This is a genomic window from Sulfurovum sp. AR (genome assembly GCF_000296775.1).
Taxonomy (GTDB): domain Bacteria; phylum Campylobacterota; class Campylobacteria; order Campylobacterales; family Sulfurovaceae; genus Sulfurovum; species Sulfurovum xiamenensis.
On sequence record NZ_AJLE01000002.1, the window covers coordinates 114,429 to 171,016 of the forward strand.

At 37.1% G+C, this 56,588-nt stretch carries 68 protein-coding genes (2 of these 68 cut by a window edge); 37 read left to right on the top strand and 31 right to left on the bottom strand.

Annotation, left to right across the window (positions count from 1 at the left end):
- Positions 1-294 carry the start of a GyrI-like domain-containing protein gene (locus SULAR_RS02165; RefSeq protein ID WP_008242545.1) on the bottom strand. 570 nt of this gene lie to the left of the window's left edge, so the window shows 294 of its 864 coding nt (coding positions 1-294); the start codon lies at positions 292-294; its stop codon lies off the left edge, out of view.
- Between the two features lie 138 nt (positions 295-432).
- Here SULAR_RS02165 and SULAR_RS02170 point away from each other — a divergent pair, with 138 nt between their 5' ends.
- From SULAR_RS02170 to SULAR_RS11090, 5 genes are all read left to right on the top strand, one after another.
- Positions 433-1,542: a PLP-dependent aminotransferase family protein gene (locus tag SULAR_RS02170; RefSeq protein WP_008242546.1), complete on the top strand. Its 1,110-nt coding sequence runs from the start codon at positions 433-435 to the stop codon at positions 1,540-1,542.
- Between the two features lie 89 nt (positions 1,543-1,631).
- A complete protein-coding gene (locus SULAR_RS02175) occupies positions 1,632-2,075 on the top strand; it encodes a GNAT family N-acetyltransferase (RefSeq protein WP_008242547.1) in 444 nt (147 codons plus the stop codon).
- Positions 2,076-2,548: 473 nt separating this feature from the next.
- A complete protein-coding gene (locus SULAR_RS02180; protein WP_008242548.1) occupies positions 2,549-2,938 on the top strand; it encodes a tautomerase family protein in 390 nt (129 codons plus the stop codon).
- Position 2,939: 1 nt separating this feature from the next.
- Positions 2,940-3,623, top strand: coding sequence for an SAM-dependent methyltransferase (locus tag SULAR_RS02185; RefSeq protein ID WP_008242549.1), 684 nt, complete (start codon positions 2,940-2,942; stop codon positions 3,621-3,623).
- A gap of 259 nt (positions 3,624-3,882) precedes the next feature.
- Positions 3,883-4,026 carry a hypothetical protein gene (locus tag SULAR_RS11090; protein ID WP_155993683.1) on the top strand — a complete coding sequence of 48 codons (144 nt, stop codon included), beginning with the start codon at positions 3,883-3,885 and terminating at the stop codon, positions 4,024-4,026.
- 187 nt (positions 4,027-4,213) lie between these two features.
- Here the strand turns inward: SULAR_RS11090 and metE are convergent, their stop codons facing one another.
- Positions 4,214-6,493 carry a 5-methyltetrahydropteroyltriglutamate--homocysteine S-methyltransferase gene (gene metE / locus SULAR_RS02190; RefSeq protein WP_008242550.1) on the bottom strand — a complete coding sequence of 760 codons (2,280 nt, stop codon included), beginning with the start codon at positions 6,491-6,493 and terminating at the stop codon, positions 4,214-4,216.
- Positions 6,494-6,547: 54 nt separating this feature from the next.
- Positions 6,548-6,889 carry a hypothetical protein gene (locus tag SULAR_RS11095; protein WP_155993686.1) on the bottom strand — a complete coding sequence of 114 codons (342 nt, stop codon included), beginning with the start codon at positions 6,887-6,889 and terminating at the stop codon, positions 6,548-6,550.
- Positions 6,890-7,136: 247 nt separating this feature from the next.
- Between SULAR_RS11095 and SULAR_RS11275 the strand changes: the two genes are divergently transcribed.
- Genes SULAR_RS11275 through SULAR_RS10820 form a run of 3 tightly spaced genes read left to right on the top strand, consistent with a single transcriptional unit; the run spans position 7,137 to position 8,085 of the window.
- Positions 7,137-7,355, top strand: a complete 219-nt coding sequence (locus SULAR_RS11275) for a hypothetical protein (RefSeq protein WP_202947437.1) — start codon at positions 7,137-7,139, stop codon at positions 7,353-7,355.
- A complete protein-coding gene (locus SULAR_RS11280; RefSeq protein WP_202947438.1) occupies positions 7,349-7,558 on the top strand; it encodes a T6SS immunity protein Tdi1 domain-containing protein in 210 nt (69 codons plus the stop codon). The genes SULAR_RS11275 and SULAR_RS11280 overlap by 7 nt, the downstream gene beginning before the upstream one ends.
- 50 nt (positions 7,559-7,608) lie before the next feature.
- A complete protein-coding gene (locus SULAR_RS10820) occupies positions 7,609-8,085 on the top strand; it encodes an ankyrin repeat domain-containing protein (protein ID WP_008242551.1) in 477 nt (158 codons plus the stop codon).
- Here the strand turns inward: SULAR_RS10820 and SULAR_RS02205 are convergent.
- Together SULAR_RS02205 and SULAR_RS02210 are read right to left on the bottom strand one after the other, a co-directional pair.
- On the bottom strand, positions 8,078-8,668 hold the full coding sequence (locus tag SULAR_RS02205; RefSeq protein WP_008242552.1) for a site-specific integrase: 591 nt from the start codon (positions 8,666-8,668) through the stop codon (positions 8,078-8,080). The genes SULAR_RS10820 and SULAR_RS02205 overlap by 8 nt on opposite strands.
- A 131-nt stretch (positions 8,669-8,799) precedes the next feature.
- Complete coding sequence (locus SULAR_RS02210; protein ID WP_008242553.1) at positions 8,800-9,234, bottom strand: Imm44 family immunity protein; 435 nt, start codon at positions 9,232-9,234, stop codon at positions 8,800-8,802.
- A gap of 167 nt (positions 9,235-9,401) precedes the next feature.
- On the opposite strand from SULAR_RS02210, the gene SULAR_RS02215 reads away from it, so the two are divergent.
- Complete coding sequence (locus SULAR_RS02215) at positions 9,402-9,974, top strand: hypothetical protein (RefSeq protein ID WP_008242554.1); 573 nt, start codon at positions 9,402-9,404, stop codon at positions 9,972-9,974.
- Between the two features lie 102 nt (positions 9,975-10,076).
- Here SULAR_RS02215 and SULAR_RS02220 read toward each other — a convergent pair whose 3' ends face one another.
- Positions 10,077-10,370 (bottom strand): hypothetical protein, encoded by a 294-nt coding sequence (locus tag SULAR_RS02220; protein ID WP_008242555.1) that lies wholly within the window; start codon positions 10,368-10,370, stop codon positions 10,077-10,079.
- A gap of 323 nt (positions 10,371-10,693) precedes the next feature.
- Here SULAR_RS02220 and SULAR_RS02225 point away from each other — a divergent pair, with 323 nt between their 5' ends.
- The 3 genes from SULAR_RS02225 to SULAR_RS02235 all read left to right on the top strand — a co-directional run bounded on the left by SULAR_RS02225 (position 10,694) and on the right by SULAR_RS02235 (position 12,544).
- The gene (locus tag SULAR_RS02225; protein ID WP_188084875.1) at positions 10,694-11,527 is read left to right on the top strand and encodes a hypothetical protein; all 834 of its coding nucleotides are present in this window, start codon (positions 10,694-10,696) and stop codon (positions 11,525-11,527) included.
- Positions 11,528-11,795: 268 nt separating this feature from the next.
- Positions 11,796-12,227, top strand: a complete 432-nt coding sequence (locus tag SULAR_RS02230; protein ID WP_008242566.1) for a hypothetical protein — start codon at positions 11,796-11,798, stop codon at positions 12,225-12,227.
- 23 nt (positions 12,228-12,250) lie between these two features.
- Positions 12,251-12,544, top strand: coding sequence for a hypothetical protein (locus tag SULAR_RS02235; RefSeq protein ID WP_008242568.1), 294 nt, complete (start codon positions 12,251-12,253; stop codon positions 12,542-12,544).
- Positions 12,545-12,912: 368 nt separating this feature from the next.
- Here SULAR_RS02235 and SULAR_RS02240 read toward each other — a convergent pair whose 3' ends face one another.
- The 4 genes from SULAR_RS02240 to ntrB all read right to left on the bottom strand — a co-directional run bounded on the left by SULAR_RS02240 (position 12,913) and on the right by ntrB (position 15,470).
- Entirely contained in the window at positions 12,913-13,173 is a 261-nt protein-coding gene (locus SULAR_RS02240) for a hypothetical protein (protein WP_008242570.1), read from the bottom strand.
- Positions 13,174-13,341: 168 nt separating this feature from the next.
- Entirely contained in the window at positions 13,342-13,734 is a 393-nt protein-coding gene (locus SULAR_RS02245) for an SMI1/KNR4 family protein (RefSeq protein WP_369791777.1), read from the bottom strand.
- Between the two features lie 129 nt (positions 13,735-13,863).
- Positions 13,864-14,655 (bottom strand): ABC transporter ATP-binding protein, encoded by a 792-nt coding sequence (locus SULAR_RS02250; RefSeq protein ID WP_008242574.1) that lies wholly within the window; start codon positions 14,653-14,655, stop codon positions 13,864-13,866.
- Positions 14,652-15,470 carry a nitrate ABC transporter permease gene (ntrB, locus tag SULAR_RS02255; protein WP_008242575.1) on the bottom strand — a complete coding sequence of 273 codons (819 nt, stop codon included), beginning with the start codon at positions 15,468-15,470 and terminating at the stop codon, positions 14,652-14,654. Before ntrB ends, SULAR_RS02250 begins: the two co-directional genes overlap by 4 nt.
- A 484-nt stretch (positions 15,471-15,954) precedes the next feature.
- Between ntrB and SULAR_RS02260 the strand changes: the two genes are divergently transcribed.
- A complete protein-coding gene (locus tag SULAR_RS02260) occupies positions 15,955-16,662 on the top strand; it encodes an ABC transporter permease (protein WP_008242577.1) in 708 nt (235 codons plus the stop codon).
- A 10-nt stretch (positions 16,663-16,672) separates the two neighbouring features.
- Here the strand turns inward: SULAR_RS02260 and SULAR_RS02265 are convergent, their stop codons facing one another.
- A complete protein-coding gene (locus SULAR_RS02265; protein ID WP_008242579.1) occupies positions 16,673-17,701 on the bottom strand; it encodes a M14 family metallopeptidase in 1,029 nt (342 codons plus the stop codon).
- Positions 17,702-19,123, bottom strand: a complete 1,422-nt coding sequence (locus SULAR_RS02270; RefSeq protein ID WP_008242581.1) for a hypothetical protein — start codon at positions 19,121-19,123, stop codon at positions 17,702-17,704. It lies immediately after the preceding gene.
- A gap of 433 nt (positions 19,124-19,556) precedes the next feature.
- On the opposite strand from SULAR_RS02270, the gene SULAR_RS02275 reads away from it, so the two are divergent.
- From SULAR_RS02275 to SULAR_RS02290, 4 genes are all read left to right on the top strand, one after another.
- Positions 19,557-20,051, top strand: a complete 495-nt coding sequence (locus SULAR_RS02275; protein WP_008242583.1) for a hypothetical protein — start codon at positions 19,557-19,559, stop codon at positions 20,049-20,051.
- Between the two features lie 54 nt (positions 20,052-20,105).
- Positions 20,106-21,116, top strand: a complete 1,011-nt coding sequence (locus tag SULAR_RS02280; RefSeq protein WP_008242585.1) for an EAL domain-containing protein — start codon at positions 20,106-20,108, stop codon at positions 21,114-21,116.
- Positions 21,109-21,861 carry a diguanylate cyclase domain-containing protein gene (locus tag SULAR_RS02285; protein WP_008242587.1) on the top strand — a complete coding sequence of 251 codons (753 nt, stop codon included), beginning with the start codon at positions 21,109-21,111 and terminating at the stop codon, positions 21,859-21,861. The genes SULAR_RS02280 and SULAR_RS02285 overlap by 8 nt, the downstream gene beginning before the upstream one ends.
- Positions 21,862-22,081: 220 nt before the next feature.
- Positions 22,082-22,510 carry a globin domain-containing protein gene (locus SULAR_RS02290; RefSeq protein ID WP_008242588.1) on the top strand — a complete coding sequence of 143 codons (429 nt, stop codon included), beginning with the start codon at positions 22,082-22,084 and terminating at the stop codon, positions 22,508-22,510.
- A 113-nt stretch (positions 22,511-22,623) separates the two neighbouring features.
- Here SULAR_RS02290 and SULAR_RS02295 read toward each other — a convergent pair whose 3' ends face one another.
- The gene (locus tag SULAR_RS02295; RefSeq protein WP_008242590.1) at positions 22,624-23,367 is read right to left on the bottom strand and encodes a DUF4395 domain-containing protein; all 744 of its coding nucleotides are present in this window, start codon (positions 23,365-23,367) and stop codon (positions 22,624-22,626) included.
- A gap of 46 nt (positions 23,368-23,413) precedes the next feature.
- A complete protein-coding gene (locus SULAR_RS02300; protein WP_008242591.1) occupies positions 23,414-24,676 on the bottom strand; it encodes an arsenic transporter in 1,263 nt (420 codons plus the stop codon).
- 117 nt (positions 24,677-24,793) lie between these two features.
- Here SULAR_RS02300 and SULAR_RS02305 point away from each other — a divergent pair, with 117 nt between their 5' ends.
- The 9 genes from SULAR_RS02305 (at position 24,794) to SULAR_RS10825 (ending at position 32,085) form a co-directional block, all read left to right on the top strand.
- Positions 24,794-25,117, top strand: a complete 324-nt coding sequence (locus tag SULAR_RS02305) for a metalloregulator ArsR/SmtB family transcription factor (protein ID WP_008242592.1) — start codon at positions 24,794-24,796, stop codon at positions 25,115-25,117.
- Positions 25,114-25,518 (top strand): arsenate reductase ArsC, encoded by a 405-nt coding sequence (locus tag SULAR_RS02310; RefSeq protein ID WP_008242593.1) that lies wholly within the window; start codon positions 25,114-25,116, stop codon positions 25,516-25,518. The genes SULAR_RS02305 and SULAR_RS02310 overlap by 4 nt, the downstream gene beginning before the upstream one ends.
- A complete protein-coding gene (locus SULAR_RS02315) occupies positions 25,519-26,463 on the top strand; it encodes a permease (protein ID WP_008242594.1) in 945 nt (314 codons plus the stop codon).
- A gap of 105 nt (positions 26,464-26,568) precedes the next feature.
- Complete coding sequence (locus SULAR_RS02320) at positions 26,569-26,802, top strand: thioredoxin family protein (RefSeq protein WP_008242595.1); 234 nt, start codon at positions 26,569-26,571, stop codon at positions 26,800-26,802.
- Positions 26,803-26,804: 2 nt separating this feature from the next.
- Positions 26,805-27,506, top strand: coding sequence for a cytochrome c biogenesis CcdA family protein (locus tag SULAR_RS02325; RefSeq protein WP_008242598.1), 702 nt, complete (start codon positions 26,805-26,807; stop codon positions 27,504-27,506).
- Positions 27,507-27,514: 8 nt separating this feature from the next.
- The gene (locus tag SULAR_RS02330; protein ID WP_008242601.1) at positions 27,515-27,895 is read left to right on the top strand and encodes a thioredoxin family protein; all 381 of its coding nucleotides are present in this window, start codon (positions 27,515-27,517) and stop codon (positions 27,893-27,895) included.
- Between the two features lie 160 nt (positions 27,896-28,055).
- Positions 28,056-29,138, top strand: coding sequence for an SO_0444 family Cu/Zn efflux transporter (locus tag SULAR_RS02335; RefSeq protein ID WP_008242602.1), 1,083 nt, complete (start codon positions 28,056-28,058; stop codon positions 29,136-29,138).
- Between the two features lie 81 nt (positions 29,139-29,219).
- On the top strand, positions 29,220-30,110 hold the full coding sequence (locus SULAR_RS02340; RefSeq protein WP_008242603.1) for a nitrate ABC transporter substrate-binding proteins: 891 nt from the start codon (positions 29,220-29,222) through the stop codon (positions 30,108-30,110).
- Positions 30,100-32,085 (top strand): bifunctional diguanylate cyclase/phosphodiesterase, encoded by a 1,986-nt coding sequence (locus tag SULAR_RS10825; protein WP_008242604.1) that lies wholly within the window; start codon positions 30,100-30,102, stop codon positions 32,083-32,085. Before SULAR_RS02340 ends, SULAR_RS10825 begins: the two co-directional genes overlap by 11 nt.
- A gap of 26 nt (positions 32,086-32,111) precedes the next feature.
- Here the strand turns inward: SULAR_RS10825 and SULAR_RS02350 are convergent, their stop codons facing one another.
- From SULAR_RS02350 to SULAR_RS02365, 4 genes are read right to left on the bottom strand one after another with little or no spacing between them, the layout of a single operon-like run.
- Positions 32,112-32,297, bottom strand: a complete 186-nt coding sequence (locus tag SULAR_RS02350) for a hypothetical protein (protein ID WP_008242605.1) — start codon at positions 32,295-32,297, stop codon at positions 32,112-32,114.
- A 1-nt stretch (position 32,298) separates the two neighbouring features.
- Positions 32,299-33,099: a metal ABC transporter permease gene (locus tag SULAR_RS02355; protein WP_008242606.1), complete on the bottom strand. Its 801-nt coding sequence runs from the start codon at positions 33,097-33,099 to the stop codon at positions 32,299-32,301.
- The gene (locus tag SULAR_RS02360; protein WP_008242608.1) at positions 33,096-33,884 is read right to left on the bottom strand and encodes a metal ABC transporter ATP-binding protein; all 789 of its coding nucleotides are present in this window, start codon (positions 33,882-33,884) and stop codon (positions 33,096-33,098) included. Before SULAR_RS02360 ends, SULAR_RS02355 begins: the two co-directional genes overlap by 4 nt.
- Position 33,885: 1 nt before the next feature.
- A complete protein-coding gene (locus SULAR_RS02365) occupies positions 33,886-34,746 on the bottom strand; it encodes a metal ABC transporter solute-binding protein, Zn/Mn family (protein ID WP_037999882.1) in 861 nt (286 codons plus the stop codon).
- 118 nt (positions 34,747-34,864) lie between these two features.
- Between SULAR_RS02365 and SULAR_RS02370 the strand changes: the two genes are divergently transcribed.
- Positions 34,865-35,356: a hypothetical protein gene (locus SULAR_RS02370; protein WP_008242612.1), complete on the top strand. Its 492-nt coding sequence runs from the start codon at positions 34,865-34,867 to the stop codon at positions 35,354-35,356.
- A gap of 47 nt (positions 35,357-35,403) precedes the next feature.
- On the opposite strand, the gene SULAR_RS02375 is transcribed toward SULAR_RS02370, so the two are convergent.
- Together SULAR_RS02375 and SULAR_RS02380 are read right to left on the bottom strand one after the other, a co-directional pair.
- Positions 35,404-36,471 carry a dipeptide epimerase gene (locus SULAR_RS02375; RefSeq protein ID WP_037999883.1) on the bottom strand — a complete coding sequence of 356 codons (1,068 nt, stop codon included), beginning with the start codon at positions 36,469-36,471 and terminating at the stop codon, positions 35,404-35,406.
- A 64-nt stretch (positions 36,472-36,535) separates the two neighbouring features.
- Positions 36,536-37,702 (bottom strand): DUF819 domain-containing protein, encoded by a 1,167-nt coding sequence (locus SULAR_RS02380; RefSeq protein ID WP_008242617.1) that lies wholly within the window; start codon positions 37,700-37,702, stop codon positions 36,536-36,538.
- 260 nt (positions 37,703-37,962) lie between these two features.
- Between SULAR_RS02380 and SULAR_RS02385 the strand changes: the two genes are divergently transcribed.
- The 5 genes from SULAR_RS02385 to SULAR_RS02405 all read left to right on the top strand — a co-directional run bounded on the left by SULAR_RS02385 (position 37,963) and on the right by SULAR_RS02405 (position 42,131).
- Entirely contained in the window at positions 37,963-38,520 is a 558-nt protein-coding gene (locus SULAR_RS02385; protein ID WP_008242618.1) for a hypothetical protein, read from the top strand.
- 33 nt (positions 38,521-38,553) lie between these two features.
- Positions 38,554-39,021 (top strand): hypothetical protein, encoded by a 468-nt coding sequence (locus SULAR_RS02390; protein ID WP_008242619.1) that lies wholly within the window; start codon positions 38,554-38,556, stop codon positions 39,019-39,021.
- Positions 39,022-39,372: 351 nt separating this feature from the next.
- Positions 39,373-39,693, top strand: coding sequence for a hypothetical protein (locus SULAR_RS02395; protein ID WP_008242620.1), 321 nt, complete (start codon positions 39,373-39,375; stop codon positions 39,691-39,693).
- Between the two features lie 230 nt (positions 39,694-39,923).
- The gene (locus tag SULAR_RS02400; RefSeq protein ID WP_008242621.1) at positions 39,924-40,574 is read left to right on the top strand and encodes an Hsp20/alpha crystallin family protein; all 651 of its coding nucleotides are present in this window, start codon (positions 39,924-39,926) and stop codon (positions 40,572-40,574) included.
- 207 nt (positions 40,575-40,781) lie between these two features.
- The gene (locus tag SULAR_RS02405) at positions 40,782-42,131 is read left to right on the top strand and encodes a phospholipase D-like domain-containing protein (protein ID WP_255344704.1); all 1,350 of its coding nucleotides are present in this window, start codon (positions 40,782-40,784) and stop codon (positions 42,129-42,131) included.
- 5 nt (positions 42,132-42,136) lie between these two features.
- Here the strand turns inward: SULAR_RS02405 and SULAR_RS02410 are convergent, their stop codons facing one another.
- The 6 genes from SULAR_RS02410 to SULAR_RS02435 all read right to left on the bottom strand — a co-directional run bounded on the left by SULAR_RS02410 (position 42,137) and on the right by SULAR_RS02435 (position 48,584).
- Entirely contained in the window at positions 42,137-43,435 is a 1,299-nt protein-coding gene (locus SULAR_RS02410) for a DEAD/DEAH box helicase (RefSeq protein WP_008242625.1), read from the bottom strand.
- 106 nt (positions 43,436-43,541) lie between these two features.
- Positions 43,542-43,736 carry a lipopolysaccharide assembly protein LapA domain-containing protein gene (locus tag SULAR_RS02415; RefSeq protein ID WP_008242627.1) on the bottom strand — a complete coding sequence of 65 codons (195 nt, stop codon included), beginning with the start codon at positions 43,734-43,736 and terminating at the stop codon, positions 43,542-43,544.
- A 174-nt stretch (positions 43,737-43,910) separates the two neighbouring features.
- Positions 43,911-44,768: an RluA family pseudouridine synthase gene (locus tag SULAR_RS02420; RefSeq protein WP_008242629.1), complete on the bottom strand. Its 858-nt coding sequence runs from the start codon at positions 44,766-44,768 to the stop codon at positions 43,911-43,913.
- Between the two features lie 85 nt (positions 44,769-44,853).
- Positions 44,854-45,342, bottom strand: a complete 489-nt coding sequence (locus SULAR_RS02425; RefSeq protein ID WP_008242630.1) for a GNAT family N-acetyltransferase — start codon at positions 45,340-45,342, stop codon at positions 44,854-44,856.
- A 50-nt stretch (positions 45,343-45,392) separates the two neighbouring features.
- On the bottom strand, positions 45,393-48,209 hold the full coding sequence (locus SULAR_RS11000; protein WP_008242632.1) for a helicase-related protein: 2,817 nt from the start codon (positions 48,207-48,209) through the stop codon (positions 45,393-45,395).
- Between the two features lie 57 nt (positions 48,210-48,266).
- Complete coding sequence (locus SULAR_RS02435; protein ID WP_238536352.1) at positions 48,267-48,584, bottom strand: hypothetical protein; 318 nt, start codon at positions 48,582-48,584, stop codon at positions 48,267-48,269.
- A 183-nt stretch (positions 48,585-48,767) separates the two neighbouring features.
- Between SULAR_RS02435 and SULAR_RS02440 the strand changes: the two genes are divergently transcribed.
- Positions 48,768-49,241 carry a DUF2202 domain-containing protein gene (locus SULAR_RS02440; protein ID WP_008242637.1) on the top strand — a complete coding sequence of 158 codons (474 nt, stop codon included), beginning with the start codon at positions 48,768-48,770 and terminating at the stop codon, positions 49,239-49,241.
- A 39-nt stretch (positions 49,242-49,280) separates the two neighbouring features.
- Here the strand turns inward: SULAR_RS02440 and SULAR_RS02445 are convergent, their stop codons facing one another.
- Entirely contained in the window at positions 49,281-50,195 is a 915-nt protein-coding gene (locus SULAR_RS02445) for a cation diffusion facilitator family transporter (RefSeq protein WP_008242639.1), read from the bottom strand.
- An 8-nt stretch (positions 50,196-50,203) separates the two neighbouring features.
- Positions 50,204-50,578, bottom strand: coding sequence for an ankyrin repeat domain-containing protein (locus tag SULAR_RS02450; protein WP_008242643.1), 375 nt, complete (start codon positions 50,576-50,578; stop codon positions 50,204-50,206).
- 283 nt (positions 50,579-50,861) lie between these two features.
- Between SULAR_RS02450 and SULAR_RS02455 the strand changes: the two genes are divergently transcribed.
- The 3 genes from SULAR_RS02455 to SULAR_RS02465 are packed head-to-tail and all read left to right on the top strand — an operon-like array spanning position 50,862 to position 52,675.
- Positions 50,862-52,151 (top strand): DEAD/DEAH box helicase, encoded by a 1,290-nt coding sequence (locus SULAR_RS02455; protein ID WP_008242645.1) that lies wholly within the window; start codon positions 50,862-50,864, stop codon positions 52,149-52,151.
- Positions 52,152-52,163: 12 nt separating this feature from the next.
- On the top strand, positions 52,164-52,481 hold the full coding sequence (locus tag SULAR_RS02460; RefSeq protein WP_008242646.1) for a DUF6172 family protein: 318 nt from the start codon (positions 52,164-52,166) through the stop codon (positions 52,479-52,481).
- 50 nt (positions 52,482-52,531) lie between these two features.
- The gene (locus SULAR_RS02465; RefSeq protein ID WP_008242647.1) at positions 52,532-52,675 is read left to right on the top strand and encodes a hypothetical protein; all 144 of its coding nucleotides are present in this window, start codon (positions 52,532-52,534) and stop codon (positions 52,673-52,675) included.
- 54 nt (positions 52,676-52,729) lie between these two features.
- On the opposite strand, the gene SULAR_RS02470 is transcribed toward SULAR_RS02465, so the two are convergent.
- Both SULAR_RS02470 and SULAR_RS02475 read right to left on the bottom strand, forming a co-directional pair.
- On the bottom strand, positions 52,730-54,397 hold the full coding sequence (locus SULAR_RS02470; RefSeq protein ID WP_008242656.1) for a multiheme c-type cytochrome: 1,668 nt from the start codon (positions 54,395-54,397) through the stop codon (positions 52,730-52,732).
- A 245-nt stretch (positions 54,398-54,642) separates the two neighbouring features.
- Complete coding sequence (locus SULAR_RS02475; protein ID WP_008242658.1) at positions 54,643-55,785, bottom strand: type IV pilus twitching motility protein PilT; 1,143 nt, start codon at positions 55,783-55,785, stop codon at positions 54,643-54,645.
- Between the two features lie 137 nt (positions 55,786-55,922).
- On the opposite strand from SULAR_RS02475, the gene SULAR_RS02480 reads away from it, so the two are divergent.
- The gene (locus SULAR_RS02480) at positions 55,923-56,348 is read left to right on the top strand and encodes a hypothetical protein (protein WP_008242660.1); all 426 of its coding nucleotides are present in this window, start codon (positions 55,923-55,925) and stop codon (positions 56,346-56,348) included.
- An 11-nt stretch (positions 56,349-56,359) separates the two neighbouring features.
- Here the strand turns inward: SULAR_RS02480 and SULAR_RS02485 are convergent, their stop codons facing one another.
- Positions 56,360-56,588 carry the 3' portion of an aldo/keto reductase gene (locus SULAR_RS02485; protein ID WP_008242662.1) on the bottom strand. It continues 797 nt past the right edge of the window, so only the last 229 of its 1,026 coding nucleotides appear in the window; its start codon lies off the right edge, out of view; its stop codon occupies positions 56,360-56,362.

Genomic DNA, 56,588 nt, shown 5'->3' on the forward strand with positions numbered 1-56,588 from the left:
AAATCGTTCCTTGAAAGCTCGGATAAAAGAGGTTTGGGAGGAGTATCCGCACTGGTTGGCAATATCCGTAATAGTTGAATGTGGATTGGTGAGGAGAAGGTTAGCTGCCTTTTGAAGCCGTATAGATTTAACGGTTTCATAGATATTCATACCCATCTGCTCTTTAAAGATACGATGAAGGTGGAATTTACTGACACTATGCATTGCTGCCAGTTCATCGATATTGATATCGGTTTCGATATGCTGGTAGATATAGGACATCAACTTGTTAGCTATATGTGAATGTAACTGCATTGTATTCTTCTTCATGATACTATTATAGCATTTTTAGATAACTTTATGAGCACAAATAGATATTTATATTGACACTTTTTGTGAAGACTTTATTTTCATGAAGAGATACAATGTTCAAAATATTCTTAAGGTACAACAATGAAACGCTCATTTATACGAGAAATACTGGAACATACGACGAATCAAACGATCTCTTTTGCAGGCGGTTTACCGAATGAATCACTCTTTCCTTATCAAGCACTGCGTGAATCAGGATATAGGGCATTAAGTGAACCTGCGTCTCTTCAGTACACAACATCACAGGGCTATCAGCCTCTTAGAGAAAAGATTGCCGAACAATATGCAAAGCAAGGATTTCCTACTAAAAGCGAGGAGATCATGATAACATCCGGTTCTCAACAGGCACTGGACATCATTACTCGCTTTTATCATAGCCATGAGATTACCATCGAGGCTCCCTCTTATTTGGGTGCAATGAATGTATTTAGTATGAATAAACTCAAGCAATCCTCAGTCAAGTTGGAATATGACGGTATAGATATTGAGGGTTTTGCACAAAATATTCAACAGAGCAAACTAGCGTATCTGATACCGGATTTTCAAAATCCAACGGGTCTCACTTACTCAGAAGAGAAGCGGAGACTAGTTGCCGATCATATAGAAGATGTGAATGGTGTCCTAATCGAGGACAGTCCCTATAGCCAACTGTTTTTTGAGCGTAGTTATCCATCTATAAGTTCTATGGTTCCGAAGCATAGTTTTCATCTTGGATCATTTTCCAAGGTATTGGCACCGGCATTACGTATAGGATGGATACGTGCTAGTGAAGCATTGCTGAAACCATTGATCCCTTACAAAGAAGCGATGGATCTGCATACCAACAGTATTGCCCAGCGTATTATAGATGATTATCTTAGTGATATAGAAAACTATCAAACACATCTAGAGACGATTCGTTCCTCTTATGGAGAAAAAATGGAATTTTTTGCTAAAGCATTAGATGAGTTTTTACCGATGTTTGAGTATAGAAAACCTAAAGGAGGAATGTTCATATACGGTTCTTTAGATGGCATAAGTACATCAAATTTAGTTCAAAAGTGTTTGCAAAAAAACGTTGTATTCGTTCCGGGGAGAGAATTTTATCTTAATGGGAGTATTGATAATGAGATACGATTCAATTTCACTAATAGCACCAAGAATGAAATTGTGAAAGGACTTCGGCTCGTAAATTCAACCATCCATAAGTGAAGCAATATTTTTATCCATTTTCTTACTGCTTTGGACATATCGGTAGTTTGGTGATTTGTATTATGATTTTTAAAAAAAGGAAGGCGAAAATGCAGTGGTTCTTTGATGAGGAATATGTGAATTTTGAAATACTGAGCAATCTCTATAAGATTGCTCCGCTTGGGGATAAGAGTCCGGAAGATTTGAAAACAGCTTTTACTAACAGCAACTATAAATGTTTTGTTTATGAAGAAGAACTTCTTATCGGTGCCGGTAGGGCCTTGGCCGATGGTGTCGATACATCCTATATTGGAGACGTAGCAGTACACCCCGATTTTAAAGGACAGGGACTTGGCAGTGCAATCGTCCGTAAGCTAGTAGAGTTTAGTGAGGGGCATAACAAGATTATTCTTTACTCTTCACTGGGAAAGGAAGCATTTTATGCTAAGCTTGGATTTGAAAAAATGAATACTGGAATGGCGATTTTCAGGAATCAAGATCAGGCAAGAAAATGGGGATTAGTAAGTACCAATGAAATAAGCTGCAGCCTTTAGTATCCATCAAAAGTAGATAGAAAACCTCATAAAGTTATATATTTTATAAGGTATAGAACAAGTGTATTATCCGAAATTTTTATATCTGTTTGATCTTCTCAAATAACTGGCATAAAGATACCGATAATGCATAATCATGACAGGAGAGATTTAACTGGTTTCCAAACAGCTTTCCTAAAGGCAATTGCTATTACACTTTTATCACTAAAACTTGTAAGGAGCAAAAAATGAAAACATTTAACCACTTTCAATCTACACTAATGCTTCTTAGAAGATGGCGCTAGCCTGTTTTCTCCTTATTTAGCTGATACACTTATTTATCATTGATTTTAATTTATTGTTGTTTCTTATATATCATACAATGTATTACTCTCTATTTTTAAAGTGCTTTGCCTGGTAAGGTAATCACCATAAGAGGGTTATGTTTGTGAGGGATAGGAGACTTTTTGATTGTTTATATAAAAGGATGTCTTATGGCACAAGTAAAAATATATGGGATAGATACCCATTTAGACCTAATAAAAGAGCAATTATCTGATGTGATTCATGACTGCGTAGTGGAAGCGCTACAGTTTCCAGAAGATAAAAAGTTTCATCGTTTTTTTCCGATGAAAAAAGAGAATATGTTCTACCCTGAGAATAGAAGTCAGGCCTATACTATTATAGAGATCATGATGATGGAAGGCAGAACAGTACAGACAAAAAAAAGGCTCATCCAGCTTCTATTTGAACGGATACGAAAAGAACTTCGTATTCAAGCCATAGACATAGAAATCGTTATGCAAGAAGCGCCGGCATATCAATTCGGATTCAGGGGTATGGCTGGAGATGAAATGTTACTTGATTACAAGGTGGTGATATAAAATGAAACTTGAAAATATTGTCCCATGGGGACGAAACCTAGCAGAATATCAAGCCATATTCCTGCTCACAAACGAGGAGCTGAAAAGTAAGGTATTGGGATGTGGTGACGGCCCTGCAAGTTTTAACGCGGAGGTAACGAAGTTAGGTGGAAACATTATCTCCATTGACCCTACATACCAATTCAGTCAAAAGCAGATTGTTTCACGAATTGATGAAGTGGCCACAGAAGTGATGACTCAGGTGAGAAATAAAGAGAAGGACTTTGTATGGAAAAATATCAAAGACCCCAACGAGCTTTATGCCATACGTATGGATGCAATGCAGTATTTTCTCAAGGATTATGATAAGGGAAAAGAGGAAGGACGCTACCAGTTTCAAGCACTTCCAAAACTCTCTTTCGAGGATGAGTATTTTGACCTAGCCTTGAGTTCACACTTTCTGTTCTTATACAGTGACCATTTAGATGAAACGTTTCATAGAGAAGCTCTCTTTGAAATGTTGCGTGTAGCAAAAGAAGTAAGAGTATTCCCTATCATTACCTTGGAAGGTAAACGTTCTGTTCATATCGACAGCATTATCCATACACTTAATAAGAGAGGATATGGTGTTCAGATCATTGCAACAGAATATGAATTTCAAAAAGGTGGGAATGAGATGTTAAAGATAACAAAGAAGAGTAAGTGAATATTTAATTAAAAATGGTGATTTTCTATTCTATGTTTGTCCAAATATATTGGGACCATGTAAGGTATGCACCAAAAATGATGGTCCTTATTTTGATGAAATTTAACACTTAATTAGAGCCTTATAAAGTTATATATTTTATAAGGTTTTCTCTTCACACTAGTTTCACACTTCTATTTTATACTTCATCTGAATTTGGATAAAGCGTTTCTGATTTGAATATCAGATAAGCATTACAAAAAAATTAAAAGGATTTATAATGAAAAAATTAACAGCAATCTTACTTCTAACAATCGGTTTAGCTTCAAGCGCTATGGCACATCATCCTGCACCAGTAGATCAAGCTGGCTCAGGAATACCAGATAATTCTGGACACTGGGATGCATTTCTTGGTGGTCTCTAGTTCATTATATTAATATATTTTGGATAAAAAAAGCAAGGCGTATCCTAAGTTTGGGATATGCCTTTTTTTATTTCTTCGATCAAAACACCAATTTTTAAACTAATTTTTTTTGTTGCACCAGAACCTCATATAGTTATATATTTTATAAGGTTTTGAGAACAAGACATATTGTCTTGTCCTATATTTATCACACTAATTCGCTTCTAACGATTTGAACCGCTTTAACCATATTACTTAGGCTAGGTTTTACTTCTTCCCACTTTCGTGTTTTTAGTCCACAGTCTGGATTGATCCAAAGCTGCTCTTTTGGAAGAACTTCAAGTAGTAGTTTGATCTGTTGTACGATTTCTTCAACACTAGGTACTCTTGGAGAGTGGATATCATATACACCTGGTCCAACTTCTTGCTTGTAGCCGACTTGTTTAAAGATTTTAAGCAGTTCATTGCCGCTTCTGGCTGTCTCTATCGAAATGACATCAGCATCCATCGCTTCAATGGTTTTGATGATATCATTGAATTCACTATAACACATATGTGTATGTATCTGTGTTTCTTCTTTTGCAGTGCTTACGGCAATTTTGAAGTCTCTGACTGCCCACGCTTCATACGTCTTTATATCCGCTTCTCTTAACGGGTATCCCTCTTTAAATGCCGCTTCATCAACTTGTATGATTTGAATGCCTGCATTTTGCAGGTCATCTATCTCATCACTTAAGGCCACAGCGATTTGCTTGGAAACTTCATCTCTTGGTTTATCATCCCTTACAAAAGACCAGTTGAGTATGGTAACGGGACCGGTTAACATTCCTTTCATGATTTTTTCTGTTTTACTTTGGGCATATTTCATCCATTCCACAGTCATGGGTTTTGGTCTGCTGATATCTCCGTAGATAAATGGTGGCTTTACACATCTGCTCCCATAGCTTTGTACCCAGCCATTTTGGCTAAATCCATATCCTTGGAGCTGCTCGCCAAAATATTCAACCATATCATTTCTTTCAGGCTCTCCATGGACTAATATATCAAGACCACACGCTTCCTGAAATGCCACACAGTCATCAATATAGGCTTTCATCTGCTGTTCATAGTCTTCTTTTGAAATGAGCCCGTTCTTAAACGCTTGTCTGGCCTTTCTCACTTCAGGTGTTTGAGGGAATGAACCTATCGTTGTTGTTGCCAGTTCTCTATAGCCTAAAATTTCTTTTTGAATTTTGATCCTTTCTTCATACTGACCGTCTCTGGTAAATTTATTAAAGTTGGCTACTTTGTTTTGTACATTTTTGTCATGTATAACAGTAGAGGTTTTTCTGTGTTTATTGGCTTGAGTATTGTTTTCCAGAACTACCTTTTCATGGTTGTTCAGACTCTCTTCCCCCTCAAAAAATAGTTTGGATATCAAAGAAACTTCATCCAGTTTTTCAACGGCATAGCTCAACCAGTTCTTAATCTCTCTATCCATTTTTTCTTCATACTTCAGTGTAAATGGCGTATGCAAAAGAGAACAAGAAGATGAAACAAACAGTTGTTCTTTTGGTACAACTTTTGCAATGTCCTCCAAAAGCTCTAGCGTACGCTTTATATCATTTTTCCAGATGTTTCTACCATCTACTACGCCTGCAATCAATTTTTTATCACTGTTGGCAATACGCGCTAAAGACTCCTTGTTTTTCTCTCCATACAAAAAGTCCAGTCCAAGCCCCCAGATCGGTGTATTGACCAAAATTCTAGTTGCTTCATTTGAGTGTTCAAAGTAAGTAGTCACAATGATTTTAATCGACTCAGAGATAGTCGAAAGCGCGTCATAGGTAGGTTTGATCAGGCTTAAAACTTTTGGGTCATTATCCTTTACAAAGATAGGTTCATCTATCTGTACGGTAATCTCATCATCAAGTGTAGCGATCTCTTTGAGCAATGATTCATAGATCGGTAACACTTTTGAGTGCAGCATATACGTATCTCCCCTGTCTACCCTTTTTGAGAGCCCCAGGAATGTGATCGGTCCGATAAGGTTAATCTTGGTCTTAATACCTTGTGCCTTTGCCTCTTTATATTCATTGATTATCTTCTCGCTGTTAAGTCGGTACTCATCTTCAAGGCTGAGTTCTGGCACGATGTAGTGATAATTGGTATTAAACCATTTGGTCATTTCCATGGCCACACTCTCTTTATTCCCTCTAGCCATAGAGAAATACTGCGTTTCGTTCGCTAGATCGCTGAACCTTTTTGGCATGGCACTCAGCATAATCGCCGTATCCAACATTGTGTCATAGTAACTGAAATCATTCGAACTGATATACTTTATACCCGCCTCTTTTTGATAATTCCAGTGTCTTTTTTTTAGTTCCTTTGCGACATTTTCAACTTCATTGAATGAACATTTCTGTGCCCAAAAACTCTCAAGTATTCTTTTTAATTCTCTTTGTTCTCCAATTCTTGGAAAACCTGTAATATAGCTTTTTTTTGACATTACTCTATCCTTTGGTTATGTGTTATTGTGTATTGATATTAGATGTATTGGAAATTAAAAAGTAATGTAAGGAGGATGTACTCCGGTCCTTCTAAATGCGAACCAGGTCGTATAGTAGGGACATCGCGGAATATAATGATTGATCTTTAAAATGATTCTGGTTCTTAACTTATAAAAGCAGTTACAATGGCAAGACTTTGCATTTGTAATAAGGAATAAGTTTAAGAGCTCGGTTGGAGGATCATTTTCATCCGCTTCCGTTGCTTCTTTTGGAGTCATATTGGCTAAAAGATGGTCGATCTTGATGGTTTGACTTTCAATTTTACGCTGAACAGTATGTGCCAAGATGGATGCTAGTGTAAAATAGCGTTTCCCAAACCCTTTAGGTGACTTCACTTTTGCCCTCAATTTTTTAAATATTTATGAAATCATATCGTAAATACTATATACAAATGATAAAGTAATGCCTCTACACAAATCAAGTAAAAAATATCAATAAAGATCATTATCACACTTACTCTCAAAGAAAATAGTCAATAACCTTATAATCTAACATATTTTATAAGGTTTTGAATCAAAGAATATATTTTTGGTATACTCTAAATATTGGACGAATAAATAAATAGTTGGACGCAATCAAAACATGAACATTGTAGAAGAAATTAAAGAGTCTTGGGGCTGGATAGGCATCAACCCCGTAGAGGTCATTGGAGAGAATGACTTTGGCAACCTGATGATTAAAGATACTGATGGTAAATATTGGCGCTTATGCCCAGAAGATGTTTATTGTGAGATTGTGGCACAGAACCAAGAAGAACTTGATACTTTATCCAAAGATCAAGAGTTTTTAGAAGATTGGTAGATGTAGCACAAGATAAGTTAGGACCACTAGAAGAAGGTAAAAAATATTATTTGGTTATTCCTGGAGCACTCGGTGGTGAATATGGAATTGATAATATAAAAACTGCTCCTCTAATGGAGATTATTAGATATTCTGGAGATGTTGGAAAACAAATTAAAGATCTTCCCGATGGTGCTGAAGTTAAATTAAAAATAATAGACTAATTGTCAATACAGATATGTTTTATTAATAGCTATCTTGTAGAAAGGGATTCATGTCAAAACTTAGTGATAAGCTTATTCAAATTGTTTATACGAAGAACCTAACTGATTTAGATAAGTTCCTCGAAACTGATGAATTGATATCAGGTACAGACAATGATGAACGAACGGCCTTAATGCATGCCATTTTGGACACTGATTATTCTTTTGAAGTGATTAAAGCCCTCATTGCATCTGGAGTAAATATTAATATTAAAGATAAAGAACAATCTTGGACTGCATTGGCTTTTGCAGCACGTGATTGTGGTCAGAATATATGTAAGGTTTTACTTGATGCTGGTGCGGATATAGATGCAGTGGATACCTTTGGAAATACTCCTCTGTTCCGAGCTGTTATGGCAGGGAAAGAGGATAATATTGAACTTCTAGTTTCTTATGGTGCAAATCCAGATGTTGAGAACAATAGTGGTGTGTCTCCTCGTAAACTTAGCGAAACACTTGGTAGACACTATTTCTCATCTACTACCTAACAAGTGAAGACATAACCATCTCATCTGTTGGCTTGACATAATTTAGTGTTGTCTTAAATGAGCTGTGTCCAACAAACCTGGCCATGATTTGTACATTTATACCCTTTGCTGCCATTTCAGTCAGTAATCCCTGCCTAAAGCTATGAGAGGTATAGTTTGGTCCCAAAGTGTCTTTTATGAACTTGTTAACTATGGTTATATAGCTAAGAGTATGCATTGAACTTTTTGGATGACCTGCACGTTGTATTAATTTACATTCTCCATCATCTTCAAATTCAAGATTTAACAGATCATGTTTGAAGCGAGGAGACAAGAATAGTTTTCTTTGGGAATTTGTCTTTTGTGTAAACAGAAACAATTCACCTTTTTCGAGCAATCTTTTTACATCTTTTATTTTAAGTGTTTGAAGCTCATTTAATCTGGCACCTGTGTAATACAAAAAGACAAATGTTCTTAGTAAATTCTTTTTTGTATTTCGTCTTAAATCCTCTCTACCTCTAGTGTAAATCATTAGTTTTTTAAACTCTTTTGAGCTTATGCTTTCTTTTATAGTTTTAATTATAAAACCTCCTATATAGAACATTTTATAAGGTTTTCTATTGAAGGGGATAGATTTATGGCTCGCAAACGTCGCTATAGCGAAAAACGTTATAAAATATGTTAGATTATAAGGTTTTGGTTTTTAAGGAACAGATTGAGCTAGTTAGCCCCCCATTATATCCAGCCATTTGAGTTTGCTACGCTTAATACATCTGCTTTAAGATTTTCTAGTTCATCATAAATTGTATGGGGTAATTTTGGTTTTACTTTTGTAAATTTCTCTTTTAGTAAATCCAAGCTTCTCATTAGCATTTCAAAAATTAACTTCTGTTGCCCTAGAGCATCAGTTGAGTTAAACTCAGCATGATCTATTTTTAATCTGAAGTCCATATCACGTTTTTTCATAGAGTATATAGTTCGTTCTTCAAATGAATCATCCCCCATCATTACAATAATACAGTCCCAACTATCTAAAGGTATTTCATATGAAATATCTTCTATCTTCAAATTAATTTTATCTTTTACAAAGTTACGAGCAAGTCTCAACTGAGTTGATTGATCCTCATTTAAAACTTCACGACTAGTTTCACTACTCATCCATAGTTTCATTTTTTTCCTATCTATTTATTGACAGATTACTTTGTCTTACTATATGCATTCCACTATTAAGAGTATATCAAAATGTTTTGTCTAACTTTTTTGTATCTAGCTATTTTAGAATTTAATATGAAAAAATGTATAGTATTTCTTCGTAAAATAACAGTATAGGAAAATGTATGGCATGGATACCTATGTATATTGTAGAAAAGGATTTGCAAGAGATTTCCAATTGGCTTAACAATGAGCCCGATATAGCTTTAATTGAGTCTATTGGAAAAGGAAAATGGCAAGCAAAAGAGAATTTCAATATCTCAAATGAAGGAAGATATTGCCTATATCATAAGCTAGCTGGCCCTCTACCTCTACTTGCTAAAAATAATGATGAAGAAGACACTCTAATTGAAAACCCTTTTGAGGGATGGACTGAACTTAGGTCAGGATTTGATGATAGTTGTCCCTATTTTGGCCCAGGTCATACAGCCATTTTTGAGTTTAACGTGAAACTAAAAAGTAATAATGGAATCGGGATGTCAACATTTGGATGGATTGGTAATCATTATTCAATTTTAGGAAATTCTGCTCCTGATGTCGCAAAAAAATGGTGGGGAAGGCTTGGAAGATGGGTTCGAAAAGAAGCAACAAAAATACCAAGAAATGATACTTGGGCTAAAGAAAAACCTGAGATATATGCATTCCAAAATGCCTTATACGAAATACAGAATGGAACTGAGAGATCTGAGAATCCATAATAGAAACAAGAAGAACAAATATATTGTTTAAAAACCTTATAAAATATATAACTTTATAAGTTTTCTATACATTAGTGATTAGCCCTAGTTTTCAAAGCTTTGCTAAACATCACTTAGCTCCCCGTATCTTAAATACATAAGATTTTCACCATTATTAATTTTCCAAGGCAGATCACTATTCTTTTCAATTTTTTCTTTTATTTTTGTATTCAAAGGACAGGCAGATGATACCTCTGTTAATACACAATTAGCTGATTCTATATGATCCTCGGTGGCATCATCTGTAAAAACAGCATGGAAATTTAACTGATCTCCATTAAATGAAACATACAAAAATCTAAGGGTGGGTGGAACCTCACCCAATAATGCTATTTGAACTCTTCTTGCAATATCCATTTTAGTCTCAATTATGTTATTTTAGTATTAAGAGTATATCAGAAATATTTAGTTGTTAAAACCTTATAAAATATATAACTTTATGAGGATTTCTCACCTGTTGTATTTCTTGTAATAGCTGGACATTTTTTGTATACTACAAATGCTTCAAAAAGGGGAGAAAGTACATTTAGTTCCTCTAATAACATAGTTAGGAAAACATAATGAGCTCCATGATACATCCAATAAGAGTAATACTTTTAATTGCCATCTTATTCGCCACTCTTTACTCAGACACCTGTAGTCATGATGTGAGATTGAAAGCAAAAAGCATTGGTGGTTCAATGTACGTAAAGTTTAGAATGAGAGATGCCAATAACTATTATAAAATAAAGCAAAAAAAAGCAACGGAACTACGTTATATCACACACATTTTACTTAAAAAAGGTGAGAATGTCCTCTATGATGCATCGACATCTGATAGTGTATTCCCACTGCAAACAATCTCTTTATATGCCGATAATACGAATGAATCAAATACACTGCAAGCCATTATCACCTACAATACAGGTGAGCAGCTCAAATGTTCTAAGCCAATCAATCAAAGTACTCTAGAAAAGCCTAAACTTGTACAAAATCCCTCTAATGTCAAAGAGGATCATAGATCTGTCGATTATCACACTACTCACCCAAATCTTTGGGAAGCAACCAGTTTCGAAGAGGCCATTAAAATACTCTACGGCACTTCTGATGTGATAAAAACAAAGAATAAGGCCTATTCCCCTTGGGATCACGAATCAGACGACCCTAAACTCGCAGTAAGCGGAGATGGTGAATACTTTCATATATCTGCTGTACCTGAAGTAGAATCATTAATGGTTCTAGCCTCTTATAGGGAAAAGGTTGTCCAATACATCATAAGAATTCCGGAAAATAATGGTATCGGCTTTCCCATAACTGTACCAATTAACGAAAAGAATTTTACATCCGATCTGCGCTCGTTTACAACACCAACTAGCCAATTTAAATTTACAGGATATACTAAACCTTCTACAGTTTCCATTGTATATCGTTTACGAAATGGCAAAGTGTATCGGCAGGATTTTTCGACATCTGGAATATCGTTTTGTGAACCGCAAAGAACGTATCTTTATGTTGAACTGAAGAATGCAAATTAAAATATTTATAAATAGTATTTTAAACGTTAACTCACCTTTTAGTTAGAAAACCTTATAAAATATATAACTTTATGAGGTTTCTTCCCCGTCATATTATAAGGTTTTTGTTTTCTAGGCAATTATACAAGCATTTGCTAAGTTCACATGATCACTAATACTTCCCTTAAAGATAATAGGACATTTTTTTTGTATACTACAATGCTTTAATAAAAATAATAGAGAACATTTTGTTCTTCTAATAAATAATCAGGTTACAAAAGGAGCAAAAGTGAAAAAAGAAAAATCGGCTACAAGTATTGTCGTACATCACATACTACATACAACTATTATATTTCCATTCTTTGGATTACTTACGGGGTACTTTGTACTCAAATTTTTAGGTAAATCTCTTGATGTTACAACACTTATGATTCTCAAAGATTTGGTAAGTATTGGTTTCGTCTTTCTTGGTGTGAAATATTCACTTTCGTACATTAACAAGAAATTTACCGTTTCAAACCCTCAACGTAGTTCAAGAATCTCGATAATAGTCTTTGGAGTTTTAGCTGCATGTATGTGGGCACTTAGTATTTTCAATGGTTTCAATATCATCGGAATTGTTTACAATACTGTCTTTTTCGGAATTATTTTTACAATTTTCTTCGTTTTTACAAAAAAATATTTTTCGAACTTGAAAATTCTACAAACAGCCGTAGCCTAATAAGACTCTACACACCAATAAAAATGGAAAATGTTTATGAACAACAAGCTCAAAAAATAAAAGTTCCTGTAGTAGCTTGGATTATTTTTATAATCTCTTTTCTTGGGATAGTTGGGCTCCTATCTTTTTTAGCTGTCATACTTGGATATCTTTCTGTAGATGATCCACATATGAAAGAATACTACGCTTCACTTGGAGTTATTGATCATTTAAAAGTAATAATCAATCCAATTTTAGCCTTTGTAGCCTCATTCATGTTGATACGCAAAAAACTTATTGCGGTAAAACTCTTTTGGGCGTATGCTTTTTTTATATAATAAGCCAAATTTACAATCTTATGAAATCTGGAACAAATATTATGTCATTATCCGAGAGTGGTGGCATTGCTGCTCATGTCCTTGGACTACTTTGGGTTATCTTCCTTGTTTACTATTCTAATAGAATGGCAAAACAAGGTTTACTGAAACCATAACACCAATCATAAACCCACTTGCAGCTTTTTGATTAGTCAGTTTTTTAGTTTGAAAACCTTATAAAATATATAACTTTATAAGGACTTCATCCCTGTTATATTCTATGTTAGATTATAAGGTTTTGGTTTTTAGGATATAAAAAGTTTATAACGTTTGACTTGAGACATAGTTGTACCCACAGGACAACTATGTCGCTGCAAGGTTTTATTATCTTATTTGATTAATGTTAAGATGAGAACAATTGGAACGGCAAGTATTAAATAATATACAAATAATCTATTATCGAAGAGTGGCATATTTTTGATTTCATCTTCAAGTTTGTCATATTCCTCTATAAAACTAGTATCTTCAGATTCAGAACGTAGATGGGCAAGCCGTATCCGCTCCCTCCATTTAACTAAATAATACATAACTCTAGCACCAATATAGATTAATCCAATTAAAATAATAGTTGTAATAATGATTTCAATCAAAGTGTCTTTACCTTGTAGTTGTTTTTTGAGTATAACTATTTATTAAAGGAACAAAGTGTCCTCTTATTGAGTTATTTCAGTATTAAGAGTATATCAAAAATGTCTTGTTCTGAAAACCTTATAAAATATATAACTTTATTGGGTTATCTACTAACTATATTTTATACCTCAATTTAACTCTACACATACCTGTTGATACCAGTCTGAAATATTTTTCCACTTTTCATCAGTAGTGCCATTGTGAGACCAAAACACAACTTCTCCCGACTTGTTTAGACAATAGTAGTCACCATTGTCTTCCACAATAGGGAGCAAGTCTCTTGATAATCCCATTTTACTCCAAGCAGTATCCGAAATTTCATAAATATCTAAATGACATGAACCAGACAAAATTACTGCTGGTTCAAAACAAGCATTAGCAACATCACTTCCAGATTTTAAAAATTCAATGTAATCTGGATGAAATTTATAATTTAATTTCTCTTGGGCTTCTTGTATTTCCTGATCAGTTGGAACTCTGAATGGATTTTCCATATGTGTCCTTTTTCGAGAATAATTCATTTAATTAAAGAAAGAAAATGTCTTGATTATTATGAAATTAAATATTAAGAGTATACCAAAAATATATTCTTCTCAAAACCTTATAAAATATATAACTTTATAAGGTTTTCTTTCTATGAGTTGATAATGTTATTCGTCTTCTTTGGCAAATTTTTCATAAAAAAATGCCACAATGGCTTCTCTGCATCTGATATACTCAGGATCATGTTGAAGTTCAACTCTGTTTCTTGGACGCTCCAGATTTACTTCGAGTATCTCTCCGATAGTCGCTGCAGGGCCATTGGTCATCATGACAACTCTATCACTGAGCAGTACGGCTTCATCTATGTCATGTGTCATGATGATCATGGTTGTATTCACAGTTTGCTGTATATGCATTAAAAGTTCTTGCAGCGTTGTTCTTGTTAACGAGTCAATCGCTGCAAAAGGTTCATCCATCAGTAAAACATCGGGTTCGATAGAAAGCGCTCTTGCGATATCTGCACGCTGGTTCATACCTTCGGAGATATCACAGGGAAGTTTATCTTTAGCCGCATCCAAGTTTACCATGGAGACAAATTTTTCTACACGTTCACGTAAGGTGAGGGCATCAAGTTTAGGCATTATTTTTCTAATGGCCATCTCTATATTTTCATATACGCTTAACCATGGAAGTAAAGAGCCATGCTGAAATACGACTGCTCTGTCCGGTCCCGGTTCACTCACTGCATTTCCATTTAGAATAATCTCACCTTGAGACTGTTTCTCAAGTCCCAAGATGATATTCAGTAATGTTGATTTACCGCATCCTTTGTGTCCAATGATAGAAATGATTTCATTTTTGTTAATGTCTAAATTGACATCGGTCAATGCAATATACGCTTCTTTCCCAGACGTAGGAAATCTTTTTTCAATATTTTTTAAACTTAGAAATTCACTCATGATGCTCTACCTTTTTTTGTGTAATCAAAGAAATCAGATACTTTTCTCATCATGAGATCTAAAATAAACCCGATGATACTAACAAGGAACATACCAATAATGACATGACTATAAGCAAGGTCATCGTATGCATTCCAGATCCATGTTCCTATACCAATCCCACCGGCCAACATTTCAGCACCAATGATCACTAACCATGAAAGTCCCAGTGAGAGTCTCATACCGGAAAAGATGTATGGTACAGCAACAGGAAGTATGATCTGTACGACTTTTTCAAGTGCATTAAATCTTAAGACCCTGGCCACATTCATATAATTTTCACTTACACTGCGTACACCCAAGACCGTATAGATCATGACCGGCCATAGTGAGGTAAGGAAAATGGTTGAGATCACTGTCATATTACTATCTTTGAAGATAAAAAGTAACAGGGGTAACCATGCCAATGGGGATACAGGCTTTAATAGATGAATAATAGGATCAAAGGCATATTGAAGATTTTTGCTCATACCTATGTGTAAGCCCAATGGGATCCCTATGATCAGTGAAAGTGCAAATCCACCAAAAACCTTTTTAAGCGATGCTAAGAGATGCCAAAAGATCCCTTTATCCTCTTCACTATCTATATAAAAAGGGTTAGCAAATATACCATCGATTTCATCTCCTTCAGCATCTTCCCCACCAAAAGCTGCTAGATAGGTATTGGCAGGAGTTGGGAATCCGTCCACCACACTAGCGATGCCACTCCATATACCCCAGATCGTGCTCAATACCAATAGTGGTAATATGATCTTTTTTATAAGCTCATATTTCATCTTTTCTCCTTTAATGTGCACGTTTAAAAAAACTATAGTTTTTTGACATAGTTATACTTTCATATGGGTCCACCCCTATGACATATGGAGATCTTTAAGAGTTAATACCTTTGTATTTACAGGTACCTGAAGTGAGATAAGGAGATTACATTGTATTCAAAAAGGAGGATTTAATTCACTTCAGGCACTTGTAAATACAGAACATTATGCTTTGTATTTACATTTTTTTAGTGACAAATGTAGGATTTTTAAATTCAGCCGGTCCATGAGTACAAATATACTCTGGCTGTTTGGTTTTAACTATCCCTCTATTTGTTTTAGATAACTCTTTTTAAATTCCTTTTAACTATGTGTGATTCAAGTATAACAGCAATGGAGTAGTTTATATATCTACTGTTGATTAAATTTTAATCAACAGTCTAGAAATGATCCTGAGTATTTCTGTAGATAGTAAGACGTAGTATGAGTTTGCTATAATAAACAGATGAATACATCCATATACACTATCTCATTTCTCAATCTTTTGTGGGTGATGATCCCCGTTGCTATAGTGATCGTGATCTATATACGTTGGACTCAGGATAAGGTTACGCTTTTTTATGCACTTTTCAGGATGTTGATACAGTTGATACTGATAGGATATGTGTTGACCTATATCTTTAATGTGGATTCTCCGTATCTCGTACTATTGATACTTTCGGTTATGCTTATTGCTGCAAGTATCATCTCTATGCGGCCTCTTGAAAAACGGCAAAACAAATTCTATCTTTACGCTTTTCTTTCTATATGTATTGGTAGTATTTTTACACTGTTGATGGTTGTGTTTGGTGTACTGAGTCTTGATTCTTGGTATGAACCCAGATATATTATTCCGCTTGCTGGGATGATCTTTGCAAATGCGATGAATGCTGTAAGTATTGCTGCTGAAAGAGTTGAAAGCGAGATCAATAGGGGAAATGCTTATATCAATGCCCGGGTCATATCTTTTAAGGCAGCACTGATTCCTAGGATCAATATGCTTTTTGCCGTGGGTCTTGTATCTTTGCCTGGCATGATGACAGGTCAGATACTATCAGGGGTCGATCCTTTGATAGCTGTACGGTATCAGATCATGGTCATGCTGATGATCTTAGGTTCTGCGGGTATATCTGTAGTGATCTATTTGATGCTTTTGAAAAAAAGATACTCTTAAATAAAGAGGATTAAATATTTAATCCTTGATAGTCTTCCAATAGATAACAGAGGCAATCTTGTACAATAATTTTTTTATCCAGAGTGATCATCGCCGGCATGAGCGATTTTTTAAGAGAGATAGAACCGTTATTGTTGGATATCAATTCATCTGTTAGATCCGTCCCATCTTCTGCTGTAACGATAAGGGGTCTCTCCAGGGTGGTATGTGCAAAAACCTCTGAGATGTTAAGCTGGGTGAAGTTGTGACGGTCAAAGTTGGCTACCAGCGTGAGATCAAAACTTCCCTCTTCATCTTCAAAGCCAAATTTGACACCTTCGGCTATTTTAAGCACGGCACTGTTCTGTACCAATTGTAGATCATGAGAAGGAAGGGCTTTATCGGGGAAATGGTCCATATGCATCAGATCATCAATCAGGGCCACGGCTTTGTCTATCCCAAGCTGATTGCCGGGAGTAGAACACTCGAGGGTAATAGCAGGACAGATATCATCAAAGGCCATCGTTGAGACCCCTTTGGGTGTATGGAATACCATCGCAATATGGTTAAAAAAGCTGCTTAAGTACTTGTTCTTCTCATTGACAACGGAGATACAGCCATAAGGCGGGTTTTTCCCTGTATTATTGTGCAGATCAATGGCTGCGAAGAGTTCATCCTCTGTGATCTTCTGCATCACTTGGGCAATAAGTTTTGCTGTAGGTGCATCTGGTTCAGTCGTTCCCGGCCAGCCGCGGTTAAAGTCCAGTTCATGATCAAGTCTACGAACTCCTTGTGATGCTGCTTCTATATTTCCCACAAAAAGCCAGATCGATCTTGGTAGAGTATATCCCTGTGGATCTTTGTACTTTTTGAGGATCTCCTGCATGATCATCAAGCCACTGAACTCATTTCCATGAAGCAGTATAGATATAAACAGGGCAGGGGCTTTATGACCTTTTAGATTTACTAGTGTAGGTCTGTCGAATACTTGTTTAATATCCCGGTAGGAAATATCTAAAAATGCATCGGGTAGTTTGTTCACTATGTTCAGCTTGTTCATCTATAGACCCCACTTATGTACGGGAATATTTTGCTCAGAGTTTTTCATATAATCCTCCATAAGTTTTGGTATGCTGTTATATTTTTTAAAGTGTTCAAGTTGCCATACAGCTCCATTTTGTCCACAGGAGGTTCTCTGTTTGATGATATCCAGATATCCGTCGGCTTTATCTATGCCTAAAACATCAAGCCCCATTTTAGTCATCTTCAATCCATCGTTTAAGATCCACTCTTTCAAAGAAATTTTCTGTGCATTTACAGGTTCATGAAATTTCGTTTGTAATCCTTTCTTTGCTACAGAGTAAAAATCATCTTTTACTGTTTCAAAAGGTATTTTTGTAAGGTTGATCTTTGACTTTACCAAGCCATGGATGAGACCTATAAAGAACCATAGGTTTACTTCTGTATCTATCAGTGTCGGTCCAGAGGGAAGTACACGAAGTTCAAGTCTGAGAGTATGTCTACCATCCTTGTCCTTGCCTAATATAGGACGGATCCATCTCCAGATCGTCCCATTATGGAGATTGAAATGGTGGAGGTCACTTGCAGGTTGGTTTTTTACATCGGCAAAAATAATTTTAAACATTTTGTTCTGTTCAAACAGCTCTTGCCAAGAATCTATATACCCATGTGCAAAATGTACTCTCCTCTCTTCACCATGCTCTCTTCTCTCTTTGTCTCTTGTATCGACAGATTGTTCAAAGATGGTGATACGAGATTCATGCCAGGCCCTTTTCCCCAGCACCAAAGGAGAGTTTGCCCCGAACCCTACCAGTACAACAGAGGCAAGCAGTGCAGCATGATAATATGCGACTGCTTTATCAAAAGGGATCTGTAGATGGATCTGTAGAGATGTTCCGAGTGCTTCAAACATCACATCATCTTTTTGCAAAGAGACTTCATCCTCTCCATGAAACAGGATCTTGACACTTTCATGTCTTAACTCTTTAATACGTTGGGATACCAGGGTATATCTATGCATATCAGATTGGTACAACTCTTTGTTGAAGTGTTCAAGCCTCAGACTTGGAAGCACTCCAAAAAGCCCGATCTTCGCATCAAATTTTTTAGCAGCGTTTTGAGCCTGTTCCCAAAGTGCAACAAGGTCATTGTTTAACGCTTCAGGCGCCCCGGAACCAAGCTCAAAAACATGACCATTGATCTCCATATCATATTTTGCAAGTTCATTGGTAAAAAGAGGGGAGTCTATCGTTTCAAGTATGTTTTTATTGATAGGGTTGGGCTGGTTGTCATTGGTGAGTAGACACACTTCAAGTTCATACCCTATACGGTACGCATTGGAAAAAACTTCGCAACCTTTATCAAAAAGAGTTTTTACATATGCAAACTCAGCATCCAATGCTTTTTGAAAGGCTATAAAATCTTTTTCAGTAAACTCTCTGTGGCTTATCTCACTACCCATTGGATACCTTGTTGTGGATTAACTTCTATAAGTATAACAGAAACAACCCGAATGAAGTAGGGGAGGATGAAAAATATTTTTCTTTCTCATACTTCTTACAGCACTTGAAAATGAAAACATACATAAGTAGGAAGCAGCGTTTCATACTGAATAATGACAAATAAGTGATGAGATCCATATGTTAGATATTTATTAATATTAACAATATTATTCTTGTAGTAACTTATTTGATGTTCTAGTATATTAAAAAATATATTATGACTTAAATAATGCTATACCCCCTATAAATAGGAATTTGAAAGAGTTATTTAAAAGTTACTACATTTTCTTGACATATGTAGTAACTTTTGTGTACAATAGAATTATAAGGTTTAGAGTTTTACACTTTAGAAAACTCTCTAAGAAAAAAGTTTCATGGAGATCGGAGGAAAAGATGCCAATCAGAACTATCACTGACAAGCACTATAAAGGTGTCAGTGAACTCTATCGTAAATCTGATGGGCAAGTCACAGGTTACTATGTGACCTATAGAGATGCTGATGGCAAACCGATCAAAAAAAGAGTAGATGCTCAGACCAGAGATGAAGCTCTACTTAAACTGATGGAAATTAAACATCAAGTCGACTTAGACAAAAAAGGAAAGAACATGGGTGCAACTCTTTCTCAACCAGATAAAAAAATATTGGCCGATGAAAACAAAAAGAGACAAGTTTCTGCTATATCATCAGGGAAAACGATGCAGGATCACCAAAAAATGATCTCCAGATACAATGATGTTGCTATCGTTTCACTGATCGACATCGTTGCCTTTGATGATATCAATATCCTCTATGGATATGAAACAGGTACACGCATTGTGAGTGAAATGCAAACGATGATCAAAGGTACCCTTCAAGAGATGGAGTCTAAAGAGATATTTAGAACATAGGGTGTTGGGGTATTATCCTACGATATCTATCATGTCTATGCAGATAAACTCTGTTTGTTCATCAAAAATGATCTAAATCATCGTCTGCTTGAATATGTGGTAAAACAGCTTTCCCAAAGTATTGCAAATCATAGGTTCGTTATATCTGACGATAGCCATATTCATCTCAATGCGACGTTTGGTGCAACAAAGGCAGATAGTTCTGTTAGTTTGCTCTATGCGGAAAAAGCACTGCAGGAAGCAAAAAGATCACAAAAGAACTATGTTTTTTATGACAGTTATGCGATTGATAAGAATGAACATATCGTCAATAAGGTCTATGAGACACTGCTTAACAATATTAAACAAGAGACCGTCACACCATATTTTCAGGGGATATTTGATGCGGATGACAACCATGTCCCGAACAAGTTTGAAAGCCTTATGCGACTGATGGACAGTGAAGGGCATGTATTATCCCCAGCGGCATTTATGGAAAAATCAAAAGAGTACCGTTTATATACACAGTTGATGTCTCAAATGATCGAAAAAGTATTTGATGTCATGGATAAACATGATGTTGCCATGACATTGAACCTCTCTTATCTAGATATCAATAACTCTGAACTTTGTCATACTTTGATGCAACAGATCAAACAAAAGAAAGTCGGTAGCCGTTTAACAGTTGAGATCGTAGAGAGTGAACAGATAGAGGATATTGAACAGGTCAATGAATTTATCTTTTCCCTTAAAAAAAAGGGTGTGCTTATCGCGATAGATGATTTTGGCAGTGGCTTCTCGAATTTTGACAATATCGCTAACCTTGATATCGATTTTGTAAAGCTCGATGGTTCATTGGTATCAAAAATAGATGATGAAAAATACAGGATCATTCTAGAGAATATGGTCAAGATCTGCCATGATCTCGGGATCAAAACCATTGCTGAATATATTAGTGATGAAACTATTATGAGACTGGCAAAAAGTATCGGTGTAGATTATCTGCAAGGGTATCATTTGCATAAACCGGAGCATTGGGAGAGTGTTAGCGCAACATTTGGGCCGAAAGGGGGCAACATTGCATAACAATAACGATAAATTGGTACAAATCACTGAAAAAACAAAGCTTAGGGCGTTAAAGCATGACATCATCCTACCTTCTACATATCTTGAGATATTTATGGAAGAGATGAAAAAAATAGATGATCAACAGCAAGAAAAAAGTATTCACAGTGTTGCAGCAGATGAGGATGAGATCATAAACACTATGCAGTCACTGAAACAAATGGAGCAACATTGGTTTGATTCAGGTAGAGACTATATGAAGGAGCTGAATGTTCTGCGGTCTGCTATGGACACTCTGCGTACACAACTCTTTTCAGATGATATTTCGAAGAGTAAAAACCGATTATGGATCTTTAAAGATAAGCTTAATAATAATGAAACATTTAATGATCGCGGATTTTTGATCAGTATCAAGATAACCGATTATGACAGGATCATTAGTGAGTATGATACGAATATAGGTAATAGACTCTTAAAACAGGTCAGTGACTATATGATTGGTTATCTGGACCAGAAGCATTGCCATTATGAGATCGTGCGTTATTCGGAGGATAACTTTCTGATCTTTTTACATGGGTTGAATGAAAATGAAGCAGAAGAACATCTACACAATATGCAAAATGAGATGTCAAATTACAGCTTCAAACACCGTAATAGGGTATTTAACCTGACATTTAACGCTGCACTTATGCACTATATAGAAAATGAATCTTTTGCATCGGTACTGGGTCAGTTAGATGACAAACTTTTTGAAAATAGTTTGTAACCATCTTTGATGGTTACAATATACCTAGAAACATACAAGTAAATAAAAATCACTCCTAACCATTTTCAATTTTTTATTCTTTAAATTAGTCTAATGTATTACTTGAATCACTCTTATTTATAGTTTGTATTGATTAATAATTATACAATATTTTGTATATATAGGATTCATAATAGTAATATAATAATATATATTCAAACAATAAAATAAAGGAAAAGCAATGGTACTCTCAGAAAAAACAGTTGAGATATGTAAAAAAACAGCACCGTTACTAGTAGAATATGGAGAAGCTATTACTACGAGAATGTATGAGATCTTGTTTATGAATTATCCTGAGACAAGAGCTCTTTTTCCTGAAGCACTTGAAGCGCAGTACAAAAAACTTGCAGGGGCTATCGTTGCATACGCAGCCAATATAGATAAGCTTCATGTGTTAAGTCATACGGTAGATGACATTGCAAAAAGGCATGTAACAAGCAATGTGAAGTCTGAGCACTATCCCATGGTGGGTGCTTCTTTACTACAAGCCATTAAAGATGTGCTGGGTGATGTAGCAAGTAAAGATGTCATTGATGCCTGGAAAGAGGCGTATTTCTTTTTGGGAGATATACTGATAGGAAGAGAAAAAGAGCTCTATGCTGCTAGATAGACTGTCTTTGTCTGTTACGTACCTCAATTGAGCGAATTTTCAACGTATAATGAGTTTTGGCATTTCTAAAGACCATACCCATGCAGATATATTTGACGAAGATATCGATAGAATTAGAGATCCTCATCGTCATTGAAGAATGCATCCTCTTCAGCTTGCTCTTTTGCTGCTTGTATCGCATCAAGTTCCGCCTGACTCATCATCATCGTTTTCATCTTTTGGACAAACACAGTTCTGTCGGGTAGTTTGGTAAAATAGGCATAGATACCGTATCCCATGACCAGTACCGTGGAGATAAGGATAACCTTTTGAGCTACTGAAAAGGTTTGGATAGGCTCTTTTATCTTCATTTCACATACACCGCCTGGACAGTACTTCGGATCTTTTCTTTTGACCCATTCGAAGATCTTACAGCCCAGGCAGATAGAGAAGGCCGCCTCGAAGAAGAGCAGTGCCATACAGATCAAACACACCAGTGCTTTAAGCGGGTTAGGCTGGAAATCAATGACCAGATAGTAGAACATTGGCCATGCCAGTATAAATCCCAGTACCCATGCAAAACGTTTTTGTGCAGCTCCGACATACTCAGGTCTCTGGTTCTGTACAAAAAAACGTCCGAGCATCAAACTGGGCGCATATCGTGGCTGAATGATACGCATCGTAAAGTCGATAGCAAAAAATGTTACAAAATATTTAGAAAAGACTGCCGTATGCAGCATGATCCCGTTCATTAGTCCAAGAAATGCACCGACAAACAGTATAGCTGCTGCCGCACGTGCTTCTCTTTCATTCAGCATACCTATCTCATATCCTGGTACCTTTTCGCCATAGGCAAAAAACTCTTTTAGATTTATCATATTTTTCTCTCTTTCTTTACGTTTTACATGAGTAGTCATAAAAAATTTATATTAGACCGAGTAAGGCTATCAGTAATACAGGCGGTGTGATCACAAGTCCCACTTTCATATATTCTCCCCAGCCTATTTTTACACCTTTTTGTGCAAGAACATGAAGCCAAAGGAGGGTGGCCAGTGAGCCGATAGGGGTCATTTTAGGACCGAGGTTTGAGCCAAGTATATTGGCATAGACCAACGCTTCATTTCCTGTATATCCTACCTGATTGATGGCGATGTCCATCACCATGATGGTCGGCATATTGTTCATCACAGAGCTGAGACCCGCAGCAAGAAAACCTGTACCTATGACCGCCATGGCTTCACCCTGTGTCTGGAGTGCACTGATCCATGAGGCTACGGTGTCGGTAAGTCCTGCATTTTTAAGTCCGTAGACCACAACATAGAGTCCTATGGAGAACCAAACCACCTGCCAAGGCGCAGCTTTGATGGTCATGAGGGGTTTGGTCGCTTTATAATGGTTTGCTATGGCTAAAAATATCAGTGCTCCGCCAAGTGCAAACACAGAGACGGGAAGGTCATAAAAGTCACCGATAAAGTAACCCGTCATCAACAATCCCAAAAACCACCAGCTCAATTTAAACATGGTCTGGTTTTTAATGACTGAAGAGGCCTCTGGAAGTGTAGATACATCAACTTTTAATGGAATTTCCTTACGGAAATAGATCCACAAGACGACAATAGAAGCGAAGATTGACAGAAGATTAGGCAGGAACATATTTTTTGCATATTCGATAAAACCGATGTCAAAGTATCCGACAGTTACGATGTTGGTAAGGTTTGAGATCACCAGAGGGTTGGATGCACTGTCACCGATAAATCCTCCAGCCATCAAAAATGCAAAGATAGCCAACGGATTCATTTTTAAGTACTTCATCTTGGCCAGTAGAATAGGGGTTAAGATGAGTGCTGCTCCATCATTGGCGAAGAATGCGGCAACAAGTGCACCAAGAATTAAGATATAGACAAACATCCTGTTCCCACTGCCTTTGCTTAATTGTGCCATTTTAATCGCTGCCCATTCAAAAAAGCCTATCTGGTCCAGTATCATGGAGAGAATGATGATACCTATAAATGCCAATGTGGCATCCCATACAATGTCTATCACGGTAAAAACATCCGTATAACTCACTACACCCAGAAGCAGGGCGGCTACTGCACCGATGACAGCTGTTGTACCTATTTGAAGACCACGAGGCTGCCAGATCACAAAAACCAAGGTTATTAAAAAGACTGAAATTGCCAAAAACATATAAACTTCCTATAAATTTAATTTGGTAACTATATCGAAAGTTAAATAAATATATCAAGATATCTTGATTTAGTAATTAAAATCTGCTACAATTTTATGAATATGCTAGGAGTGATGATGGAAGTTTTTTTAAAAAGTGTTGCTGCACTTAATGATGAAACAAGAGTGTTGATCCTGCGTTTTCTTGATAAATACGGGGAGACATGTGTATGTGACATGCAGATATCATTTGACATGATACAGTCCCGCCTTTCACGCCACCTTAAGATTCTAAAAGATGCAGGATTTTTACGAGTAGAGCGTAAAGGAACCTGGGCATATTACTCCATTCGAAAACCGTTGGACCGCTTTCGCAGTGAAGCATTGGAAGAGATCCGTTATTTGGATATGAATCTTCCTGAATTAAAGAACATATCACAAACACAAGGATGTAAAGTATGAAAAAAAATGTATTGATCTTATGTACGGGAAACAGTTGTCGTTCTATTATGGGAGAGGCACTGATCAATGCTAAACTCGGTGATTGTGTCTTTGCTCAAAGTTCTGGTGTCAAAGCAAGTGGAAAAGTTAATCCCAATGCTCAGGCACTGTTGGAGTCAAAAGGGTTCTGGAGGGATGAATATCACTCAAAAGTGATCGAAACAGTGCTGAATACACCTTTTGATCTGGTTGTGACTGTATGTGACCATGCAAATGAGACATGTCCTATGTTCCCAAAAGCAGTGAAGACGATACATGTAGGATTTGAAGATCCAAGCGGCAAGGCGGTAGAAGAGTATGAAAAAACACTCAATCTTATTGAAAAAGAACTCCTTCCTATCATCAAAAATGAGCTTTGCTAAATGTGGTATGAACTCACCAAAGAGTTTATCTACGGTATTGTAGGGCTTGAAGGAAAGTTGGCGGATGCCTTACACTTTTTTATCTATGATACTGCCAAGATATGGTTTTTACTGCTTACGATCATTTTTGCCGTTTCCTTTTTGAGAACATGGGTCAATACAGAATACGTTCGTGCACATCTTCAGGGTAAATCTGCGCTTTACGGGCATGTAGGTGCTTCACTGTTCGGGATCATCACACCATTTTGCTCCTGCTCTGCGATCCCTCTTTTTTTAGGTTTTATTCAAGCAAGGATCCCGGTAGGGGTTACCTTTAGTTATCTTATCTCTGCTCCTATGAACAATGAGATTGCCATAGCAATGCTTTTTGGGCTTTTTGGATGGAAGGTTACAGCTATATATATCGGTTTTGGGCTGATGGTTGCCATCATCGGCGGTTACTTTATCGGAAAAATGGGTGCTGAAAAAGAGATACTGTTGGATGTGAAACCAATTGATTCTGAACTGGAAGCCGGGCTTGTCTCGCTGACAGTCAAAGAGAGAGCAAATGAAGCATGGGGCTATACCTTGGATATTTTTAAGAAAATTTATCTGTATGTATTACTTGGTGTAGGTGTAGGAGCGTGGATACATGGGTATATCCCGACTGATTTTATTGCTCGTTATACAGGGGAAGGTAATCCGTTTGCCGTGATCATCGCTGTGATGATGGGTATACCTATGTATTCTAATGCGGCAGGTGTTATGCCTTTAGTAGAAGTACTCACCGGCAAAGGGATGCTTTTGGGCACGGCACTCAGCTTTATGATGGCTGTCACAGCATTGAGTTTACCCGAAGCACTGATACTAAAAAAGATCATTTCAATAAGACTTATTGGATTATTTTTCGCCATAGTCGGAAGTGGTATCATCATCATCGGGTATCTTTTTAATACTATTTTATAAAGGAGAAATAATGTTTAAAGTCAATCATACCAACCGATGTATAAAAGCTTTTCTTGGTGGCTTGAATGCTAAAGAGTTAGAACCAATAATGAAGGAGTGTTTGTTATGAAGATCGAAGTATTAGGAACCGGATGTGCCAAGTGTGTTGCCTTGGAAAAGGTTGTAAAAGAAGCTGTTGCGAAAAGCGGAAAGTTCGCCCAAATAGAAAAAGTCGATGATATCATGAAGATCATGGAGTATCAGGTAGTGAGTACACCTGGACTTGTGATAGATGGTAAAGTTGTAAGTACAGGAAAACTATTGAGTGTAGATGAAGTTGTTGCACTGATAAACGGATAATGATGCAAGAGAGTATACTTGCCTTACTAGAATCAAATTCTCTTCTGGCATTTCTCGGTGCTTTCGGTGCAGGGAGTATTACAGCTATCGCTCCATGTTCTTTGGTGTCTGTACCACTTTTAGTAGGAAGTTCTGTAGCTCTGAATAAAGATTTGGAAGGTAGAAAAAAAGCATTCTATACCTATGCCTTTGCAACTTTGTTCGCTTTAGGTGTCATGATCAGTTTTTCTATTTTGGGATTTATTGTCGCCAAATTTGGAGGTTTTTTTTCAGTTGCACCAGTTTGGGCATATTTAGCTGCCTCATTTTTGAGTATATCAATCGGTTTGTATGCTTGGGGAGTTTTTGGTCAAATTGATAAATCTTCACTTATGATGCATCTGATCAAGTTTCGCCTCTTTGGAGGGTTCCTGATAGGAGTTATCTTTGGTCTAGTGAGTACACCATGTGCATCAGCACCTCTTGTTTCGATCATTACCATTGCGGCAAACAGTGGATATATGTATGCTTATGCCCTTATTCTGACATTTGCTTTAGGACATTCAATGCTTCTTTTGATTGCAGGTATTTCAGTTGGTTTTGCACAAAGTATATCATCAAGTGTAGTAGTTGCAAAAGTGTCGAATTCCATCAATAAAGGCTTTGCGTTGATGCTTATAGGTATAGGTTTCTATTTTGCCTGGCAAGCCGTTTTACAGTTTTAGGAGATAAAATGAAATTAATCATAACAGTTTTTTTAGTGTTTTGTGTATCAATGGCTTTTGGTGAAGACCATATGCTTAAAGAGAGTTCATACAAGAAGATACAGCAAAGTATCGGTAAGGGGAAACCTTACTTCTTAGAAGTAGGTTCAGATACTTGTCATAGCTGCAAGATCATGGGCAGTATGCTGTATAAAATAGTACAGGAAAACCCTGTGTACAATATCCATTTCATCAATGTAAAAAAAGAGCGTGAAGCCGCTTCAATCCTTAATATAATGATGATTCCAACTCAAATTATTTATGATAAAGAAGGTAAAGAGGTTTACAGACATATCGGTTTGTTAAGTGAGGATGAACTGGTTCAATTATTTATTAGGTATCAGTTTTAAATCTAAAAATTTTACACCTTTTCAAATTCGTCATGTAAGTTAAATTTTAGAGTCTTTTTGAGTCACTGACCTTGGATACAAGATATAATGATATACAAATGTTTTCAGGTTTTATTTATGGGAATAAAGTTATACATGTATAAATATTTTAAGGAAATCTATGGAATACATCACTGAATTTATCACTGCACTGATAGAGCTTAGCAATGCGATGGCTCCCTACATACTTTTTGGTCTGATATTTGCAGGTATTTTGCATGAGTTTGTGCCCGATACCCTTGTAACCAAACATTTAGGGAAAGGCAATATATTCTCTGTGATCAAAGCCACGCTTTTTGGTATTCCCCTGCCTGTATGTTCATGCGGGGTGATCCCTTTGGCGACTAGTATTAAAAAGAGTGGTGCAAGCAAAGGATCGACACTTTCATTTTTGATATCCACACCTATAACAGGAGTAGATTCTATTATGGCAACCTATGGGATATTTGGATGGATATTTACGATTTACCGTGTCATTACTTCTATGATCATAGCAATGGTGTCAGGTATTCTGGCCAATCTTTTTGATAAAGAGGTGGCAGCCGTAAAACCTGCATTTTCTGCTGTGAAAGCACCTAATACCTTCTCTCCTGTATTTTCTATGGCAAAAAAAGAAGAGGAAAGCTGTTGCTCTGAGTCAGCTTCATGTTGCGCGACAGAAACAAAAAGTTTTTGGCTCACGGGTGCCTTACGGTATGCTTTTATTACCCTTTTAGGTGACATTGCCAAGCCGCTTATGTGGGGTCTGCTTTTGGGTGCACTGATCAGCGTAGCGATCCCTCAAAGCATCAGCGATATCCTTATAGAGTATTCATGGCTCTCTTATATCATTGTGATAGCGATTGCGGTGCCGATGTATGTCTGTGCTACGGCATCCTTGCCTATCGCTGCCGGGTTGATGCTCTCAGGTGTGAGTGCAGGAGCAGCTTTTGTCTTCCTCTCTGCAGGTCCTGCAACCAATACCGTGACCATAGGGGTAGTAAAAAAAATGCTTGGAACACGCTCGCTTACGATCTATTTGGGAAGTATCATTGTGGGGAGTATTGTGTTTGGCTTAGGATTGGACTATATCTTTTCTACATCTGAGATCAATCCTGCTTCTTTAGTGCATATAGAGGAAGAATCAGGAATAGTCGCGATAGGGAGTTCTATAATACTGTGGGGGCTTGTGGGGTATCTTCTTCTCATACGAAAAGCTAGATAGATTAAAGATAAAATAGATACAATAGTAAATATTATATTTTATTATACACAATAATCCTTTCGTTTCAAAAGGTTGACAATATTGAAAAATAACTTTATAGTGTTTGCTTTTGTTATATTTTCTATAGTAATCGGTTGTACCATTTCTATTTCTCAGCCATTACGTATCTCTACAAATTTATGGATCGGCTATTCTCCATTTTTTTATATGCAACAAAAAGGGTGGCTGAAAGATCACAACATAGAAATCGTTAATGTGGTTTCACTCTCTGAAAATATGCAAATGTATGAATCAGGTTTTGTCAATGCATTTACCGGAACACAATATGAATTTGAACAAATGCAGAAAAAAACGCCAGATTTAGAGCCTATAATACTACTTGATCGTTCTATTGGCGGAGATGTTATCATGGGAAACCGTGATATAGAAACATTGCAAAAGGCTCAAAAAATAAATGTCTATTTAGAGATAGATAGTGTCAATAAAGTATTGCTTGATAATTTTACAGAGTTATATGGTATTAACCTATCAGTGTTACACTTGATCAATAAAGATTCAGATAATAGTTCCATGCTTGAAATGAAAGATGAACCTACACTTATCATTACCTATACACCTTATGACATTCTGTTGAAAAAAAATGGATATAAAGTAGTGGATACGACAAAAAATCTCTCTTTTTTTGTGATGGATGCACTCTATACCGATCTGAAAACAAGAGAAAAATATGCAGAAGAACTGGCCGTATTGAACAAATTGATCTCTAAAGCATTGAATCATTTAAAAGAAGACCCGGAAGAGTATTTTTCTACGGTTCAGATCTACTTTAATTATAAAGATAAAAATGCGTTTTTGCAGGCACTTACTTCTATACAGTGGATCTATGATGACCGTTCATTACCTCTTATGAAGCAGCTGGAATTACATCACATTCCAGCCCACAATATATTGGAACCGGTAGATGAGTTTTAAAAAATTAAATTTGACATTCATGGTATTGTTTGTTGGATTTTTTGTTATAACAATACTTTTACATTATACCCAGACCGTAAAACATATCCATACTATTATGATCGATAATTTACGAGAATCAGTGTCGGATATGAAGTTTGATATTAAAGCGATACTAAATAATCAAGATACGATTAACCTAAAAGCGTATCTTGATCGACAAAAAGCAGGATCACGTATGATCAAAGAGATTTATGTAGTTAAAGAGGACGGCACACTTTTACGTACATCAGATTATTTATATGAAAAGAATTATTTCAAAGAGGAAAATACTATCTCTTTACGTCAACTGAATACAGATAATATATCGAATATAGATCTGTTACGTTCAGATATTAAAGTGATCGATCATGATAATATAGTTCATTATAGTATGTATGTAAAGATGGACAAAAAATATATAACTAATAGTGTTCAACAGCGTATTGGAGTACAGATTATCTATCCATTACTCTTTTTTATCGGGGTAGTAATATTTTATTTACTCTATATTAAAAATCTTATCATGAAGCCGATCATGATCGTCGACGATTTTTTACGTGGAATTGTCCAGAGAATTCCAAAATTTTACATACGGGAGTTTAATCATCTCTCCCAAAATTTACAGAATAATCTAAAAGAGTTAAAAGAACTTGCCTATTTTGATACTTTAACAGGTGTATATAATCGAAAGGCAATTGAAGAGATCTTGAAAAAAAAGATCATTGAAGCAAAAAAAAATAAACATCCTTTTGCTGTAGTAATGATCGATCTTGACCACTTTAAAAAGGTCAATGACAATTATGGTCATGATATAGGTGATCTACTGTTAAAAGAGATAGCTAAAGTATTACAATCTGAGATACGCACACTAGATCATATTGGACGATTGGGTGGTGATGAGTTTCTAATCATTATTGATACAATCAATAATGTTGATATTTTTTTGAAACTTCAGAAACTAATTGCAAAATTTAAAGAACCATTCCATATAGAAGGAAATGATATTATTATCGGTATGAGCATTGGTGGTGTGATGTATCCTGAAGATGGTAATGATGTGATAACTTTGCTTAAAAATGTAGATATAGCAATGTATCAGGCGAAACACGAAGGACGTAATAGGGTCGTTTTCTTCTCAATAGAGCTTGGAAAGAAAATTCAATCAGAGATAGAACTTGAAAAAGAGATTAGATATGCTTTTGAACATAATGAATTTAGTTTAAAATATCAGCCTATTATTGACATTAGCAGTGGGAAAGTAGTAGCTGTGGAAGCATTGATACGCTGGGAACATCCAGTCAAAGGGACAATTTATCCAACTGAATTTATTCCTTTTGTTGAAAAAGGATGTTGCGTGAAAGAAATAGGGGTATGGGTATTTGATAGAGCATGTAAACAGCAAAAAGAATGGTCGAAGAATGGGATCGATGTTAATATGTCTATTAATCTTTCTGTCAAGCATATGCATGCAACCAATTTTTATGATGTGATGAATGCCATTATAAAAAAATATGATGTAGATATAAAAAAAATAAGTTTAGAGATCACAGAATATACATTAATGCAGTATAGAGAAACCACTATGGCAATGTTGAATAAAATGCAGCATGATGGTATGACTTTCCGTTTGGATGATTTTGGAACAGGCTATTCCTCATTAACGTATTTGAAAGATACACCCATTTCTTCGATAAAGATAGACAAAAGTTTTATTGATGGAATTACACCAGATAAAAAACCCGTTCATTTATTGAATGCGATCATAAATCTTTCACATGCCATAGATGTGACGACTATCGCAGAAGGAGTAGAAGAAGCATATCAGGTAGAGTATCTTAAAGAAATAGGATGTGATATGATACAAGGATATTATTATTCAAAAGCTTTGGATGGTAAAGCATTTGAATCCTATTATCAGTCTAGAGAGTCTGATAAAGAGAAAAGTATTGAATGATATATAGTCAAGGGGGGGATAAAACTTTAAAGCCCCAAAACTGTACCCATAGAAACACTTCCATGGACACCGCTTTCACTGTCTGCATATACTTCTGTAGTAGCGATACTGTCAGATGAGGCGACGCCTCCTCCCACACCTACACCTATACGAGGTGAGCATGCAGTGAAACATAGAAGCAGTAAAAAAGCCAGAGTGATCATTTTTAGCATCTTATTTTTCTTTATGAAAAAGTAAAAAAGTACCCAGAGAAACAGCAGATACGATAATAATAGAAGCACCTGAGGTCAGATTATAGGTATAGGAGAACCATAAGCCCACAAGTGTAAAAAGTGTTGCAATGGCTCCTGAGAGGAACATCATAGAAAACAGAGAGCTTGAAAGCTTTTCTGCGATATATACAGGAATGGTAAGCATCGCTATGACCAGGATCAGTCCTACCACTTTAATGGCTATGACAACCGTAAGTGCTGAGAGTATCAGTATGAGTGTGTAGAAAAATCTGACATTGACATCACGTAGACCTGCATATTCGCTGTCATAGGAGACGGCTAAAATATCTCTATACCAGAAGGTGATAACCATAAGTATAAGTACAAGTAAAGTACCCATAAAGTAGAGATCTTCAGAACTTACTGCTAGTATAGAACCAAAAAGATAACTCATAAGATCTACATTATATCCGGGGGTAAGGTCAACAAATATTACACCGATCGCCATACCCACTGCCCAAATAAGACCGATAAAGGTATCCATACGATGACGTTTTTTGAGTGTCAGTCCTGCTATAAGCAGGGCAGCACCTACGGCAAAGAGGGAAGCACCCAGAAAAATAGGCAATCCGAAATAGACAGCAAGACCGATACCTCCATAAGAGGTATGTGCAATGCCCCCTGCCAAAAAGACCATCCGATTGACCACGATGAGCGATCCGATGATACCCGCAGCAAAACTAACCAGTAATCCTGCTAAAAGTGCATGCTGTATAAATTCAAACTGGAGCGCTTCTATCATTTTTTTGTTCTCCATTTTGGTGTAGGTTCGGGTTCACAACTGTCGCAGTTCTCACGGCCTAACATTTGCAGCAGCTCTACTTCACAGAAATGGTCCTCATCACCATGAGTATGGAAAGTCTTTGTTTTGTCTGAAATGTCGTGATAGGAGAGACTTTTATTAACATGGGCTGCTTTGTTAGCATATTCTAATATGACAGAGATATCGTGGCTGACTACCAGTATGGTAATACTTTCATTGAGTTTTTTTATCAACTCATAGATCTCTTTTTGTCCTGAGATATCTATGCTTGATGTTGGTTCATCCAGTATGAGTATTTGAGGATGTGCACAGAGAGCACGGGCTATCATCACTCTTTGACGCTGTCCGCCGGAGAGTGCCCCTATCTTGGTTTGGGCAAAGTTCTCCATACCTACTTGAGTCAAGGCACCCATAGCACAGAGTATTTCCTCTTTACCGTAACCAAAGAGAGGTTTTTTACCTCCCACATGTCCCATCATGACCACTTCAATGACCTTGATAGGAAAGTCAGTGTTCACATTTGTGTTTTGTGGAACATAGCCAATTTGTGTAAGACTCTTTGATGGTGCTTTACCTAAGACAGAGATAGAACCTTTTTGTGGTTTAAGGAGACCTAAAATGAGTTTGAGCAGGGTAGATTTACCTCCGCCATTTGGGCCAATGATGGCTAAGAAATCTTTCTCTTCTACATTTAGGTTAATGTTTTCCAAGATCATCTGCTTGTCATAAGCAAATGAAACATTTTTGATATCAATGACTGACATCTCAGTGCTTACCTGCGATCGCTTTGGCGATATTTATGAGGTTTTCAGACCAGTTGGGTGCCAGGGGTGATACTTTCACTACAGGTATTTGTAACTCTTTGGCAATGATCTTGGCAACAGTATCTGAAAACTCCGGTTGGGTAAAAATGGCTTTGACTTTCTCTTCTTTTGCCTCTTCGAGTAGATGTATCAGTTCTTTGGGCTTGGGCTCTTTACCTTCCACTTCTACAGCTATTTGTTTTAGATTATAGGCTTTAGCAAAGTAGCCCCATGAGGGGTGAAATACCATGAACTTCTCGCCATCTTTTAAAGGTGAAAGTATGTCGGTGATCTCTTGATCAGTCTCATCAATAGAAGTTAAAAACCTATCAAGGTTTTTTTTGTAGTAGTCACTGTTCTCAGGATCTTCTTTCTTTAAGGCGTTATAAATGTTTCGTGCGATGATCTTGACATTTGCAGGGGCTGTCCAGACGTGTGGATCTTCACCTTCATGTTTATGTGCACTGTGATGATCATGTGTCTCTTCTTCATGTTCTGCTTCTATCTCTATTTTGCTGATATTGTCTGCAAGATCAATGATCTGCATATTAGGGTTCAGGTTTTTAAATTTAGATAGCCAAACATCTTCGAATTCCACATCAATGGCAAAGTAAAGATGTGCTTTTGCGATCTCTACCATCTGTGAAGGCTTTGGCTCATAGGTGTGTGGTGAATTACCAGGCTCTACCATAAGGGATACATTCACCTTATCGCCTCCTATCGCTTTGACAAATGTCTGTTCAGGTAAAATGCTTACTACAGCATTGATATTAGAAAATATATATGTAGTTGATAGTAAAAATATTAGCGTGATCTTTTTCATGCAGACATTATAGCAAAAGTGTAATGATATCTTAGTGTATTGCGTAGTGAAAAATTTATATAAATTTGTTATAATTGAAAATAATGCAGTTTTATTATCTTAATGCGAAAGGTATAGTATGCTTACATTTGAAAGAAGAAATAAAAATGACCTGTCATTTCATGAAGATGAGATTAAATTAGCACAAAAAATGATGGATAGATTAAGAAGTACAGTGGAATTTCTTTATTATCTTATGGATCGTAAAGAGGGGTTGTCCTTTACGATGATCCTATTTTCATCTGATGATCTGAAGCTGGAGAGCCTCCTTGATAAGTGGAAGCGTCAAACTGATATTTTGTATGAGATCGATAAAACCAATAATATCTATGTACTTCTTTGCCAGTCCACAGACATGGAGGGTGGAGAACAATTTGCAGAGATCCTGATGTCCAATGTACGTATGCACGGTGGAAAATCCAGCTACTGTGTCCAAACAGAGGTTAAAACAACATCCTACACAATTCAGGAAATTATTTTTACCATGGTGGAAAAATACATTGACATCAGACAGGAGAAAGCATTCAATAAAGTATTCTTTACCAAACTTGGAGAGATCGAATACTTATAGTCTGGGTTGAGAGTATAGACTGCGGCAAGAGAGATCATCTACCTTATCTAATACAATACTCCTAAGCCAATATCTTCAGAGAGCCTGATCTCACTTTCATTAAAAACAATGGATGTCTTTACGGGATGAGAAGCCAATAAACTCACAGCATCCAGATCAAGCATCGTAATGATATCTGCCTTGGCAGAAGCGACATGAACTCCGGCAGCTACAGAGATGGGACCTTCAAGCATACATCCGATCATACATTTGACACCGAATGTTTTAGAGAGATCTGCCAATGCCAAAGCTTGCGTGATACCTGCTGTCTTCGCCAATTTGATATTGACATAGTCTATAGCCTCCATTTCAAGCAATCTTTTTGCATCTTTTACAGAAAATATGGATTCATCTGCAAGTAGGGGGGTCTGGACTCTCTCTTTGATGTAACGTAGTCCCTCTATATCATCTGCTGCAACTGGCTGTTCTATAAATTCAGCGATAATGCCCTGTTTTTCCAAAGCATATAAGAGATCTACACTCTCTTCTGCTGTCCAGCCCTGGTTTGCATCAAGTCTTAGTGTGATATTCTTATCCAGTGCCTCATGTATAGCAATGACGCGTTCCACATCTTTTTTGGGATCATCTCCTATTTTTATTTTCAGTGTATCATAGCCCAGATTCACCGCATTAAGACTGTCTGACACCATTTTGTCAATGTCTCCCATGCTGATGGTAATATCCGTTTTGAAATTTCTTTTTGTACCACCAAGCATTTGATAAAGAGGCTGCTTGAGAGATTTGGCTTTCAAGTCGTAAAGTGCTATCTCAAGGGCAGATTTGGCCGTAGTGTTTTTCAGAATGGATGTGTGTATATTATTTAATATAACATCAAACTCTTCTATATCAAGACCTATGATAAATGGCTTGATATACTCGACAGCAGCGATCATAGAGCCCATGGTCTCGCCTGTAATGACAGGTGTGGGAGCACCTTCACCATAACCTATGGATCCGTCATCACATTCAATGAGAACCACGAGATCCTCCAGAGCATCTACACGACGCAAAGAGGTGACAAAAGGATTTTTAAGCGGTGCTTTGAGTGTCATTGTCCGTATATTGCTTATTTTCATGGAGTGTTCAATTTCCCTTTACATATATTAAATAATTATATCATGGTGTAGTTTATGGCTCTGTTTATTGGGCTATCATCTCTAATATCTTACCCACCATCAGTCCGCCAAAGGTCCCTACGATGTATCCCATCATTGCCATAAGTACACCTATAGGAATGAGTGCTTTTGAGTAAGCTGAGGCCAATATAGGGGCTGAGGCAACACCCCCTATATTGGCTAAGGACGCTACACCCAAAGAGAAAAGGTCAAGCCTAAAGAGTTTTGCAAAGAGTACCATGATACTGCCATGTATAAGAATGATCACAAATCCAGATACGATATAAAGAGGTGCTTCGGTCAGTTCTGTAAAGTTGGCACGTGAAGCGATAAGTGCCACTATCAGGTAGAGCATGATACTTCCAAGTTGTGAATTTCCAGAGAGCTTTGCCAATGGTGTCATAGCAAAGAGTATGCCTGAGAGTGTAGCGATGATAACCACCCATGTGCTCATTGTAAGAAATGGGGTCGTAGGCAGATATATAGCCATAGACTGTGCCAGATAAGAGATGATCAGAGAACTGGCTAGTAAGATAAAAAGAGAGAACAAGCTCATCGGTCTTTTATGTTTTTCATTAAGAAGAGTAAGTTTCTCTCCTACTTCATCTATGATCGAAGTATCAGCCTTGCTCCATAGGTTGAATGTTCTCGAAAAAGGTACCAGAGCAAGCAATATCATTACCCAAATGGCGTAATCTATAGAGTCGATGAGCAGTGTGTACCCCATAGAAGAGTCAGGCAGGTCAAGGGCACCCTGTATGGCTACCATATTTCCCGTACCTCCCATCCAGGAGCCTGAGAGTGCAGCAAAAGCTTTCCATGAACCAGGCTCAAAATAGGTATGGAAAAGAGAAAAAGTACCTATGAATCCGATGGCAATGCTTACAGAGGCCAGAAAGAAAGTAAGTAACATCTTCTTTCCTAGTTTAAAGATCTGTCTCATATCTGCAGAGAGTAACATGAGAAAGATCATGGCTGGAAGCAGGTAGGATTTCAGAAATGTATATGTTTCTGTGATAGATTCGGTTTTTTTCCATAAACCAAAGGTTGAAAAAATCATGACTGTAAAGTAGATGATCACAATGGCTGGAAGAGACTCAAAAAGTTTGTGTTGGGTCTTTTTTTCAAGAAAAACGATGGATGAGGCAATGATGATAAGTAGAACCAAGTAAGCAACACCATTTTCCACCATACACTCATCCTCATACTTTTATGTATTATTATACCGTATGGACTATCAGTTCTAACAAAAACACTAAAATCCAATGAAATTCGTTACAGATGCTAAGTATTAAAATACAAAACAGAAAACCTTAGAAACTTATATACTTTATAAGGTTATTAAAACAAGATGTTTTTGATATACTTATAATATTAACTGTTACATTATAAAGGACACTTTACTCCTTTAATATATCGTCGGCTTTCACAGTCAAAATTAGAGGGAGTACATTGTTTAAGATTTCAAACAAAACATACAAATTAGTATGGATTATCTATCCACTTGCCATTATCATAGGGGTACTTTCTCAAGCTACATTTATACCAAGTCACGGTTATGCTCTTTTTTCTTATGTTTTTATATGGATCTTTGCAATTTGGTTGGTAGTCGTTTCTGTTCCGCATAGGCAAGCGTATATGGAACAGATAAATCTCTTTGGGAAAACTATATCAAAGGAAATAGTTTTATTGTTAGCGATCCCAGTATTTGCACATTTAAATACATTATTATTTTTTAACACTGTGCCTCTAATAACACAGTATATTGATACATCAGACCATACAGCAAAATATACAATAAAGAACAAAGGTACAAGACCTGCGAGAGCTTTTTTAGCCTGTGATCAATATCTTCAACTAGAGGATTCATTTTATTATGGAAAACTGTGTGTAACAAAAGAGTTTTTTGATAGTAAAAGGGCTTTTAACAGACTAAATCATTATTGGGATGATGTTGAAGTTTCTGGACAGAAAAATGTGTTTGGATTTTACATTCATAAGTATCACTAAATGTTTAATAATTAGGAATTAGATGGATGTTAAATGAATAACGTTGTGAATGATAGTTGGTGCTTTAAATACCCTAATGATAAAGATTCTATACGGATAAAAACTATATTCCTATTAATGCTTATAGGTGCTCTAGCATATATTATTGTTGATAAATTTGATGCAGGCAATATGGGAATTTGGGCTCTTGTTTTTTTGGTCTGTGCAGGAGTTCTTGATGTTGCCGCTAAACTTCATCGAATCATGTCATATGATCAAGTTTGTAGAGATGGTGAATACTTGATAATTAAGAAGAATGAAAAAATCCTGAGTAAAATACCTATTTCAAAAATTCATGTTATATCGACTAGAAACCCTTTTAATTTTTCTAGAATTACTTGGTATAGGTTATATCACGATGATACTCTTTTGTTCCATTATCAGACAAATGAAATAGATGACATTGATAATAAAAATATGATTAAAGATGGAATAGTAAATGACAGTAGTATGGTTATATGAGTAACTTTGTCAATACATATTATTAACAATAAATTGGAAAAGGGAAGTGATGTATTGCATAGGACTTATTAGTATTGTTTTGATAGGGGTAGGGGTATTTTTATTTGTTGTTCAAACAATTTATGCTGGCTGTCACCTAAATAGAACTCAGTTTAAAGGTTACGAAAAGATCTCTTAAATACCTTTAGCTATACGTACAGAAGATGAAAAAAAACTAATGAAAGAGAATTGGGCTAGATACTTTTTTACAAAGATTAGAAATATAAGTTTTATGATTGGGTTACCTCTATTGGGTTTAACATTAGTGTTTGATTACATTACTAAATAAAAGACTAAATAAAAGGAGTTCACTTGAAAGCTATCCTTTATCTGTTAAATATTATGTTAGTGTTATTAGTTGTAGCGTGGCCGCTTGGTATTTTCTTGAGTATATTCATGTTCGATGCACCAGTTTCAGGCTCTAATTTTATTACTTTAGGATTAGCATATTCACTTTGGCTTTATCCATTAACTGTACTTTACGGTAGCTATCTTTTCTTTAGGAATCAAAAGTTAGCTACTAACCTAGTTTTGGCTAAATATACATTAATTTCTTTTGTTGGACCTTGTTGTGTCTTGGTCTTTAGTATCATGCTGGAAATTATTTGTAATGGTAAATTTGCTTGTAATTAAACATGGACTATAGCAGGCAAGAAGAACTCAATTTTATAAGGTTTTAGCTATAACATATACTATATGCTGTATCGGCGTCTGTAGGAGATAATTTTGTACCTTTCAATAGAAAGCCTTATAAAATGTTCTATATGGGAAGTTTCACCATGAAAAGTCACAAAAGTGTTAAAAAACGATTAACCTATGTTTTTTATAATTTTTACAACAGTATAGATCATAAGGAGCATAATATGTTTACAAAAAAAATCTCATTTCTTATTTTGCCATTGATAACCATGGTTTCACTACAGGCAAATGATCCTTTTTTTGATGATCCATTCGGCGATGATATTTTTAAAGAGATGTATCAGATGCAAAAAGAGATGGATAAGGTCTTTGAACGTATGCAAGAGCGTATGAATCAACGTACTAAACTCTGGAATTACCCTACGAAACAAACATTCATACCAGGCAATCGTACGAGAACAGCCACTTTATTGGAAGACAAAGGTACCCATTATGAGTACCATACACAAATACCCGAAAATCAAAACAATCAGATAGATATTTCCATTAATGACGGTGTTTTACATTTAAAAGCAACGGTAGATACGATCAAGAAGAGTAACGAGTCGAATATGAAAATGCAACAGCATTACGTGAGCATGATACAACGCAGTGAAACATTACCCCAAGATGCAGATCCCAGAAGTTTAAAAAGCGAATATAAAAATGGCTTGCTTGTTTTAACACTTCAGAAGAAAAAGAGTCTTGCACAGCCTGCAGGAAATGGAAAAGAGGTGAAAAAGCCTAATGAGAGATCAGAAACAGAAAAAATCAAAGAGAAAATTGAAAACAATGGAACAAAGATCAAAGTACCACATACAAGTTCACAGGTTTAATGGATCATAAGAGATCTAGGCCAGAGGCTTATATCTCTCGATAGTTCTGTTTGATACTTATAAAAGTTTGCTTTCAAAACTTCTCTTTATGTTATAATCAATTCATAAAAGGATTGAGGCTTTCAAAACGTATTCAGAGAGGAGTCACCCATCGACGTTACACCTTTACAGTTTATCAGTACTTATTTTCTGGTTATACTTGCCGGTATTTTTGTTTTCTCTGCACTCAGTCATATTCTCTATCAAAAACGCTCTCCTACCAGTATGATCTCATGGATGTTGTCTATTTTCTTTTTACCTTACATTGTTGTCCCGCTCTATTTTCTTATCGGTATACGAAAGCGTGAAGGAAAAAATAAAAAAGAGTATGTGAAGTTTGATCATGCCTGTGAACATCCCCTTCATGAATCAGATGATGCACATCATGCTTTTCAAAATCTTTTGCAGAAGAACGGGATGCCTCCTGCAACAACAGGAAATAGCTTTGAACTGATTACGAATAATACAGAAGCGTATGAACGCATGCTCAAAGAGATCGATCAGGCAAAACAGAGTATCGATATCTGTACCTATATTTTTGAATTTGATACTATGACTAAAGTCATGTTAGGTGCACTTACTAAAAAGGCCGAAGAGGGCATTAAAGTTCGACTACTCATGGACCTGGTGGGCTCTATGGGGGCCAGCTTCAATCAAAAAGGCTTTAAAGCATTAAAAGAAGCGGGTGGGGAAGTGGCATTTTTTACGCCTATTTTGAAAAGACCGTTTCAAAACTATATTAACCTTCGAAATCATCGCAAAATTTATCTCTTTGATCAAACGACCCTGCTCAGCGGCGGTATGAACCTGAGTAATGAATATATGGGAGAAGCGGATGGCACTAAACGCCGGGAAGACCTGCTTTACTGTTTGAAGGGACCTTCTGTTTACCATTTTTATCATATTTTTCAAAATGACTGGATCTATGCGACCAAAGAAGAGAAGAACATAGAGCTTAAGATAGAAGAGTCATGCGAGGGAGAGAGTAGGGTACAAGTGGTTCCCTCAGGTCCGGATATTCCAACCGATGCACTTTATGAGGCACTTTTGAATGCTATCTATAATGCGAAAAAACGTATCTGGATCGTCACCCCTTATTTTGTACCAGATGAAAATATGATACAGGCATTGGTCATAGCCCATCATAAAGGGGTTGATATCAAGTTGATCACCCCTAAAAATTCTGATCATCTCCTGGCGGATATGGGAAGAAGTGCATATATGCGTGAACTCGATGAGATAGGTGCGGACGTGGTTTTGTATGAAGGTGAAATGCTGCATGCAAAGGCCATACTTTTTGATAATGTCGGTGGTATGGTAGGATCGGTCAATTTTGACAATCGCAGTCTTTTTTTGAATTATGAGGTGGTCACATTTGTCTACTCTCCACAATTTATAGAGAGTATTGAAAGTTGGATGAATGGATTGATAAACCATTCAAGTAGAGGAATGGAAAAGCCATCTAAACTGCGTGAAGCTTTTGAAAATGTGATGAAAGTGTTTGCACCACTACTGTAATATTTTTATTTTTTTCGTCCTGGTTGCTTCTTCTTTGTTTGAGCGCTCTTTTTTTGCGCACTTTTCTTCTGCATCTTTTGTTTATGAAAGTCAAATTTTCCTTTTCTCTCGATCAGTGACTTTTTCTTTGGCTGCTTTTGTCTTGGCTGTTTGTCTGTCAGTTCAAAACCTGGATAGATCTCTCTCTTGATATTCAGGCGTAAATTTCTTTCCATTTTAGAGAAAACATCATAATCTCTCGTGGTTAAAATAGAAATGACCGATCCCTTATGGTTCGCTCTACCGGTTCTTCCTACACGGTGTGTAAAGTCATCCGTCCCTTCAGGCATGTCATAATTAATGACCATAGAGAGTTCTTTGATATCTATACCCCTAGCCGCAATGTCTGTGGCTACCAAAACCTGTGTTTTCCCGCTTTTCAAAAGAGCCAGGGATTTTGCTCTGGCACCTCTTGTAAGGTCACCGTGTATAATGGAGGTACGTATATTTTGACTTCTTAGGTATTCATAGATCTTATTGGCAGACTCTTTTGTACTGGCAAATAACAAGACTTGATCTAAGTGCATATCCTGGATGAGTTTTGCTGTTAGTTCTGCTTTTCTGGCTTTATCAACTTTATAGGCTCTGTGTGCAATGAAATCAACAACATCCCTTCGTTGGCTTACTTCTACTATAGCCGGGTCACGTAAAAACTCTTTCGCAAGTTTTTTAATATTCTGTGAAATGGTTGCAGAGAACATCATAGTCTGTTTGGGTTGCACACAATGCTTGAGTATGCCTTGTATTTCACTTAGAAACCCAAGTTCAAGCATCGTATCTGCTTCATCTAAGATCACAGTATTGATGTAATCGAGGTTGATCTTTTTATCTTCTATGAAGTTTTGTAATCTTCCTGGTGTAGCAACAATAATGTCAGCTCCCTGGGAGAGCCTTTCAAGTTGTGCACTCTTGTGTATCCCACCTTGAATCTTTACATTCTTAATATCCAGATATCTGCTAAAATCGGTGATTGTACGAGAGACCTGGTCTACAAGCTCGATGGTAGGAACAATGATCAGCGCTCTCACAACTTTTTGGTCATGTTTTACGATTTTCTGCAGTTTATTGAGCAGGGGCAATACATAGGCGGCTGTTTTTCCCGTACCGGACTTTGATGCACCAAGTATGTCTGCGCCTTTAAGTGCCGGGGGTATGACCTTGTTCTGTATGACCGTTGTTTGCTCATACTTTGCATGAGCTATGGCTTTTAAAATATCGGGATGTAAATTGAGTTTTTCAAATGATTTGATGATATTTCCTTTCAAATCTATAGAGTAGTGATATAAAAATTAAATAGTTTTGTTGCCATTATAGCAAAAATGAGAACCACATCATAACCATATGTGTTCTATATAGGATATCATTGGAATATCAGTCACCTTTAAAGTGGGCATGCAAAAGCCAACCTATTGCGATACCAATAGCAAGCAGGAAAAAAATAAGCAAGGCACGCGACATTTGGAGAGACCAGAATAAAAATGTAATTTCTACTACAGCAATATTTTGAACAATAAACAAAACAACCAGCACTATCAGTGCAATGATAGAAATGATTTTAATATTCATGAAATCTCCTCTTGGGTTGATAAACTATTTTTTATAGGTTTTCTTGACCCGGAAAATATATACAGTATACCACAATTTAAAAAAGTGTGTAGAAAAGTAGAGAGTGTCACGGTGTTAAGAACGAGTCAAACTTTAGCATTGTAGTTTAGATATCAGATGAATGATATTACATATTTAACGTAAAAGTGCATAAAAATCCCTCGGAGCGTCTATTTCAAATGTTATAGGATTTTGCTTTAGAGGATGGATAATAGTCAGTTTTTGTGAATGAAGTCCCATTATTTCACCTTTGGTTCCATAACGTTCATCACCGATGATACTGTGTCCAAGCCAGGCCATATGTGCCCGTATCTGGTGCTGTCTTCCTGTCTCTATCCTGACTTCCAGTAAAGAGCGATCAGAGGTGCTTTGTTTTACTTCATAGTGGGTAATGGCAGGTTTTGCATCGGGATGTTTACCTACATGCATACGGTAGACTTTTTCATCTGTTCTTAAGGGCTGGTCTATGGTCCCCTTTTGCTCTTTTGGACAACCTTCAACGATAGCCAGATAGATTTTTTCAGAGTCACTCCATTTGTCCATGACAGCTTCTCTCATCTCTTTGGATGTTGCAAAGAGAAGTATGCCCGAGGTATCACGATCCAATCGATGTACAGGCCAGAGCTTCACTTCTTTTTTCCCACGGGAGAGTTGATTTCTCAGTATGGCAAGGGCATGGTGCTTGTTTTCTGTCGTGTTCCCCACAGATAAAAGCCCGGCAGGCTTATTAATAGCAATGATATCTTTATCTTGATAGATGATCTCAACCTTTTGTAGTGTCTGTACCGGTGTCGAAGCTTTTTTAACGACACCCACTTCTACCACATCATTGAGATGTAAAGAAAAATCATGTTTGGTAATAATCTCACCATTGACTGCAATATTGGAACCTTGTAAGCGCTGTTTGATAGTTTTTTTGGACCAACCTTTAAGGTGGTTAAAAAGAAAATCCAAGAGTTTGGATCTCTCTTTGACTATGAATTTTTCTGCCATTGTGAGTGCCTTTTTATTTTTTTCATATCTAGCTCTTTCTGTAAGGCACAATTAAATGCTTTTTCAGTGATAGTAGATTATGATATTACAGTAATTTTTCCATTTGATAGTCATCCATGACAAAACCTTCACCGATATCTTTGACTACACTACCGGAAATAACAAAACCAACTTTTTCATACATAGCAATGCTTTCTCTATTATACTTATTGACTGTGAGTGAAATTTTGTTAAGATCTTTTTTTTGAGCCAAAGCTTCCAGATAGGCTATCATTTTTCGTCCATACCCTTTACCACGTTCAGCCTCTGTTACATAGAATTTACTTAGGAATAGTGTATCGTGGAGAGGTTCCACACTCATGTATCCCAGAGGTACATTGTCATCCAGAATTAAAAAGTATAAAAAGCCATTTTTAATCTGTTCCGTCATTGCTTCAACGGATTGAAACTTCTTTAACATATACGCCACCTGATACTCTCCTATGATCGGTGTGTAATGTTCATACCATATCTGATAGGCAAGATTTTCAATACTCATGAGCTGCTCTTTTTTTGATACTTTGTTTATCTTCATACGTCTCTCATCACTGTGAATCTGTTTCAAATTCAATTATAGAGTATCGTTTAGCGTCGTTTTCGGCCGCGATAGCCACCATAGCTTGAAGATCCTGAACCTCTTCTGTTTTGATTATGACACTCATCACAAATAGAAAATCTGTAAGAAAAATCAAGTACCTTCCCACACCTGCGACACTGTTTGGTGAAGTGTCCTTGTCTAAGAGAATTTTCGATGAAGTTGTTCAGTCGTACTCTGGCTGCTACAGCTTTGTCAGTATCCTGAAAAATATCCGGGAATTTGAAAGAGAGCCACAGATAGAGTGAGATCTCTCTTACTCTGTCCTCTGCATTAAGCAGCATGTCATTGGTCTGTGCAAAAGCAGGAAGGTCTCGTGGCGGTATATAAAGTACTTTCCCTCCCGCTTCGATCTGACGGATATAACGGTGGAATACGGATTCTATATAGGGTGATGAGATACTTGCCGGTGCACAAGAGAGATAATAACGTGTTTTCAGATCCAGACTGTATTCACTGACAATAGCAGCTATCTCCAGCATAGAATCAATGTTAGCAGCGACAAAAGGACCTTCAAACTCCATATTTTCAGAAAAAAATGCAAGAATATCCAAAATATTATCTGTTTCGAGTATTTCACCGATGAGCATGACATGTTCTAAGCTGGCCATGACAGAGACAGGTAATTTAAGGTCTGGAAGCGGCATATGAAAAGCTGAAGTGATGGTATCCAGTGCAGTCTCATCCAAAGCACCTACATATCCTTTTTCTTCAAAACCGTAACGTCCTGCCCGTCCTGATATCTGGAGGACTTCTGTAGGAAGAAGTTCACGTCTGCGTAAGCCATCAAACTTGTTGTCTTTTGAAAAAAGTAGTGTCTTGATAGGGAGGTTAAGTCCCATAGCTATGGCATCTGTGGCGACGAGTATCTGGCTTTCACCTTCTCTAAAACGTCTGGCTTCTTCCCGTCTGACCTCAGGAGAAAGGTTACCATATACGACAGAGACAGAATATTTTTCGCTGAGTTGCTGTTTGAGTGAAAGAACATCTCGTCTGGAAAAAGCTACGACCGCGGTTTGGGGTTCTATATGCTTCATGGAAGTAGGGTTGGGCAGCATGGTGAGTTCATTTTTCCGCTCAAAATGGACAATTTCCAACTCTTCATCCAGATACTCACAGAGTTCTTTGACCGCGTGAAGTGCATCACTTGATCCTGTAAGTATGACTTTTCTTGCTGGTACTCCTATGAGTGCATTGGCCCAAGCCCACCCTCTGTCGCGGTCTGCGATCATCTGGATCTCATCTATGACACAGACATCCACATCAACAGAACCATTCATCATCTCTATCGTGGAAGAGATATGTGTAGACTCTTCGTCTAAGATCTCCTCTTCACCAGTGATGAGTGAAACCGCTATATCCTCTTTTTTGAGGTTCTCATACCCCTCAAGAGCAAGAAGCCTCAGCGGTGCAAGATAGTAACCTGTAGTCGCAGTTTGTAATTCTTGCATGGCTGCATAGGTTTTCCCTGAATTTGTTGGCCCAACATGAAAGATGATCTTTCTTTTAAGTTCACGTGCAAGAGGGAAAAGGTTTTTAAAGTCACGGATGGTTTTGGCAAGCAGCTCTTCACGTTTTTGCTTTTCAAGCAGAGGCCTGATGTATTCTCCAAAGTGAAAAAGTATGCGTCTTTTACTCTTCTCTTTGAATTTCAGAACATTCGAGGAACGTACCTGCGGTTCTACAAAACGTACAATGAACTCATGCAGTTTCTCATCTTCTATATCCAGTTTATCGCTCTCTTCTCTCATATCCTGCATGACATCATCTATGGCGACCCTGAAGTGCGCAAGCAGGTCATCATTGACCCTGTTGATATCCTCTTTTACAGGAAGTTCTTTGCCTCTCCAGATGAGATTATAGATAAATGGTTTTTCATAGGAAACAGAGGTATTGTAAAAGAGGGTGGTACCAAACAGATCATCGTTTTTCTCTTTCTCTATAATAATATGATCCGTACTTTCAAATACTTCATACTTATCACTGATCTTTGTTAATATCTTTTCAATAGTTTCAAATCCTATAGGTGCATGATAAAGTAGCGCCTCTGGGGGCATGCTTTTGAGAGCAGTGGTGATCTCCTGCTCTGCCAGATAGGGATGTTTACCATCTTGAACATGTTCAAGAAAAGTTTCTATCTCCGCATTTTTTTGGTTGATGGTCACTTCTTTTAGGGTTTCAAGTTTAGTGATGATCTCTTCATCGTTCAAATTCCAGAGTTCATCCATATTGAGGGTTGGCGTTGTACAGAGAAGCAGTTTATTGAAGTCAAAACTTTTCAGGGCAAAGGTAAAGCTATGGTAGAACTCCATTTCATTCAGGGAATTGAACACGACTTCCAAGGAGTTTTCAAGTGTATGAAGTCGGCTTCTCATACGTAAGTAGGTAAGTTTATTGCGTACCTTTTCTTCAGTGATCTTGCTACTTTTAACGTCGATGAATGCTTCAAGGATCAGGTTCTCTTCATGTTTGGTGTAGGTAGTATCACCTAAGAGTTGGAGGATCTTCTCTACTTTATCTGAGGGACGTTTATGACTTCCGGAATAAGGTACCGCTTTGTAGCGCTGGGTAAGGTAAGAGACTATCTTTTCTCTAGATACTGCATCACCTTCGCTCCAAACACGTCTGAGTGCACGTATCATCTCTTCTTTGGTATGGGAGGGAAGCCGGAGTTCAAGAAGCATAATAAGCTCTATGAGTTTATCTTCATCCAGTGTAGTTACACCTTCTTCAAAAGGGAGTCCATTAAAATAGTTTCGTATTTTATTGTTGAGTTTTATAAAGTATTTTTTCTTTTTCTTTGCCATAGTCTTCTATCATTCTTTATTTTGACTAAGTATAACATGAAAAAGTAACCCTTGTGTCTAGTCAATGGTTAAAATATCAACCAATTCCACTCCATCACACTCTTTTTTGATACGTTTATGTTTACGGGCATCCTCTTCAGCAAGTACCAACAAGTCTGCAAAATCATTTTTATTTACGGTCATTTCATAGATGACTTTGTTTGTTCTTAAGTAAACCTCTGTATCCTCTTTACAAGAGAGAGTAAGATTTCTCAGCCCTTTGGCAAACTCACCCTTAATGGCTTTTTGAATTTTTTCATTCGCCAGTATATCAACAAGACTCACTGTTTCATTTACATCATTTTGACACATGACCGTATACATCACTTTTATCATACCTTCCACCTTATGCTCCTTTTTATTGATAGTGTCCAATGATAATATATTTTTTTTAATTGTAGAAAAAACATGTCATATTGTCATGTTTTTGAACTCAATTAAGACCTTCATGCTTAATTCATACTTCTTTTTTATAATGAAGCAATAAAGAATAATGGAATGCTTAGAAAGGATGTAATCATGAGTAGTAAGCCAGATTCAACTTCAGTACTAACTGAAGAACAAAAAGATATGCTTTTTTTCATCTATCAAGAAGAAAAAGTGGCCAGAGATGTTTATATTACATTGGGTAAGATTTATAATAGTGAAAACACTTTTAGATTAATGCACATTACAGAACAGAGACATTTGGATTGTGCAAAAAAACTTTGTGATATTTATGGTGTTGATACTTCATCTGTAGATGAGAGTGTGATTGGTGTATTTGAATCACCAGTTTTAACTATGCTTTATGATACTTATATAGAAAAAGGGAAAAGTTCACTTCGTGATGCATTGGAGATGTCTGAATTTATTGGAGCTTCGGATGTTGATATGCTCGAACATGCCTCAATAGGTATGCCAAGTGATGTGGTATCTGTATATGAAAAACTTAAAAAAGGTAATATAAACCACTTAAATACCTTCCATACAGCCATTTCTAGAGCTGCATAAAGGTGTTATGATCTCCTGCTTTAGTTGGCGTTTTAAGGTTTAAAATTTACATTCATCACGATTTAAAATACAAGTGTAATCATCTGCTTCATTTTCGATCTGGATAGTGGCATGTGAAATGTCAAAATGATGATGAAGATGTTCTTGTATCTTTTCCAAGAAACAATTGTCAATCAACTCATGGGTCGTTACAAGATGTACGGTCAGGGCAGTTTCTGTAGTACTGAGTGCCCAAATATGCAGGTCATGTATCTCGGTTACATTTTTTAGACCAGTGAGATAGTTTTTGATATGCTGAACATCTATCCCCTGTGGTACTGCATCGATGGAGAGATCTATGGAATCTTTCAGCAAACTCCATGTCCCGATCAAGATAAATAATACAATGAAAAGACTGATAACAGGGTCGAGCCAAAGCCAGCCTGTTATCATAATAGCGATACCAGCGACTACAACACCTAAAGAGATAGCTGCATCAGCTGCCATATGTAAGTATGCTGCCCGGATGTTAAGATCATGTTTCTGACCTTTTACAAAAAGTAATGCTGTTGCGGTATTGATGACCACACCAATAGCAGCAACAACAATAATAATCATCCCATTCACAGGTTCTGGAGAAGAGAGTCGTTCTATGGATTCCCACGCGATACCACCTAGTGCTACAAGAAGTAATACCGCCGAAACCAAAGAAGCCATGATGGTGACCTTTCGTAAGCCATAGGTTCTTTTGTGCGTAGGATGTTTTGTTGACAGATAGCTTGCACCCCATGCAAGCATAAGGCTCAGAACATCACTGAAGTTATGCCCGGCATCTGCGATAAGTGCAAGGGAGTCAGCAAGCAGCCCATAACCGACTTCAATGATCACAAAAATGACATTGAACGCAATGCCTATGGCAAAAGAGCGGTTATAATTGTTTATTAGATGGTGATGATGAGAATGGTTGCCTGACATTTTATCTACTATTTGAAATATTTTAGCATTGATTCACGGCCAAATTTTTGAGCAATCATTCCAGCTGTTCCACCTCTTTTATTGGCGATAGTAACGTCAGCACCTTTTTCTATAAGAAAGGCACATATTTCTGGCATATCATCCATAACAGCTTCCATAAGCGGAGTCCATCCTACACCATCTACTTTATCAATATCAGCACCTTGTTCCAAAAGATATTCAACCATGTCTCTTCTGTCTCTTCTTATGGCAATATGAAGCGGGGTCCATCCGTATATATTTTGAATATCAGGATCCATGCCATTTTCAAATTCTCTTTTAAATGCTTCTAGATCATTATTATAGACAATTTCTTCAAGTCTTAAAAAATCTTCATCTTCCATAGTCGTCTCCTCATTATTTGATAGTATTATATTGTAGCAAATAAACTGAGAATTGCAGATGGATAATAAAATGTGAAATATCCTGAAATATAAAATTATCATTACTATAAAATTACGCTATAATATCATACAATTTAAGCGTACATCGGTCAACGACTTCTATTTACCCTGACTATAGGGGAAAATGCCCTTGGGGTACTACAAACAAATTTAAACAACTAACTTAGCCTAGGACCGACCTCTCATAACAGATGGTAGGCTCGTTCATAAGGTATAAAATACAATGTCATTTACAAACTTGGGGTTATCTGAACCTCTTTTAAAAGCGATCAAAGAGCAGGGCTATGATACACCTACTCCCATACAACAACAAGCTATTCCTGTCGTGATAGAAGGAAAAGATGTCTTGGCTGCAGCACAAACGGGTACAGGAAAAACAGCAGGATTTACACTGCCATTGCTAGAAAAACTTTCTAAAACACAGCCAAAAATGCATAAAAAACAGATACGTGCTTTGGTACTTACCCCTACACGTGAACTTGCAGCACAAGTGGCTGAAAGCATTAAAACCTATGGGAAACACCTCCCTTACACTTCTACAGTGATCTTTGGCGGGGTGGGTATAAATCCTCAGTTGGCTGCTATCCGAAAAGGTGTGGAGATCGTTATTGCCACACCGGGAAGACTGCTTGATATAGCAGGACAAAAGGGTATAGATTTTTCTGCACTTGAGTGTCTCATTCTAGATGAGGCGGACCGCATGCTAGATATGGGATTTATCCATGATATTAAAAAATTGATGAAACTGATGCCTCAAAAGAGACAAACGCTGCTTTTTTCAGCTACCTTTTCAGCGGATATCAAAGCATTGGCAGAAGGACTTCTCAACGACCCTATACTGGTAGAAGTAGCACGTCAGAATGAAACGGCAGACCAGATAAATCAGGTGATACACTTCGTAGATAAAAGAAGAAAGAGAGAACTGCTTTCACAGCTCATTAAGGTAAAAAAGTGGAAACAGGTTCTGGTCTTTACACGTACAAAACACGGTGCCAATAAGCTGACCAAAGAGCTTGAAGAGTCCGGTATATCCGCGGCGGCGATTCATGGAAACAAAAGTCAGGGTGCAAGAACCAAAGCTCTGGCTGCTTTCAAGGCAAATGGGATCCGTGTACTTGTGGCCACCGATATCGCAGCAAGGGGGATAGATATAGATCAGCTTCCTCATGTGGTAAACTATGAACTCCCAAATGTACCGGAAGATTATGTTCACCGTATAGGTAGAACAGGCCGTGCAGGGAAGAGTGGTGAGGCAGTTTCACTTGTATGTATAGATGAACATGAATTGCTCAAAAATATCGAAAAGTTTATCAAGTTGGAGATCCCAAAAGTAGATATCCCAGCTTTTAGACCAGATCCGAACATTAAGGCTGAACCTATCCAAAATGGAAGAGGTGGTGGAAAAGGCCGGGGAACTAGCGGTAAAACCTCACGTAACAAATCTCGAAGCAGCGGTAGTCGTGAGGATGCCAAAAGCAGTAAAAGTAATAGAAATCGCAACAGAAACAAATAATAAGGATTAATTATGAAAAAAATATTTAAACTCACAGATGAGAAAAAACATGAAGACCGTGTACTTGAAGCAGTCAAACATGAGATACGCAAGTATGTAAAACGTGAAAAGAAAAAGAAACTTGATGATGCACAGAACACCTACTGGGACTTTGATTGTAAAATTGGTGTAACTCCTGATACTGCAAAAGTCGTAGAGTATGATGCACTGATCAAAGAACTGGATGCAGTAAAAGCAGACGGTGCCACAGATTGTTATATTGAGATACTTGCCAAAGTGGTTCAAAAACCAACAAAAGAAACTGATTTAGAAGAAGATGCAGCCGAATAATACTATATAATATAAAGTTAGCTATAATTTCGTAAAAAAGGATCACTAATATGAAAAAAATTACTATAATAGCACTCTTGATGAGCCTAGGTATGATCATGTCAGGATGCTCAAAAACGTGGAACGGTATCAAGCAAGATACAGGCGAAGCCTGGGATGCGTCTAAAAAGGCAGTGCATAATGCAACTGCCTAGTAGAGAGCTATTTGAAGTATAGGTACTAGGTATTTCTACGCAGTACCACTAATTTTATGGGACTATAGATACGGTATCCGTTGAGATAGTCTCATATCTATTCGTTGTACTGGCATCAAGTGCTTTCATCAGAGCGACTTCAGGCAATTCAGTATTTTTATACAGATCTTGAGCAAAACCATAAGAGAGTGTTTGATAGTGTAATGTAGCAGTGATAGTATACCTGTCTACTGGTAGTGCTATTTCATACCCTACAGTATCACTCCCCCCAATAAAGTCATTGTCGATTTCCGCTTTACCATGTGGATTAATAGTTTCAGGTAAATTCACATCATTTTTATCAAGTCCCTTTGGCAAAATACGGTTGTCTTTTAGATAATGCAGGGCATGTAAGAGAATGTAGGTCATATTATCGTCTGTATCCTGTAAGATCGTTTCATAGATCTGCACTTGTGAAGGATCAGTGATCTTCTCATAATGGGGTTCATAGGTATTGGTTGCTGTGTCGTATACCACACCAGTAATCTGACCTTCACTGTTAATGGCACCTGATTCAAACACAATATCATCGACACTGTTTTTGACTGTCACATGAATCCAGGCACGGCGTGAGGGAAAACCTGTCGGGAACTTGTGACCACTGTGGTTTGTGATCTGAACATCAAAATTGAGCAAGCCATTTTCAAAGCTCCATTGTGTGATATTGAGATCAGCTGCGGCCTTAAGAAACTCTCTGGTATCAGTGATGCTCTCATTAAATCTTGCTTCATCTGCCAAAACCCCTAGTTTAACACGGTTGTTCTTGAGGATCTCAAGCATATAGGTGTTGGCACCAAGGAACTTGTGCTGAAAGAATGGGGCCCTTTGTGCTAAATTATTACCTTTTGTAGAAATGACCACACTACCTTCAGCTTTTGGCATGTGGCAGTCTTGACAGCTTTGTGTTCCATTGAAGTCACTGTACTCCCATTCGGTATAAGCAGCTTGTTCTGGGAAAGTCTCATCAGTGATCGTTCCATCTGTAGCAATGACGGGAGTCTCGAGGCTATGGCAGCTGGCACAGAGCTTGGATTCATTCATATGGGGACTATATTCTGGTGTAAATTGGACACTATTCTGCATAGGTCCAGTTCTAGGATTCATAAATGGGCCATAGATCTTACGATCAGTACCTGTATTATTTGTATCTATAACAAAGCCACCGGTAAAGCCTTCAGTTGTACCCAATTGGGGAGTGTTTTCTATTTGATGACAGAGTGTACAGCTGACCCCTTGCATTGCAGCATCGTAATAGTAGTTGTCATGGTTCAAAAATCCATCTCCTGACAGTGAAACCGTATCACCATTATAGGTTGCTTCTACATTGGCCATAGGCGTGTGGCATCGGCTGCATTTACCTTCGATAATTTCTTTATACTCAGGATGTTCTTTGACCTCGGTGGCCACTTTTGCCTTCCATAGCGGATCGGTCGCTGCATTGGCCATCATTGTACCTTGCCATGCTTTGACGATAGAGACATCTGTACCATTGGCATCAGTTATACCATTATGACACTGTGCACAATTCTGTGAACCGCTAAAGTGTGTTGTGGTAAAAGAATCATTATGTAGAAGAGTATCAGGTAGAGATGAAGGGGTATCTCCACTTGAACCACCACCACAGCCTATAAGCATGAGATTACTGAAAACTATAAGAAAATATGCTGTTTTTTTACCAAACATGATGACACTCCTTTTAATAGAAATGAGATTGAAAGAAATGGATAATCGCAATAATATCAGTCTCTTTCAAATTATTAAAACATATGAATAGACAAATGTTTCACAGCATTTCTATCATTATAACAAATCAGTGTTAAGTGAGTATAAAAGTTCAAATAAGGAAAAAATTTGGATCTAGTAGTAGTTGTTGTTTAGAATAAAAATGAAGGGAAAAAGTATTTAACTTCTTTCCCTTCATTTTGTGATCACTCCTCTTTGAGCATAGGGGCATCATCTTTTGATTCAGGATGGAATTTCTCTTCATACTCTGTACTGACTGTGAACATTAATTTAAGATCAGCTGCGCTGCTTGCATACTGGTATGCCTGTTCTTCAGTGATCTTTTCTGCCAATGTAAGATCAAAAAGTGCACGATTAAAGCTAATGGAATCAAAACTGATACGTTCTTTTTCAAGAGCATCCGGGATTTCATGATCACGTTTATTTCGAATCAGTTCTTGGATTTGAGGACTTTTAAACATGAGTTCCACAGCAGGAACCATTTCTCCAGAAATCCCTTGGATAAGACGTTGAGAAATAACGGCTTCCAGGGTTGCAGCAAGTGTTTCACGTACACGATTTTGCTCTTCGTTCGGGAAAATAGCGATAATACGGTCAACAGTTTCTCTGGCATCTAGTGTATGAACCGTAGTAAAAACAAGGTGCCCTGTATTAACAGCTTGTAAAATACTTTCAGCCGTTGCCATATCACGCATTTCCCCAACGACAATAATATCAGGGTCCTCACGCATTGCTGCACGTAAAGCAGCAGAAAAACTGTTCGTATGCAAGCCTAGTTCACGTTGTTCTACGATTGATTTTGCATCATTGTGTACATACTCTATAGGATCCTCAATAGTGATGATGTGACGTGGATATATTCTATTAATCTCTTCTATGATACTTGAAAGGGTTGTAGATTTACCACTTCCCGTTGTCCCTGTAATGAGAACAAGACCACGTCTGAGATGAGTGAGCTTGTGTAAGGCTGTCGGGAGGTTCAGCTCTTCTATGGTTTTAATATAGGAAGGTATAAGACGGAAGGCTAGTGCAAAACCACTAAGGTTCATTGAGATGTTGATACGGAAACGGTAGTTTTCATCAAGTGCATAAGCACCATCAAATTCTTTAGTTTCCATAAATTTTTCATAAGCATCACCCATTAACATCTTAACAATGGATTCAATGGTCTTTGCATCTAATTTCTCATTAGATAAAAGAACGATGTCACTTTTTATACGTGCATGAATTTGGCTATTTGATTTAATATGCAGGTCAGCGCCATTGGCTTCAATTAGCATATTTAGCCAAGAATCCAATCTCTCTTTTATATTTTGTGTTAAAGACATAGTTTCCCTCCATTTTTTATATCTATTTATATTATACTACTGCTTATTTGCTTATATTATAGAGAAAGATGAAAAAAAGATAAATTAGAGTATAGATGGTAAAATATACTATTTACTAAAAACAGAAGGTCAGAGTGATGAAAATAATGAAATATATACTATTTGCACTGCTTTTACTCGGATTATGGATCACAGAACCTTTATGGTGGAAATCCAATACTAATCCAAGTACATTGCCAGTTGATGTTCAGATTCTTAATGAGGAGGAGAAACCAAAAACTAAAGTTGTTTCTTTAGAAGCAAAAAATGAAATGGAGTTAGAAATAAAATTTGGTCCAAAACCTTATGGCAAATACAGTACGGGTGTTCCTTCTGAAGTCTATGAATATTGGAATAATACACTTCAATATCCGGATTCTTTGGAAGAAGAAAGATGCGGTCCGATCAGAGCAGGTGAGAAAGGTTGGACTACTGTCTGCCGATATAGAGCAAAAAATAGTGCTGGAACTTTAGAATTAATGCAGGATACTTTCATTATTAACAATGGTAAAGCTTCTAAATAAATAGAGATACTTTAGCCCATAGGGTAGAGTATCTCTTCATGTACTTTGTCACACGCGCTTAAAATTTCATCACTGAGTGTAAGGTTAATCGCTGCAAGTGAGGCATCAAGTTGCTCTGAATGGGTTGCTCCTATGATGGTGGAAGCTACAAAATCAAACTGTTTTGACCATGCTGTAGCGAGTGTGACCGGGTGCAGTCCCGCATCAGCTGCTATTTTTAAGTATTTCTGGGTGGATGCC

Bases quoted from the DNA above. Each gene is read 5' to 3' on its own strand.
- SULAR_RS02170 (WP_008242546.1), top strand. From the start codon at position 433: ATGAAACGCTCATTTATACGAGAAATACTGGAACATACGACGAATCAA.
- SULAR_RS02175 (WP_008242547.1), top strand. From the start codon at position 1,632: ATGCAGTGGTTCTTTGATGAGGAATATGTGAATTTTGAAATACTGAGC.
- SULAR_RS02180 (WP_008242548.1), top strand. From the start codon at position 2,549: ATGGCACAAGTAAAAATATATGGGATAGATACCCATTTAGACCTAATA.
- SULAR_RS02185 (WP_008242549.1), top strand. From the start codon at position 2,940: ATGAAACTTGAAAATATTGTCCCATGGGGACGAAACCTAGCAGAATAT.
- SULAR_RS11090 (WP_155993683.1), top strand. From the start codon at position 3,883: ATGAAAAAATTAACAGCAATCTTACTTCTAACAATCGGTTTAGCTTCA.
- metE (WP_008242550.1), bottom strand. From the start codon at position 6,493: ATGTCAAAAAAAAGCTATATTACAGGTTTTCCAAGAATTGGAGAACAA.
- SULAR_RS11275 (WP_202947437.1), top strand. From the start codon at position 7,137: ATGAACATTGTAGAAGAAATTAAAGAGTCTTGGGGCTGGATAGGCATC.
- SULAR_RS10820 (WP_008242551.1), top strand. From the start codon at position 7,609: ATGTCAAAACTTAGTGATAAGCTTATTCAAATTGTTTATACGAAGAAC.
- SULAR_RS02205 (WP_008242552.1), bottom strand. From the start codon at position 8,668: ATGTTCTATATAGGAGGTTTTATAATTAAAACTATAAAAGAAAGCATA.
- SULAR_RS02210 (WP_008242553.1), bottom strand. From the start codon at position 9,234: ATGAAACTATGGATGAGTAGTGAAACTAGTCGTGAAGTTTTAAATGAG.
- SULAR_RS02215 (WP_008242554.1), top strand. From the start codon at position 9,402: ATGGCATGGATACCTATGTATATTGTAGAAAAGGATTTGCAAGAGATT.
- SULAR_RS02220 (WP_008242555.1), bottom strand. From the start codon at position 10,370: ATGGATATTGCAAGAAGAGTTCAAATAGCATTATTGGGTGAGGTTCCA.
- SULAR_RS02225 (WP_188084875.1), top strand. From the start codon at position 10,694: ATGTACGTAAAGTTTAGAATGAGAGATGCCAATAACTATTATAAAATA.
- SULAR_RS02235 (WP_008242568.1), top strand. From the start codon at position 12,251: ATGGAAAATGTTTATGAACAACAAGCTCAAAAAATAAAAGTTCCTGTA.
- SULAR_RS02245 (WP_369791777.1), bottom strand. From the start codon at position 13,734: ATGAATTATTCTCGAAAAAGGACACATATGGAAAATCCATTCAGAGTT.
- SULAR_RS02250 (WP_008242574.1), bottom strand. From the start codon at position 14,655: ATGAGTGAATTTCTAAGTTTAAAAAATATTGAAAAAAGATTTCCTACG.
- ntrB (WP_008242575.1), bottom strand. From the start codon at position 15,470: ATGAAATATGAGCTTATAAAAAAGATCATATTACCACTATTGGTATTG.
- SULAR_RS02260 (WP_008242577.1), top strand. From the start codon at position 15,955: ATGAATACATCCATATACACTATCTCATTTCTCAATCTTTTGTGGGTG.
- SULAR_RS02265 (WP_008242579.1), bottom strand. From the start codon at position 17,701: ATGAACAAGCTGAACATAGTGAACAAACTACCCGATGCATTTTTAGAT.
- SULAR_RS02270 (WP_008242581.1), bottom strand. From the start codon at position 19,123: ATGGGTAGTGAGATAAGCCACAGAGAGTTTACTGAAAAAGATTTTATA.
- SULAR_RS02275 (WP_008242583.1), top strand. From the start codon at position 19,557: ATGCCAATCAGAACTATCACTGACAAGCACTATAAAGGTGTCAGTGAA.
- SULAR_RS02290 (WP_008242588.1), top strand. From the start codon at position 22,082: ATGGTACTCTCAGAAAAAACAGTTGAGATATGTAAAAAAACAGCACCG.
- SULAR_RS02295 (WP_008242590.1), bottom strand. From the start codon at position 23,367: ATGATAAATCTAAAAGAGTTTTTTGCCTATGGCGAAAAGGTACCAGGA.
- SULAR_RS02300 (WP_008242591.1), bottom strand. From the start codon at position 24,676: ATGTTTTTGGCAATTTCAGTCTTTTTAATAACCTTGGTTTTTGTGATC.
- SULAR_RS02305 (WP_008242592.1), top strand. From the start codon at position 24,794: ATGGAAGTTTTTTTAAAAAGTGTTGCTGCACTTAATGATGAAACAAGA.
- SULAR_RS02310 (WP_008242593.1), top strand. From the start codon at position 25,114: ATGAAAAAAAATGTATTGATCTTATGTACGGGAAACAGTTGTCGTTCT.
- SULAR_RS02315 (WP_008242594.1), top strand. From the start codon at position 25,519: ATGTGGTATGAACTCACCAAAGAGTTTATCTACGGTATTGTAGGGCTT.
- SULAR_RS02320 (WP_008242595.1), top strand. From the start codon at position 26,569: ATGAAGATCGAAGTATTAGGAACCGGATGTGCCAAGTGTGTTGCCTTG.
- SULAR_RS02325 (WP_008242598.1), top strand. From the start codon at position 26,805: ATGCAAGAGAGTATACTTGCCTTACTAGAATCAAATTCTCTTCTGGCA.
- SULAR_RS02330 (WP_008242601.1), top strand. From the start codon at position 27,515: ATGAAATTAATCATAACAGTTTTTTTAGTGTTTTGTGTATCAATGGCT.
- SULAR_RS02335 (WP_008242602.1), top strand. From the start codon at position 28,056: ATGGAATACATCACTGAATTTATCACTGCACTGATAGAGCTTAGCAAT.
- SULAR_RS10825 (WP_008242604.1), top strand. From the start codon at position 30,100: ATGAGTTTTAAAAAATTAAATTTGACATTCATGGTATTGTTTGTTGGA.
- SULAR_RS02350 (WP_008242605.1), bottom strand. From the start codon at position 32,297: ATGCTAAAAATGATCACTCTGGCTTTTTTACTGCTTCTATGTTTCACT.
- SULAR_RS02355 (WP_008242606.1), bottom strand. From the start codon at position 33,099: ATGATAGAAGCGCTCCAGTTTGAATTTATACAGCATGCACTTTTAGCA.
- SULAR_RS02360 (WP_008242608.1), bottom strand. From the start codon at position 33,884: ATGTCAGTCATTGATATCAAAAATGTTTCATTTGCTTATGACAAGCAG.
- SULAR_RS02365 (WP_037999882.1), bottom strand. From the start codon at position 34,746: ATGAAAAAGATCACGCTAATATTTTTACTATCAACTACATATATATTT.
- SULAR_RS02370 (WP_008242612.1), top strand. From the start codon at position 34,865: ATGCTTACATTTGAAAGAAGAAATAAAAATGACCTGTCATTTCATGAA.
- SULAR_RS02375 (WP_037999883.1), bottom strand. From the start codon at position 36,471: ATGAAAATAAGCAATATACGGACAATGACACTCAAAGCACCGCTTAAA.
- SULAR_RS02380 (WP_008242617.1), bottom strand. From the start codon at position 37,702: ATGGTGGAAAATGGTGTTGCTTACTTGGTTCTACTTATCATCATTGCC.
- SULAR_RS02390 (WP_008242619.1), top strand. From the start codon at position 38,554: ATGAATAACGTTGTGAATGATAGTTGGTGCTTTAAATACCCTAATGAT.
- SULAR_RS02400 (WP_008242621.1), top strand. From the start codon at position 39,924: ATGTTTACAAAAAAAATCTCATTTCTTATTTTGCCATTGATAACCATG.
- SULAR_RS02415 (WP_008242627.1), bottom strand. From the start codon at position 43,736: ATGAATATTAAAATCATTTCTATCATTGCACTGATAGTGCTGGTTGTT.
- SULAR_RS02420 (WP_008242629.1), bottom strand. From the start codon at position 44,768: ATGGCAGAAAAATTCATAGTCAAAGAGAGATCCAAACTCTTGGATTTT.
- SULAR_RS02425 (WP_008242630.1), bottom strand. From the start codon at position 45,342: ATGAAGATAAACAAAGTATCAAAAAAAGAGCAGCTCATGAGTATTGAA.
- SULAR_RS11000 (WP_008242632.1), bottom strand. From the start codon at position 48,209: ATGGCAAAGAAAAAGAAAAAATACTTTATAAAACTCAACAATAAAATA.
- SULAR_RS02435 (WP_238536352.1), bottom strand. From the start codon at position 48,584: ATGATAAAAGTGATGTATACGGTCATGTGTCAAAATGATGTAAATGAA.
- SULAR_RS02440 (WP_008242637.1), top strand. From the start codon at position 48,768: ATGAGTAGTAAGCCAGATTCAACTTCAGTACTAACTGAAGAACAAAAA.
- SULAR_RS02445 (WP_008242639.1), bottom strand. From the start codon at position 50,195: ATGTCAGGCAACCATTCTCATCATCACCATCTAATAAACAATTATAAC.
- SULAR_RS02450 (WP_008242643.1), bottom strand. From the start codon at position 50,578: ATGGAAGATGAAGATTTTTTAAGACTTGAAGAAATTGTCTATAATAAT.
- SULAR_RS02455 (WP_008242645.1), top strand. From the start codon at position 50,862: ATGTCATTTACAAACTTGGGGTTATCTGAACCTCTTTTAAAAGCGATC.
- SULAR_RS02460 (WP_008242646.1), top strand. From the start codon at position 52,164: ATGAAAAAAATATTTAAACTCACAGATGAGAAAAAACATGAAGACCGT.
- SULAR_RS02465 (WP_008242647.1), top strand. From the start codon at position 52,532: ATGAAAAAAATTACTATAATAGCACTCTTGATGAGCCTAGGTATGATC.
- SULAR_RS02470 (WP_008242656.1), bottom strand. From the start codon at position 54,397: ATGTTTGGTAAAAAAACAGCATATTTTCTTATAGTTTTCAGTAATCTC.
- SULAR_RS02475 (WP_008242658.1), bottom strand. From the start codon at position 55,785: ATGTCTTTAACACAAAATATAAAAGAGAGATTGGATTCTTGGCTAAAT.
- SULAR_RS02480 (WP_008242660.1), top strand. From the start codon at position 55,923: ATGAAAATAATGAAATATATACTATTTGCACTGCTTTTACTCGGATTA.